This is a genomic window from Bradyrhizobium sp. USDA 3262, from assembly GCF_054060035.1.
In genome coordinates this window covers 3,310,508-3,368,178 of record NZ_JBSSCT010000001.1, presented here as the reverse complement: position 1 = coordinate 3,368,178, position 57,671 = coordinate 3,310,508, and the positions used below count along the sequence as shown (strand labels likewise).

At 58.5% G+C, this 57,671-nt stretch carries 48 protein-coding genes and 1 pseudogene (2 of these 49 running past the window's edge); 30 read left to right on the top strand and 19 right to left on the bottom strand.

Annotated elements, in window-relative coordinates:
* The 3 genes from tnpA to tnpC (ACVWYP_RS15515) all read left to right on the top strand — a co-directional run.
* Positions 1–344 carry the 3' portion of an IS66-like element accessory protein TnpA gene (gene tnpA, locus ACVWYP_RS15525; protein ID WP_157183433.1) on the top strand. The gene continues 37 nt to the left of window position 1, outside the view, so only the last 344 of its 381 coding nucleotides appear in the window; its start codon lies beyond the left edge, outside the window; the stop codon is at positions 342–344.
* A complete protein-coding gene (gene tnpB / locus ACVWYP_RS15520; protein ID WP_026192390.1) occupies positions 341–691 on the top strand; it encodes an IS66 family insertion sequence element accessory protein TnpB in 351 nt (116 codons plus the stop codon). The genes tnpA and tnpB (ACVWYP_RS15520) overlap by 4 nt, the downstream gene beginning before the upstream one ends.
* 99 nt (positions 692–790) lie before the next feature.
* Entirely contained in the window at positions 791–2,374 is a 1,584-nt protein-coding gene (tnpC, locus tag ACVWYP_RS15515; RefSeq protein WP_018270228.1) for an IS66 family transposase, read from the top strand.
* Here the strand turns inward: tnpC (ACVWYP_RS15515) and ACVWYP_RS15510 are convergent, their stop codons facing one another.
* Both ACVWYP_RS15510 and ACVWYP_RS15505 read right to left on the bottom strand, forming a co-directional pair.
* Complete coding sequence (locus tag ACVWYP_RS15510) at positions 2,375–2,812, bottom strand: hypothetical protein (RefSeq protein WP_018270227.1); 438 nt, start codon at positions 2,810–2,812, stop codon at positions 2,375–2,377.
* 145 nt (positions 2,813–2,957) lie between these two features.
* On the bottom strand, positions 2,958–3,959 hold the full coding sequence (locus tag ACVWYP_RS15505) for an effector protein NopP (RefSeq protein ID WP_276325455.1): 1,002 nt from the start codon (positions 3,957–3,959) through the stop codon (positions 2,958–2,960).
* A gap of 41 nt (positions 3,960–4,000) precedes the next feature.
* Here ACVWYP_RS15505 and ACVWYP_RS15500 point away from each other — a divergent pair.
* From ACVWYP_RS15500 to ACVWYP_RS15490, 3 genes and pseudogenes are all read left to right on the top strand, one after another.
* Positions 4,001–4,894: pseudogene (locus ACVWYP_RS15500) on the top strand (IS630 family transposase).
* Between the two features lie 431 nt (positions 4,895–5,325).
* A complete protein-coding gene (locus ACVWYP_RS15495; RefSeq protein ID WP_018270226.1) occupies positions 5,326–6,045 on the top strand; it encodes a thermonuclease family protein in 720 nt (239 codons plus the stop codon).
* A gap of 8 nt (positions 6,046–6,053) precedes the next feature.
* Positions 6,054–6,803: a carbonic anhydrase gene (locus ACVWYP_RS15490; protein WP_233475711.1), complete on the top strand. Its 750-nt coding sequence runs from the start codon at positions 6,054–6,056 to the stop codon at positions 6,801–6,803.
* An 841-nt stretch (positions 6,804–7,644) separates the two neighbouring features.
* Here ACVWYP_RS15490 and ACVWYP_RS15485 read toward each other — a convergent pair.
* The gene (locus ACVWYP_RS15485) at positions 7,645–8,787 is read right to left on the bottom strand and encodes an 8-amino-7-oxononanoate synthase (RefSeq protein ID WP_016842069.1); all 1,143 of its coding nucleotides are present in this window, start codon (positions 8,785–8,787) and stop codon (positions 7,645–7,647) included.
* A 579-nt stretch (positions 8,788–9,366) separates the two neighbouring features.
* Here ACVWYP_RS15485 and ACVWYP_RS15480 point away from each other — a divergent pair.
* A complete protein-coding gene (locus tag ACVWYP_RS15480; protein WP_016842070.1) occupies positions 9,367–9,528 on the top strand; it encodes a Dabb family protein in 162 nt (53 codons plus the stop codon).
* A 506-nt stretch (positions 9,529–10,034) separates the two neighbouring features.
* Positions 10,035–10,388 carry a hypothetical protein gene (locus ACVWYP_RS15475; RefSeq protein ID WP_016842072.1) on the top strand — a complete coding sequence of 118 codons (354 nt, stop codon included), beginning with the start codon at positions 10,035–10,037 and terminating at the stop codon, positions 10,386–10,388.
* 700 nt (positions 10,389–11,088) lie between these two features.
* Here the strand turns inward: ACVWYP_RS15475 and ACVWYP_RS15470 are convergent.
* Entirely contained in the window at positions 11,089–11,670 is a 582-nt protein-coding gene (locus ACVWYP_RS15470) for a LabA-like NYN domain-containing protein (protein WP_016842073.1), read from the bottom strand.
* 167 nt (positions 11,671–11,837) lie between these two features.
* On the bottom strand, positions 11,838–12,101 hold the full coding sequence (locus ACVWYP_RS15465; protein ID WP_016842074.1) for a Flp family type IVb pilin: 264 nt from the start codon (positions 12,099–12,101) through the stop codon (positions 11,838–11,840).
* Between the two features lie 977 nt (positions 12,102–13,078).
* Here ACVWYP_RS15465 and ACVWYP_RS15460 point away from each other — a divergent pair.
* The 8 genes from ACVWYP_RS15460 (at position 13,079) to ACVWYP_RS15425 (ending at position 26,093) form a co-directional block, all read left to right on the top strand.
* The gene (locus ACVWYP_RS15460; RefSeq protein ID WP_018270225.1) at positions 13,079–14,794 is read left to right on the top strand and encodes an MFS transporter; all 1,716 of its coding nucleotides are present in this window, start codon (positions 13,079–13,081) and stop codon (positions 14,792–14,794) included.
* Between the two features lie 1,180 nt (positions 14,795–15,974).
* On the top strand, positions 15,975–17,093 hold the full coding sequence (locus ACVWYP_RS15455; protein ID WP_026192388.1) for a branched-chain amino acid ABC transporter substrate-binding protein: 1,119 nt from the start codon (positions 15,975–15,977) through the stop codon (positions 17,091–17,093).
* A 1,147-nt stretch (positions 17,094–18,240) separates the two neighbouring features.
* Positions 18,241–18,405, top strand: a complete 165-nt coding sequence (locus tag ACVWYP_RS15450) for a hypothetical protein (protein WP_253592502.1) — start codon at positions 18,241–18,243, stop codon at positions 18,403–18,405.
* A 1,246-nt stretch (positions 18,406–19,651) separates the two neighbouring features.
* Positions 19,652–21,166 (top strand): FAD-dependent oxidoreductase, encoded by a 1,515-nt coding sequence (locus ACVWYP_RS15445; protein WP_080583617.1) that lies wholly within the window; start codon positions 19,652–19,654, stop codon positions 21,164–21,166.
* Between the two features lie 28 nt (positions 21,167–21,194).
* Positions 21,195–22,505 carry an aminotransferase class III-fold pyridoxal phosphate-dependent enzyme gene (locus tag ACVWYP_RS15440; protein ID WP_196238238.1) on the top strand — a complete coding sequence of 437 codons (1,311 nt, stop codon included), beginning with the start codon at positions 21,195–21,197 and terminating at the stop codon, positions 22,503–22,505.
* A gap of 29 nt (positions 22,506–22,534) precedes the next feature.
* Positions 22,535–23,476, top strand: coding sequence for a sulfotransferase family protein (locus tag ACVWYP_RS15435; RefSeq protein WP_253592503.1), 942 nt, complete (start codon positions 22,535–22,537; stop codon positions 23,474–23,476).
* Positions 23,473–24,714 (top strand): MFS transporter, encoded by a 1,242-nt coding sequence (locus ACVWYP_RS15430; RefSeq protein ID WP_240536984.1) that lies wholly within the window; start codon positions 23,473–23,475, stop codon positions 24,712–24,714. The genes ACVWYP_RS15435 and ACVWYP_RS15430 overlap by 4 nt, the downstream gene beginning before the upstream one ends.
* Positions 24,715–24,731: 17 nt before the next feature.
* Positions 24,732–26,093, top strand: coding sequence for a condensation domain-containing protein (locus ACVWYP_RS15425; protein WP_233475763.1), 1,362 nt, complete (start codon positions 24,732–24,734; stop codon positions 26,091–26,093).
* Between the two features lie 1,035 nt (positions 26,094–27,128).
* On the opposite strand, the gene ACVWYP_RS15420 is transcribed toward ACVWYP_RS15425, so the two are convergent.
* On the bottom strand, positions 27,129–27,776 hold the full coding sequence (locus ACVWYP_RS15420) for an FkbM family methyltransferase (RefSeq protein WP_016845960.1): 648 nt from the start codon (positions 27,774–27,776) through the stop codon (positions 27,129–27,131).
* Positions 27,777–28,347: 571 nt separating this feature from the next.
* On the opposite strand from ACVWYP_RS15420, the gene groES reads away from it, so the two are divergent.
* From groES to ACVWYP_RS15390, 6 genes are all read left to right on the top strand, one after another.
* A complete protein-coding gene (gene groES / locus ACVWYP_RS15415) occupies positions 28,348–28,662 on the top strand; it encodes a co-chaperone GroES (protein WP_016845959.1) in 315 nt (104 codons plus the stop codon).
* A gap of 88 nt (positions 28,663–28,750) precedes the next feature.
* A complete protein-coding gene (gene groL / locus ACVWYP_RS15410) occupies positions 28,751–30,391 on the top strand; it encodes a chaperonin GroEL (protein WP_168858704.1) in 1,641 nt (546 codons plus the stop codon).
* A gap of 439 nt (positions 30,392–30,830) precedes the next feature.
* Positions 30,831–31,178, top strand: a complete 348-nt coding sequence (locus ACVWYP_RS15405) for a transposase (protein ID WP_018270221.1) — start codon at positions 30,831–30,833, stop codon at positions 31,176–31,178.
* Positions 31,175–31,519 carry an IS66 family insertion sequence element accessory protein TnpB gene (gene tnpB / locus ACVWYP_RS15400; protein ID WP_016844268.1) on the top strand — a complete coding sequence of 115 codons (345 nt, stop codon included), beginning with the start codon at positions 31,175–31,177 and terminating at the stop codon, positions 31,517–31,519. Before ACVWYP_RS15405 ends, tnpB (ACVWYP_RS15400) begins: the two co-directional genes overlap by 4 nt.
* 74 nt (positions 31,520–31,593) lie before the next feature.
* Entirely contained in the window at positions 31,594–33,186 is a 1,593-nt protein-coding gene (gene tnpC / locus ACVWYP_RS15395) for an IS66 family transposase (RefSeq protein ID WP_209945864.1), read from the top strand.
* A gap of 292 nt (positions 33,187–33,478) precedes the next feature.
* Entirely contained in the window at positions 33,479–34,825 is a 1,347-nt protein-coding gene (locus ACVWYP_RS15390) for an IS5 family transposase (protein ID WP_026191834.1), read from the top strand.
* Between the two features lie 111 nt (positions 34,826–34,936).
* Here ACVWYP_RS15390 and ACVWYP_RS15385 read toward each other — a convergent pair whose 3' ends face one another.
* The 12 genes from ACVWYP_RS15385 to ACVWYP_RS15330 form a co-directional block, all read right to left on the bottom strand.
* Positions 34,937–35,137, bottom strand: a complete 201-nt coding sequence (locus tag ACVWYP_RS15385) for a hypothetical protein (protein WP_075968505.1) — start codon at positions 35,135–35,137, stop codon at positions 34,937–34,939.
* Between the two features lie 314 nt (positions 35,138–35,451).
* On the bottom strand, positions 35,452–36,135 hold the full coding sequence (locus tag ACVWYP_RS15380; RefSeq protein WP_028343553.1) for a hypothetical protein: 684 nt from the start codon (positions 36,133–36,135) through the stop codon (positions 35,452–35,454).
* A gap of 68 nt (positions 36,136–36,203) precedes the next feature.
* Complete coding sequence (gene alr / locus ACVWYP_RS15375; RefSeq protein ID WP_063607118.1) at positions 36,204–37,298, bottom strand: alanine racemase; 1,095 nt, start codon at positions 37,296–37,298, stop codon at positions 36,204–36,206.
* Between the two features lie 103 nt (positions 37,299–37,401).
* The gene (locus ACVWYP_RS15370; protein WP_016841047.1) at positions 37,402–38,466 is read right to left on the bottom strand and encodes an NAD(P)/FAD-dependent oxidoreductase; all 1,065 of its coding nucleotides are present in this window, start codon (positions 38,464–38,466) and stop codon (positions 37,402–37,404) included.
* On the bottom strand, positions 38,463–38,804 hold the full coding sequence (locus ACVWYP_RS15365; RefSeq protein ID WP_016841048.1) for a cupin domain-containing protein: 342 nt from the start codon (positions 38,802–38,804) through the stop codon (positions 38,463–38,465). The genes ACVWYP_RS15370 and ACVWYP_RS15365 overlap by 4 nt, the downstream gene beginning before the upstream one ends.
* A gap of 46 nt (positions 38,805–38,850) precedes the next feature.
* Positions 38,851–40,161 carry a lysine N(6)-hydroxylase/L-ornithine N(5)-oxygenase family protein gene (locus ACVWYP_RS15360; protein WP_016841049.1) on the bottom strand — a complete coding sequence of 437 codons (1,311 nt, stop codon included), beginning with the start codon at positions 40,159–40,161 and terminating at the stop codon, positions 38,851–38,853.
* Positions 40,162–40,185: 24 nt separating this feature from the next.
* On the bottom strand, positions 40,186–41,400 hold the full coding sequence (locus ACVWYP_RS15355; RefSeq protein ID WP_240536982.1) for an MFS transporter: 1,215 nt from the start codon (positions 41,398–41,400) through the stop codon (positions 40,186–40,188).
* Complete coding sequence (locus ACVWYP_RS15350; RefSeq protein ID WP_077231022.1) at positions 41,397–43,055, bottom strand: class I tRNA ligase family protein; 1,659 nt, start codon at positions 43,053–43,055, stop codon at positions 41,397–41,399. Before ACVWYP_RS15350 ends, ACVWYP_RS15355 begins: the two co-directional genes overlap by 4 nt.
* Positions 43,056–44,711: 1,656 nt before the next feature.
* Positions 44,712–44,903: a hypothetical protein gene (locus tag ACVWYP_RS15345; RefSeq protein WP_016841051.1), complete on the bottom strand. Its 192-nt coding sequence runs from the start codon at positions 44,901–44,903 to the stop codon at positions 44,712–44,714.
* Positions 44,904–46,355: 1,452 nt separating this feature from the next.
* Entirely contained in the window at positions 46,356–47,036 is a 681-nt protein-coding gene (locus tag ACVWYP_RS15340) for a YopT-type cysteine protease domain-containing protein (RefSeq protein WP_245467057.1), read from the bottom strand.
* A 705-nt stretch (positions 47,037–47,741) separates the two neighbouring features.
* The gene (locus ACVWYP_RS15335) at positions 47,742–48,065 is read right to left on the bottom strand and encodes a DUF7694 domain-containing protein (protein WP_420867127.1); all 324 of its coding nucleotides are present in this window, start codon (positions 48,063–48,065) and stop codon (positions 47,742–47,744) included.
* A 77-nt stretch (positions 48,066–48,142) separates the two neighbouring features.
* Complete coding sequence (locus ACVWYP_RS15330; protein ID WP_016842003.1) at positions 48,143–48,313, bottom strand: hypothetical protein; 171 nt, start codon at positions 48,311–48,313, stop codon at positions 48,143–48,145.
* Positions 48,314–48,468: 155 nt separating this feature from the next.
* On the opposite strand from ACVWYP_RS15330, the gene ACVWYP_RS15325 reads away from it, so the two are divergent.
* Positions 48,469–48,639, top strand: coding sequence for a hypothetical protein (locus tag ACVWYP_RS15325; protein WP_233475768.1), 171 nt, complete (start codon positions 48,469–48,471; stop codon positions 48,637–48,639).
* A gap of 1,646 nt (positions 48,640–50,285) precedes the next feature.
* On the opposite strand, the gene ACVWYP_RS15320 is transcribed toward ACVWYP_RS15325, so the two are convergent.
* Positions 50,286–50,504 carry a hypothetical protein gene (locus ACVWYP_RS15320; protein ID WP_016842006.1) on the bottom strand — a complete coding sequence of 73 codons (219 nt, stop codon included), beginning with the start codon at positions 50,502–50,504 and terminating at the stop codon, positions 50,286–50,288.
* 846 nt (positions 50,505–51,350) lie between these two features.
* On the opposite strand from ACVWYP_RS15320, the gene ACVWYP_RS15315 reads away from it, so the two are divergent.
* From ACVWYP_RS15315 to ACVWYP_RS15285, 7 genes are all read left to right on the top strand, one after another.
* On the top strand, positions 51,351–52,820 hold the full coding sequence (locus ACVWYP_RS15315) for an acetyl-CoA carboxylase biotin carboxylase subunit (protein WP_016842008.1): 1,470 nt from the start codon (positions 51,351–51,353) through the stop codon (positions 52,818–52,820).
* Positions 52,762–53,325 (top strand): acetyl-CoA carboxylase biotin carboxyl carrier protein subunit, encoded by a 564-nt coding sequence (locus ACVWYP_RS15310; protein WP_155258714.1) that lies wholly within the window; start codon positions 52,762–52,764, stop codon positions 53,323–53,325. Before ACVWYP_RS15315 ends, ACVWYP_RS15310 begins: the two co-directional genes overlap by 59 nt.
* A gap of 1 nt (position 53,326) precedes the next feature.
* Positions 53,327–54,934: an acyl-CoA carboxylase subunit beta gene (locus ACVWYP_RS15305; RefSeq protein ID WP_026192385.1), complete on the top strand. Its 1,608-nt coding sequence runs from the start codon at positions 53,327–53,329 to the stop codon at positions 54,932–54,934.
* A gap of 40 nt (positions 54,935–54,974) precedes the next feature.
* Positions 54,975–55,202, top strand: coding sequence for a hypothetical protein (locus tag ACVWYP_RS15300; protein ID WP_125459188.1), 228 nt, complete (start codon positions 54,975–54,977; stop codon positions 55,200–55,202).
* A gap of 312 nt (positions 55,203–55,514) precedes the next feature.
* A complete protein-coding gene (trpD, locus tag ACVWYP_RS15295) occupies positions 55,515–56,516 on the top strand; it encodes an anthranilate phosphoribosyltransferase (RefSeq protein WP_016842012.1) in 1,002 nt (333 codons plus the stop codon).
* A gap of 263 nt (positions 56,517–56,779) precedes the next feature.
* A complete protein-coding gene (locus tag ACVWYP_RS15290) occupies positions 56,780–56,962 on the top strand; it encodes a hypothetical protein (RefSeq protein WP_075968510.1) in 183 nt (60 codons plus the stop codon).
* 264 nt (positions 56,963–57,226) lie between these two features.
* A protein-coding gene (locus ACVWYP_RS15285; RefSeq protein WP_085964790.1) for a flavin reductase family protein crosses the window boundary here: on the top strand, positions 57,227–57,671 show its 5' portion. 80 nt of this gene lie beyond the right edge of the window; 445 of the gene's 525 nt are visible here — the first part of the coding sequence; its start codon is at positions 57,227–57,229; the stop codon falls past the right edge of the window.

Genomic DNA, 57,671 nt, shown 5'->3' with positions numbered 1-57,671 from the left:
GACGGCGCTGGTCGACGGATGCGAAAGCGGCGATTGTTGCGGAGAGTTTCGCGCCGGGTGCAAGCGCTTCCGGGGTGGCGCGGCGGTACGACATCAGCCCGGGCCTGTTATTTCTTTGGCGTCGTCAGGCAACGCGGGCAAAGGTCGCGGCGCGCAGGGATGGAGGCGTGGCACCAGGCTTTGTGCCGGTCACGATTACTGGCTGCGGCGGCAAATTGCCGGTATGCGAGGAGCAGGGGGCGATTGAGATCGAGGTCGGCGCGGTTCGCATCCGTGTCGTGGGAACGGTCGACCGGCGGGCACTCTGCGAGGTGCTGGCGGCAGTCGGGACGGTTGGCCGATGATCGGGCTCCGACCTGGGTTGTCGATCTGGATCGCGACGCAGCCGGTCGATTTCCGTCGCGGCATGGACTCGCTGGCGCTGCTGGTGAGCGAGGCGTTTGGAGCCGATCCGTTCGACGGCGGGCTGTGGGTGTTTCGCTCCAAGCGCCGAGATCGCGTGAAGATTCTGACCTGGGACGGAAGCGGCCTTGTCCTTTACTACAAGAGAATCGAGGGGCAGTTCACCTGGCCGCCGATCAAGGAAGGCGTCATGCCGCTATCTCATGCTCAGCTCTCGGTACTGCTTGACGGTTCGGATTGGAAGCGTGTGCCGATGCGGGTTGTGGATCAACCAACACGAGCTGGTTGATCATCGTCAAGAGTAGTTCGTCATTCATGCAGAGCTGTAGTAGAAACACGCTGCATGATTGATTTGCCTTCTGATCCAGCATTGCTCCAGCAAACCGTGATGGCGTTGTCGTCACGGCTTGCGGTGTTGTCGGCGGAATGTAGCACGCTGGCGACCGAACGTGATGCGGCGATCGCCCAGCGCGATGCTGCGATCCAGGAGAACGACAAGCTCCTGGTGATCCTGTCGCAGTACAAGCGCACGATCTTCGGTCCCCGCTCCGAGACACTGGATTCCGGACAGCAGTCTCTCTTCACCATTGCGGCGCAGGCGGCTTCTGCGGCCGGCAATGATGATGCGCCCGGGGCCAAGCTGCCCGACAGATCCGAGGCTCGTGGAAAGCAACCGGCGCGACGCAACCGGGGGAGGCTTCCGGAGCATCTGCCGCGCATTGATGTCGTGATCGACGTCGAGACTGACATCTGTCCTTGTTGTGGCGAACGGCTGCACAGGATCGGGGAGACCGTCAAGGAAGCCTTCGATGTCGTTCCGATGCAGTACCGGGTCAAGCGCATCATGCGCCCACGCTATGGCTGCCGGGGGTGCCGCCAGGGTGTGCTGCAGGCGGCCGCGCCGGCCCAGGCGGTCGAGGGCGGGATGGTGACGGAAGCCTTGCTGGCTCACATCGCGGTGATGAAATACGGTTACCAGCTGCCGTTATATCGCCAGGAACAGATGTTTGCCGCGCAGGGCATCGCGCTCGACCGTCAGACGCTGGCTTCGTGGATGGGCCGCGTCGCCTGGTGGCTGAGGCCGCTTCACGCGCTGTTGCGCGACACGGTGATCTCCTTCCCGCGGCTGTTTGCCGATGAGACACCGCTGCCGGTTCTTGATCCCGGCCGTGGCAGGACCAGGATCTGCCAGTTCTGGGCGATCGCCACCGATGACCGGCCGTGGGGCGGCCCGGCACCGCCGGCGGTGGTCTACGTGTTCGCCGAGGATCGCAAGGCGATCCGCGCCAAACAGCTGTTCGGAGACTACCGGGGCATTCTGCAGGTTGACGGCTATGCCGCCTACAAGGGTCTGATCAAGAACGGCGGCCATCTGGTGCAACTGGCATTCTGCTTTGCGCATGCGCGGCGGAAGTTCTGGGACGTTCACGTCGCGACGAAGTCGCCGATTGCCGCGGAAGCGCTGCAACGGATTGCGATGTTCTATGCCGTCGAAGACCGCATCCGTGGTCTGCCGGCGGCGCAGCGGGCTGCGGTTCGGCAAACTGACACCAGACCGCTGATCGAGGACTTCAAGCCCTGGCTCGAGGCGCGGCTGCTGGAAGTCTCGAAGAAGTCTGGCCTTGGCAAGGCCATCCGCTACACCCTAAACCATTGGGAAGGCCTGACGCGCTTCATCGATGACGGACGCATTGAAATAGACAACAATACGGTCGAGCGCACCATCAAGCCGATAGGGCTTGGAAAGAAGAACCATTTGTTCGCGGGCAGCGAAGGCGGCGCCGAGACATGGGCCATTCTCGCGTCGCTCATCAACTCGGCAAAGCTGCAAGATATCGACCCACGGCATTATCTGACCGACGTTCTCGAGCGCATCGTCTCCGGACGCACCAAGATCAATCAGCTGCACACATTGCTGCCGTGGACATGGAAGGCCGAGCGCGATGCTCTGGAGACAAAGCTCGCTGCCTGATCAATTTGACGGGAGGGCGTCGGGAACTTCCTGCGCGTCGCTGGTGTCGTCATAAATCTCTTCGCGGATCACGCGCAGCGTCACCTCGTGCAGATAGACTTGCAGCGCCCTCTCCAGCTCGGTGAACTCCGGCAGCAGAACCTTGTCAACGAAGCCCCGTGACGCGCGGATCATCACCGTGTTGCGTCGCTGGCGGCGGTAACGAAACGGCCGCAGCCCGTATCGGCGGCAAAGTGCCAGAAACAGCTGCCGCGACCATTGGTCAGGAAGTGATAATTGTTGCTCGATCGGTGGATCGTGGCGAGCGAGCTCCTCGACCCGGGCACGCACCCGCTGCAGCGCGGCTTCCGCTGCCAAGCGCTCACCAGCAGTTCCTGCACCCGCGAACAACGCCTCGATCTTCCGAAGCTTCTCGCGCAGCTGCGACTCGCTGGTCATTCTGATCCCCGTTACCCGCTCCAAACCGGGATCACCCCATCACCGCGCGCCGGCAGCGTCAATCATCCCGACCGGGCTATCCAGAGCATTCCGCGCAAGTCAAGCCCGGGCACCAGTGCTCCTCTCGTGACGCTCACGGTTAAAGTCACATAAAGTCATCCTCGTACGCGTATCCGGAGCTTGCTACATGGGTATTACGACGCTCGCCGTCGTCTACTTTAGCGAGATATCGTTCAGGTTTGTTGGCGCGCTGCCATTCACCTGCGCTATTCGTTGTCCATTTGTCAGGATGCTGAGTAGGATCAAGTACCATATTGCAATCGTCGACCTCTACGAAACCTAACTTCGCCGCGCGAGCTTTCGATTCTTCGTTAAGTGGATACCATTTAAGCAACGGTTGCTCGCCTTCTCGCGCATCTCGCCGAAGCTGATATTCGAGTAGAATATCGCCTGCGTTCTCCACCAAGGGATGGGCAAGCTGAAGATCGACGACGGAGGTGATGTGTTCTCGCCCGGGAAACAGTTCTCGCCACCTGTCGTCGTGGAATTCGTTCATGCTGTATCCGCCTTCCGTCCGCAGCAGTGCGACAGTTTTGTTTCCAAGATTATAGCTGTAGTATCGCGCTTCCTCCGAATCTCTGGTCGAGCCGTAGTCCTCCGCAGCCTCTCTGACGTTCTTGGCTCGTGTCGATACGAAACGCGAGTACTCCCGCGGATTCTCGGCGATGCGCATTATTTCATGATCATTTTGGAAGATCTTTGCTTCTCTGCGAAACGTATCCTTGTCGATCGGCTCTATCGGAGGCTTGGTCACGAGGGAATACGTTGGCGCTGCAGAAGAGGAGGTCGGCTCCGCTGCGGACAGGTGCATGTTAGCGAACCTGCCCTCGAAATCTCTGTCATCCGCGTGTTCGTCGTGGGATGCCCACGTAACTGCTTCATAATACCCACCAATTCGACCGTACATGAGGATCCGTACTCCTAAGGCAAGAGGGTTTCTTATTGATTTGAGGCGCTTTGGGCCGCGCCAAAGTAGCCAGGCGAAACTGACCGTAAGCTGACTAGGAGCTTGTTGTTTTCTGGAATCGGGATTCCCCTCGGGTGGGATTTCTGATTCGACCTCCATGCTGGAGGCGGAGGCCAGCATGGATGACGCGCCCCCATTCGGAAGACATCCGCGAATGAGCCATGGCGCGGGCTGACGCGGGCGAGACGGTTCGTTCGATTGCGGAGGCGCTACAGATCAGCCCGTCCCTGCGTGACGAATTGGAAGAATCTGAGACGGGATATCGGGGGCCTGGCCCCGGTTAGATCGGCCGTCATAAGAAGCGGGTTCTGTCGGATACCAACGCCTACTGGCTGCGCGAACGCATTCGCTCGGGGCCATTCACCTTGCGCAAGCTGGGAGCTGACTGCACGGGGATCAAAACAGGCGTGCGGGCGGTGTGGACTGTTGTTCTCGCCGAGGAGCTCAGCTTCAAAAAAACGCTTCTGCCAGCCGAGCAGGATCGCCCAGACGTCGCCCGTAAGCGGACCTGCTGGAAAGCGCACCAAGGCAGGATCAATGTCGCGCGGCTGGTTTTCATCGACAAGACGTGGATCAAGACCAATATGGCGCCGCTACGCGGCTGGAGGCCTTGTGGGCAGCGCCTCCAAGCATCTGCACGTTTCGGCCATTGGAAGACCATGACCTTCATCGCGACGCTGCGTCACGATCGGATCAGCGCGCTGGCCCCATCAATGGTGAGCTCTTCACGCTGTACGTCGAGAACGTGTTGGCCCCTACCCTCGCACCTGGCTAGATCTTTGTTCTCGACAACTATGGCAGCCACAAAGGAAAAGCGACTTGCCAAGCTATCGGCGCCAGAGGCGCCCACCGCATCTTCCTGCCGCCCTATAGCCCTGACCTCAATCCGATCGAGCAGGTCTTCACCAAACTCAAACACCTCATGCGAGCTGCGCCTCGTGATGTCGAGGCCGCCTGGCGAAAGGTTGGTGAACTCCTCAATCTCTTCCGAGGAAGAGTGCACCAACTACCTCAAAACTTCGGGCTACGCTCTGTGTAAAGACAGCATGCTCTAACGGTCGCGCCCGATGTCTGGCACATCGACGAATCTACATCGAACGATCGTGCGCCGTACGATGGCGCTCGCGAACGCGTTGCAAGCCATGTTCATTTACTTTGATTGCTTTCTCTTTCCGGGAGCACTCAGTTGCTTTTTTATGCACCGAGTTCGACGCTGTGCCCGATGATCTTAAGCACGGTGCGGTGTGCGCCAACTGAGAGAGACGATCGAGGCCGGAAGCCCATCGCAACTCACACAAGAAATCGCTTGAATCTCACGTTACGTCAGGCCGTAGGTTGGCAATCACAATCGAGCTTCCACCAACCAAACATCGAATGATGCAGCACAGGCCAAGTAACCGACATGGTGCGATCAAGCAGTCGAATGCGGCGACGCCGGATTGCACGTGTTTCTGAGCGCACGGACCAAGAGCGAAAGGCTGTCGGGATGAAACGTCGCGCGATGATAACCGCATTGCTCGCCATCATCACGTCTCCGGCTTGCGCAGCGAAACTCAGCGGCCCTCCGCGCATCGTCGATGGCAATACCATTGAGATCGAGCAAACCAAAATTCGGCTTTCGGGTATCGAGGCGCCAGAGACGGATCAGATCTGCCTCGACGCCCACGGCCAGAAATGGGCTTGCGGCATAGCTGCTCGCGATGAGCTTATCAGGCATTCGAATGGACGAACGTGGGATTGTCATACCACAGGGGTGGATAAGTACGGCCGGTCACTCGGCAGCTGCTTTATCGCGGGCGAGGACGTGAACGCATGGATGATAAGCTCGGGCTGGGCACTATCATCCGATCCTCACACCTACATTATCTATGAGGTTGTAGCGAGCAATGCCTATGCGGGCCTATGGTCGGGGGCGTTCATCGCTCCTTGGGACTGGCGTCGCCGCAACAAGGGGACGATCGTTGTCGGCGCGAGCTCGATACCGATCGACACTCAGGAACTCCTGCTCGGATCCGCTTTGCTATCCGACCCGCCCTCACCCGAATGTCTGATAAAGGGCACGCTGGGCCGCGGGGGCGAGCGCATTTATCACATGCCCGGGCAACTTGGTTACGGACAAATCGATATGACGAAGAAGCTGGGTGATCGATGGTTCTGCAGCGAAGCGGAGGCTGAAGCCAATGGATGGCGTAAAGCGGCGCGATGAGGCGACACATGCACGCAGACCGTTCCCCTAATATGTCTTGCTCGCCGATGATCAAGCCGTCGCGCCGGTCGCTATTGCTGTCGCTGTTCGCGTTTTCGGCGGTTGGCATGCGGCTCGGCGACAACATCGTTAATGCGAAGGAAGCAAAACAGCTGCCCAAGCCGGACAATCTGCTCTCGCCGGATGCTGCGCTCAGGCGGCTGATCGAAGGTAATGACCGATTTGTCCAGGGCGCATCACGAGGCGACGATTTCAAGCGCGCGCGTCAGGTTTTAGTCGATGGACAAAATCCATATGCGGCGGTTCTGAGCTGCGCCGATTCTCGCATAGCGCCTGAACTTGCTTTTGACAGCGGACTTGGTGACCTGTTTGTCTGCCGCCTCGCCGGCAATTTTGCCAACGATGTCACGATCGCGAGCATGGAATACGCGGTCGCTGTGCTAAATACACCGTTGATTTTAGTACTCGGTCACGATCATTGTGGCGCGATAGACGCCACGATCAAGTCGCTCAACGACGACAAGCCGGCGCCGGGGCATATTCCATCCCTCGTCACTGCGCTTGCGCCTGCCGTTCGGAAATCGCGCCAGCAACCCGGTGATGCGTTCGCCAATGCCACCCGGCAAAACGTAATCGATAACGTCGAGAAACTTAAATCGGCGGGCCCGGTTCTGAACGCGGCAGTTGAGCAGAACAGACTAGAGGTCGTCGGGGGTCTGTACCGGCTCGACACCGGCAGGGTCGATCTACTGAACTGACCTGCACTTTCGCAGTCGTTTGAACCGCCCAGCACGGCTTCGGTTGCGTTCCGCAAAACTCACCCGTCCATCGGTAGATGCACCGGATGTGATCCGCTGCACAATTGACATACAGCTTCGGGACAGGACACCACTTTGTATGCGCGGGCTCTTTATCCTCCTCTTACTTTACGTACTTGTGTTGGCAACGCGCGGCCAGCACCCACACAATTCATGCCGCGACCGAACAGGGTCAATGCCTTCCGTCAATGCACTGGTCAACACAGTTGGCTGAAGCCGCAGAAATACGCTGCGATGGATGTCGGGATCGAAGCGGGGCTCGGCGACACCGGACAAATTTCATATCCTCGCCCGATCATCCGTTTTGGAACCGATAGAGATCGTTCCGTTAAGCCCCCCGACTCAGATCGGGCTGAAGATCACATACAGCAGAATTAGGATCACGACGGCGGTCCAGCCTGCTGATGTGAGGAACACTGTTGCTCGCGACGGCATCTGACGGTCTCTCCTGCATCAGCCAACGAAGCGACCGCCAATCTCGGAAACGCAGCATCGCTGAAACTGTAAGACCATACTTTGGATCCGCAATAAACCGGCAATTTTCGCGCGCGCGACAGTTGCGATCACGGGCTGGAACGCAGAATATTCTTCTGCGCGTCGCCTACATCCGTCGAGCCTGGCACTCAAGGATTGATGGACGTCCTGAGAACTTGTCCAACGAGCTGTAGTAGCTCTGCGCGGGTGCGCCTTGCCAATTTGAATTCCGAAGCGGGTGCGTCGGCAAGCACCTGTGAAGACCGTTTTGCCGATCCCGACATCAGCCTGGTCATCCTGCGCGGCCTCACTGCACGTCGCCCCAGGTCTCCTCGACCAACGCATCGATCATGTCGGATACATCATCTTGCCCGACGTTAAGTGTCAGCGAGATCCGCAACCGTGCCGTTCCCACAGGCACCGTTGGCGGCCGTATCCCGCGGATATCAAAGCCGCGCGCCTGTAGCGCAGAAGCGAGCCGCATCGCACGGGCGTTGTCGCCCACAACATAAGGAACGATTTGTGAATTCGAAGAGCTCGCGCGACCGCACACAGCGAACTGCCGATGTGCAAAGTCGATCAAATCGATCAGATGCCGTTGCCGGTCGGGTTCCTCCTGCAGGATTAAGATTGCCTCTCGCACCGCGACGGCCATTAGGGGTGACGGAGCGGTAGCGAAAATGAATGGACGGCACCGATTGACCATGAAGTCGCGCAATACGCCGGAAGCCGTGACAAGGGCACCCGCCGCGCCCAGCGCCTTGCCGCAGGTGTGGATCACTAAGAGATTTTCGCGCCCTTCATAGGGCGCAGTAAGGCCCCGTCCCTGCTCGCCGTAAACACCTGTGGCATGTGCCTCATCCACGACCAGAAACGCTTCATGGCGCTCGGCGATTGCGACCAGATCTGTAAGCGGTGCGAAGTCTCCGTCCATACTGTAGAGGCTTTCTACCACGATCCAGACGCGTCCCTTTCCGCCCCTGGCGCGCCAGTCGCCAATCGTGTCTTCGATCGACTGGGGGTCATTATGGGCGCTTATCCGGAACTCGGCTCGGCTCGCTCGTGCGCCTTCATGAATGCTAGCATGCACGAGCGCGTCGAGAACAAGCAAATCGCCTTCCTGCGGCAGCGTTGTCAGAACGGCAAAATTTGCGATGTAACCGCCGCCGAAGAACAGTGCTGTCTCCGTTCGGAAGAACCGCGCCGCATCCGCTTCGAGAGCTTCGTGCTCCTCACAATTTCCGCGCAGGAGCCGTGACCCACCGGCTCCGATCGGCGTTCCGGCATCGAGCGCGGTGAACAACGCCTTCTTCATACGGGGCGCACTCGCCAGCGCCAGATAGTCGTTTGAAGCAAAATCGGTCCCTTTGCGCGGCTTCAGGCCACGGAGCCGATCGTCTTCATTCAAGGCTTTTAGGGCCGAGACATAGCCATCAAGCGGCGTATTCATTGATCGAATTTCCTACCGCCCGCGGCAGCGCGCTACCGACCGAGTCTTCGTGGCACGGATCTCAGCTTGAGTCATGTCATCGACGCACGACAATTTGCAAGCAAATCGAAGCGCCGCTGGCCGAGAAGCACGGCACCTAAAGTCCATCGGTAATGGACTGCCCTCCGGCGAACAAGCCTCCTGCTCGGCCGAATCCCGCTTTTGGCCGTCGCGACCAAACGCACCAAGATCGCTCAGCGGCGCGACTAATCGTACATCTTTGACTTGCAAGCAGGCTCCCTCACCCAACGTCCGCCGAGAGAGTGAACCAGTGGCGGTGCGGGCCATTCCGCCCTCATCTAGCTATGTGGCAGATTGTGCTTCCTCATGCGCGCGCAAACTTTGTACAAAACGGACAATCGGAGCGCGTTTGCTCAGGGAGCATGATCTGATCGTATCAGGAGCGCACGTTCCGTACCGGAGCACTCGCGACACCATTGTCAATTCCAGCGCTTCAAACCATGGACCTTCATGACGCGCTGCGGCGTGACAACCTAACGATAATTGTCTAACCGACTTGCAAACAAGCTTCGGACCATCATGCTCCTGCCGGTTTTCACAACAATCCCACATGCACGTCGGCTCGAGATCGCTCGCAATCGCAAGATCGACCAGTTCGACAACGATATCGACGTCGTGGTCTATGCCGAATTCGACAACGAGACGGAAGTCGGAGCTCGTAAAGCGCATGGCCTATGCTAGGAGGCGATCAGGCTGGTACGACCACTCCGGGAGAAACGATTTGCGGCCGACTACGATGTGCGCACAGATACGCGCTTAGCCGCGGAAGAAGGAATGAGCCAGCTTGGCCGCCGCGCATGGCCTACGTGCGGATGTTAACCCGACGGTCGACGCCAAGAGTCTGCGCCACCCAACGGAGCGGCGCAATTCGATACCTGATGTCTGGCGGTGTTTGTTTTTGCCCCGCTTCCCGGTTGCCGATCACGGCTAGAAAGCGCGCCGGTGCCGGGAGTGCATCGACCTCAAAACCGGCACGGGTTTCGTGCGAAACGGGCGTGCGCGCTATCATCGTCGACGCGCACCACAAGGGCACGTTCTGAACCATCCGCGCCATGATAATCGAACGCAACGGTCGAGCCGTGCCGCAATGGCGGGCGCAAGCAGTGACAATTGCTAGTGCTCGATGCCGTTGGACGGTACAATGGGCTCTTACCTAGGGACCGCCCCGGACACAGGGGACCGGCGACATGTACCGGTACGTCGCACGCGCCAACATCGATCGCTATCTCAGCGTGCTCTACAGCGCGGATATCACCAACTATGAGCGACAAACGGTCACGAAGTTGCTGCTCGGCGAGTTGGACAAGCTCCGTCATGATCCCACGCAGCTTGAGTTTGCCGAAAAGCGAGCCGCAAACGGCCGCGAAAGGGTCAACCACGCCAGGCGACTTTGCGCATCTTATGCGCTCGGCACAACAGAGCGCGAAGAATCGGATAGGTTGTTAGCAGACGTTGAAAGTCTTCACATCCTGCTAGATGCTTTTATGGCGGCTTGCACGAATTCTCGCGGCATCCTAGCACGGCGATTTGATCGTAGATGACGCTAAGTGCTGCACGACATCGACTTGATCTTCGTCGTCAAGACTCACTCATAGCCAAGTTTGAATGGCGGAGATCAAATTTGCTCACTGCGGCTTTATCTCGTGAACCACGATCCGGGCGATGAAAATTCATCAAGAGAGGCACTTCAAGGCCGGTTTCATGCGTGAGCTGGGCCAAAATTGCATTCAAACATCGCGCTAACTGAAGACAATGATGGCATGAAAAGCTTCTCGTTGGCGAAATGGACCAAGAGCAGGATATGGCCAGTCATTTCTACCGACTGCTTTACCGATTCCGCATGCGGGCATATGCTGAAACATTGTTTCGGCGTAGCACGCACGAGAAGCAGGAAGGGCTGTGGCTGCGGTGCAGCCTGATGCGGCTTGGGAGCGAACTACGACAATCCAACCACCGGTCCAGCGCACCGTGTCAGCCGGTGCGAGATGCGGCCGAAGCTATCGTCAGACCCACCTGAGGACGCCGGACGTCGCGCTGCCGAGAGCGCACCGCGTTACAAGCAACAAGCGCTGTTGGAGCCGACCGTTGCGAGAGAGGATGGCATCGGCGTCTAGAACACCATAACAGGCGCGAGACGCCCCTGGCAGGAGCAAGCCATCATGTGATGGTCGTGCTGTCGGATGGCGCCGGCGGGACTGCCGGGTATCATGGCCACTTGTCGTCCCCGCATCACCATATGCGCTATTCCGCGCTGGCTGACTCTCGCTTGCCAGCCCCCGTCGCGGGCCCGAGCCGTTCGGTCGGATCGCGGCCCAATTTCGGCTTCAACTGTGCTAGTTCAATAAAGTCGTCTGCCTGCCGCCGAAGCTCGTCTTCGATCATCGGCGGCTGGATCGTATTGGTGGAGATGACGGTGACACTGACGCCGCGGCGCTGCACGGCCTCGACCAAGGAACGGAGGTCGCCGTCACCAGAGAACAGGATCATCTGGTCGATATGCCCCGCGAGTTCCATGGCATCGACCGCAAGCTCGATGTTCATGTTACCCTTCACTTTACGCCGACCGCTGGCGTCAAGGAATTCCTTGGTTGCCTTCGTGACGACGGTGTAGCCATTATAGTCGAGCCAATCGATGAGCGGACGGATCGACGAATACTCCTGATCCTCGGCAGTCGCCGTGTAGTAGAATGCCCGCAGCAACCGGCCCGCCCTCCGATACTCCTCAAGCAGGCGCTTGTAGTCGATCTCGAAACCAAGCGCCTTGCAGGTAGCGTGGAGGTTGGGACCGTCGATAAAGATGGCAAGCTTTTCGAATCGGGACATCACTGCTCCGGCTTGCAGAATGGTTGCGCGGGGCCGCGCAGGCTGTGAACTAGCCACTTACGAGGAGCTGGAGGGTCGGCGGCGAAGGGGCCTCTTCCAATGGCATGGGACGAGATTTCTATCGAGCTCATAACACCGGTCGCGTTTCTTATTCCATCGACTTCACATCATCGGCCCAAGGATCCAGCGGAGGCCTTTTCGAAGTTCTGTTGCTTGCCTGTGCCGGGTTCGCGTGCGAGATCCATCTTGTCGAACTCGCCGGTCGAAACGCTGCGCGCAGGCACAGCACTGCAATCAGCGTTATAGTTTGCACGAAGACCGTTGAGCGCAAGGATAAGTGCAACGGAGACCGCCACCGCGATCAGACCGTACTCGATGGAGGTCGCCCCAGTCTTGTTCGGCCAAAACCGCTGAAAAGCGAATGATCTCATGACAATGTCATTTCTGGCGCCCTCCGGGCCTGGAATTCTGCTGTAGCAATTCCGGTCACTCCCAGCCCTTATTGCTATGTCACGTGACGTTATCTTAAATCTTCACGACATGCGCTTTGAGGCGCACAGTCTCCTGCTTGCGCATCGCTCTTCCACTGCTCATCTGTCGTCCCCGATGATCTAGAGCGGCTCTGCCATGTCCGTCTGCCATGCCGGCAATGAATACCTCGATTCCCTTCGGCTGCGCTCGAACGAACTCAGTACGCAAGGGACGAACCAGCTCGTTTCCTATCCCCCGAGCGTCTCACGTGCACCTTCACCCGAGAATTGACCATCCCGAGCAGGTTTTGACATCATGACCCAGCCTAAGATCCCGCGCCTGGTCTAAATGCCGCCGTGGCACACTAGCGCAGCAATGCGGTCATCAGCCCCTCGCGAAAAGCGGATGCAGCTGCAGCAATGAACTCGGCATTTCGCGTCTAAATCATCCGGGCGGACCTCTCTTAGAGGCTGACTGATGCGCCGCCCCAAAAGAATCCCGCGAGATGGAGATGCGGTTCCTGGGAGCTAGTTCAGCTTCTCGCAATGCAGACCGTGTCCCGCTTAGAGGTCTCGCGCATTGTCCGCCTCGTACAAAACTGGGCATCTGCCAGCGAGCACAACCTCTCAACAAGAGCATACAACCAGCGTGCTGGAGCGAATAGGTATGAGGCAGGCTTTAAGTCATCCGATCACGATTAGAAAGCGATCCTACTGCGATAGGAGATTGCAGCACCGGCGATGGTGACTGTTCCTGTTTTCTGCGCCGCTGCCTTTGCTATCAGGCGCAAGGCGACAGAAGCAGTAGATCACTGTCAACCAAACGCGATCGAAGCATCTCATTTCACGACCATGCCAGGATCTGACGCGATATCGCGCCAGGAACACCCTTGTGATCCCTAGCAAGATCAAATCATGGTAGATTATCACGAGCTGATATGACCGATTCACCTCAAGCCCAGACACGTAGCGCCGACGGCATCACGGCGCCGCTGCGGCACGCGACCTTCAGGCGCATCTGGCTCGCGAGCCTCCTGTCCAATGTCGGTATCCTGATTCAAGGTGTTGGCGCAGCCTGGGCCATGACGCAGATGACGTCGTCGGCCGACAAAGTCGCGTTGGTGCAGACCGCGCTGTTACTGCCAGTGATGCTGATTTCGATGCCAGCCGGGGCGATCGCGGATATGTATGACCGCCGCATCGTGGCGCTGGTCTCCATTGGATTGGCGCTCGCCGGAGCGACCGGGTTGACGGTGATTGCCTGGCTTGGCTTGGCCACCCCAAACCTCTTGCTCATGCTATGCCTCGTTGTCGGCAGTGGCATGGCGTTGATGGGACCGGCCTGGCAATCGTCGGTTAGCGAACAAGTTCCCCTGGAAGCACAGCTGCCTGCGGCGATCGCTCTGAACGGCATCAGCTACAATATCGCGCGGAGCATAGGTCCGGCAATCGGCGGAGTCGTGGTGGCAACCGCGGGTGCAGTGGCCGCTTTCGCGCTCAACACGTTGCTGTATGTGCCGCTGATTATCGCTTTGTTGCTTTGGAAACGCATCAGCGCACCCTCACGCCTGCCGCCTGAAAGATTGAGCCGCGCGATGGTTTCTGGCGTACGCTATATCAGCAATTCGCCGTCGATCAAGATTGTGCTGATCCGTAGCCTGGTAACCGGCATCATTGGCGGTGCGATCACCGCTCTGATGCCGCTGGTGGCGCGCGATCTCTTGCATGGCGACGCGCAGACCTACGGCATCATGCTTGGCGCTTTTGGCCTGGGTGCGGTGGTCGGTGCACTGAATATCACCGAGCTGCGCAAGCGATTGAGCGGCGAGGCCGCGATCCGCGCCTGTGCGCTGTCCATGGGCGCGGCGATGGCCGCGGTTGCGCTCAGTCACGAGCCCGTATTGACCGCGGCGGCGCTCGTCCTGGCGGGAGCCGTATGGATGATGGTGTGGGCGGTATTCAACATTGGGGTGCAGCTGTCGGCGCCGCGCTGGGTGGCCGGACGCTCGCTTGCAGCCTATCAGGCGGCGAGCTCAGGCGGGATTGCCGTCGGCAGCTGGGGTTGGGGCCGTCTGACCGACGCGGCCGGCGTCGAAACGGCGCTGCTGGTATCGGCCGCCCTAATGCTTGCCTCACCACTCATCGGCCGCTGGCTGCCCATGCCCCGCATCGGAGCGCGGGGTGAGGAGCCTGAGCCGCTCGCCGACCCCGAGGTACGGCTCGCCTTGACCGGACGCAGCGGCCCGCTCGTCGTGGAGATCGAATACCGCGTTGCACAGGAGAATGCCAGAGCGTTTCATAGTGTTATGCAAGATGTGCAATTGTCTCGCCAGCGCAACGGCGCCTACGGCTGGTCGATCGCGCGCGACATTGCCGATCCGGAAATGTGGACCGAGCGCTATCATTGCCCGACCTGGCTCGACTACTTGCGTTGGCGGAACCGCTCGACGCGGTCGGAACGTATACTAGAGCAGCGGGCAATTCATTTCCACGTCGGCCCCGCGCCGATACGGGTCCGTCGTATGCTGGAAAGGCCGTTCGGCTCGGTACACTCGAACGACGATGCGACCGAGTACGCAGCTGGCGAAATGCGAGGGGAGATCGCAACCCCGACGAAGGCATTACGTAGCCGGCCACTCCGCCCAATCAAGTGACCCAGCCTGCTGGCAGGGGCCGGAACGCAGCAATCAACACTTCATCACACGAAAGGCGCCTAGCTGGACGCTCCTTGCCTTGCCCTCGCGAAAATCGACGAAGGCGTCAGGCCGACTAAGCGATAATCGCGCGACGATTTCCGTCAAGCGCAATGAAACGCTCGGGCTTTGTAAGCTCTTGTTCGACGCGCCTACTCGCGTACGGTGGCTTTGCTGTTGGCCAGCCGTACATCTCCCGATGGTCGCGTCACCAAGCTAGTCTAGCAATACGTTGTGCTCGCCTGCCGTCGGCGGCGCTTCCTTGGATGGTGGGCCCTCAGCTTCGCCCCGGGCGCCAAATCACCATTCGACGCTCGCCGCATAAGAGCTGTCTATTTCTGACGTTTCGAGCCTCCATCCGCCCCACTTCTTACGCCGAACTTCAACAGAATACCGCTGAATGATGCCGCAAAAATGCAGCATTCACCCGGACGACGCGGAAATAGCGCAACCAGAATCGCATAATTTGCTGTCGAAGCTCAAAGAGACGAGCTGCTGCTGCGCGTCTCTCCTTAGCTGCAATCGAGGGTGCGCTTCATGGGCAATCATGATCTTGTCTCCGGTAGCCTCCTTGTGCTGACCGCGACCAGCTTCGCACTACTCTGCTCGAGCCTGCTCGTCTTTGCCTTCATTTGAAACCGCGCTGGTTGCCTTGCGCGTGTTATCAAGGCGATCACGCCGTCGAGCATCAAGTGTTTCTGCGTCTCGAAAGACGATGATCGCGCACGAGCTGAACGACCGTCTCTCGTTTCGGCTCGATCGACCGCGTGGCTCAAGCGACGACGCTTCTGACGCGACGAGCCTGTACGTTACGGACCGATCTATCTCTTTCATAAACACCCGATTCAGCTAGTCTCCAACTAAGATAGCCCTGTTCGTTGAGCTAGCGGGCGGTATGAGATTGGACGCGCAGCGATGGGCTGTCTGCCGATAGCTCCCGAACCGTTGTATATTCCTGCAGTACGAACCGTTGTCTCATCAAGTCAAGGTAGACTCCTGCTCTCACATAGCGGCGCAATCGAACGGTTCGATGCGCGACCGTCACTTTATCTCGGGCTGCTTCCTGCCACTGACCGCCGCGCGGTCGCCTTGCTCTGCTCAAGCTTGCTCGCCGCCGCGTTCACCCCTGTGAGGACTCCCCATGAAATCACTTAAGCTAATCGGCTTTGCACTTGGAGCATCGATTGTGCTATTCACCGCGGCATTGGCTGAGGAAATCACCATCGCCGTCGCTGGACCGATAACCGGGGGCGAGTCCGCCTTCGGTCGGCAAATGAAGAACGGCGCCGAGATGGCGGTGGAGCAGATCAACGCTTCCGGCGGCGTACTCGGCAAGAAGCTAGCCCTCGACATCGAGGACGATGCCTGCGATCCCAAGCAGGCGCGATCGGTAGCGGAAAAGGTCGCTGCCGCCAGGATCCCGTTCGTTGCTGGGCACTTTTGCTCTTCGTCATCGATCCCGGCCTCGGAAGCCTATGCGGATGGCGGTGTGCTGCAGATCACGCCGGCTTCGACCAACCCGCTATTCACCGAACGCAAGCTATGGAACGTGGCGCGCGTCTGCGGCCGTGACGACCAGCAGGGCCAGGTTGCCGCCCAGTATATCGCGAAGCAATTCAACGGCAAGAACATCGCGATTCTGAATGACAAGACAACGTATGGAAAGGGACTTGCCGACGAGACGAAGAAGGCACTCAATAAGGCCGGTGTCATTGAAAAGATGTACGAGTCCTACAATAAGGGCGACAAGGATTTCAATGCGATTGTCTCGCGACTGAAGCGTGACAATATCGACCTCGTCTATGTCGGCGGCTATCACCAAGAAGCGGGCCTTATCTTGCGCCAGATGCGCGATCAGGGCCTCAAGACCGTCCTGATGTCGGGTGACGCGTTGGCTGATAAGGAATATGCTTCGATTACCGGCGCAGCTGGAGCAGGTACGCTCTTCACTTTCGGGCCCGACCCACGCAAGAAGACGACGGCGGCTGCGATCGTCGATAAGTTCAGAGCCAAGAATATCGACCCCGAGGGCTACACGCTATATACCTACGCTGCGGTGCAGGTCTGGACGCAAGCCGCAACGAAAGTTGGCACCGTAGATCCGAAACAGGTGATGGACACGATTAAAGCGGGCTCTTGGGACACTGTGATCGGCACACTGCAATACGACGCCAAGGGCGACATCAAGCAGCTCGACTACGTCGTTTATAGGTGGGACGACAAAGGTGGCTATAGCGAGACTAACCCGACCGCGTTCTGACGTATCTTAGTGCAAGATATCAAAGTTAGCGTCCCCATGGAGGTAGGACGGGGATCAATCTCGATCGATCGATTGCTCCAAGGCAGCAAGCTGCCGCCGGAACAAATTGAATGTCTGCGGTCAGCGTATGCTCGGACAATGCGCTCGCTCCGCTTGGTTGATCGAGACGACCCTATCGCCGAAATCGTCGCAAAGAAGGTCATCGAGATTGGCACAAGCGGGGTTGGCGATCCAGCAGACATATCAAAGCGCGTCATCGAGCAGCTCGGTGTCCGCAAACCGCCATCGGTCTAAAGCGAGCGCCGCGCATATGCGCAGTTTGGATCTAGTTTCCGATCGATGCACAACCTGCACCGGTTCGACGCCTCACGGGCCGGACTCAATTGAAGCTGATGACTTGGCCCAACGCAGACGTTTAGCGGCGGCACGAATAAGGCGTCCCTTCGCCGGACTGTAGTCACCGGTTTCGGCTTATGGAGAGTTTCGGCTATCAGGCCACGCGACGCGCATTAGCTCGGGCGCTTCGTTCCACGAAAAAGTTCGACCGGAAATTGAGCGGCCCCGCCTCGGGGAAACAAGGCGGGGCCGCTCCCCCTCCCCCTGGGGCCGCCGCGCTGCGGATCACAGCGGAAATCGTCTAGTTGCCGTCCTCTGTCACATATGATCACACGCCCAAGCGATTCACCTGGATTGCGGCTTCCGGTCCTCGCTACTTTCCGCGACGTGCCGCAAGACGAGCTGAGAAAGCTGCACTACCAGATTCTTGAGACGCGCTATTTCCTGCCTGCACCGCGCCAACTCTCGTTCTTTTTCTGTCACTATCGACACTTCGGAGCGGTCCCCGGCCGCATGGCTCATGCTGGACCTCATTTCGAGTAGGTGATCACGAGCGACGGCTCAAGCACATCCTTCGCTTGGATTGTACTGGAGTCCCGTATTTTTACGCCGTTAAACACGGTACGCTGCGGTCGGACGATCTCGCTACCTCGGCTCAGTGTGCCATTGCGGTCACAGATCCGAGCATTCCGTACAGAATCTTGGCGGGCATGACGGCCAACACGATCGAGCAGAAGCGCCGCCTCCCTTTCTTATCTGCGCGGCTTGAGCTCGTGGGCTGCTGGACAATGGTCGTCTTCATGTCCCCGTCATGCAGCAAGACGTCGCCGATGCATGCGGCCTCTCGACTGCGCAAGCGAATCGGACGATCCCGGAGCTTAGGCGTAGGGAGCTCATTGAATGGAACGGTCATGCTGTTGATTTTCTGCGAGATCGAATTACTGGGGGAATTCCGCGCTCATGCTTCCTGCGCTGAATTTCTTTGGCCGCCGCTTCGTATTCTTCGTACAAGCAAATCAACAAGCGCACGCCAGTTCCGATCCGTACCGACGCTATTCGACCTGCAGCCGCGTTCGCTCGGCTGTGCTTTCTGGAACCACTTGAGCGTGATTACAGCGTGCGCGACCTAACCTGCGGTCGCAAAGCTTCGTCGCTGCAGTGATCTGTGCGGAGACTCCACAAACCGCGCTGGTAAAATCTCCAAGCGCTCACGTGGTACAAGCACAGGCACATAAGCAGAATATGGCATGCACTGTTGCGGCAGCTCGCGGATTGATTAGCTGCCTGTTAGAAATCGGAGTTCAGATTTTAATGGCGCGCGCCGCAGCTCAAACAACTTGATTCGTACCTAGCGTCACGTTGTAGCATCTCAAAGCAGGACGCGAGGGGCCTCGGACAAGCCAGCGGGGCTCCTCCGCCAGAGGCGCGACAACGACACCTAAGCGGTCGACTTTGCTTTACGAGGATCGTCAAGAACATATCGATAAGATGAGTGGCGTCGAGGATAGATGATCCCGGGCTGTCGGCGCATTGGTGAGTATCGCCTTGGTAAAAAAGGAAACAACGCCAGACCGACATCAATCCTTTTGTGATTAGAAATTTGCGGTGAATGCATCACCGCAAATAACCGTCGGCAGCCCTCCCTCTGTCGACGCGAGCTGGCGCGACGCTTAGCAGCCTCGTTCGCCCAGACTGACTTCCGCCCGGCCCTCGAATGAGGCCGGGCTTTTTTCCGATAAATGCGCAGCTTTGCTGTTCCAGCTAACCCCCGTCTGATGATTGCTAGAAGTTTAGGAGACAACAGTCCTGGTGGCCTTCGAAATGCTGCCCGCATGGCCTTTGTGACGCTTAACCCAAGTAGCTCGCGAGCGCCCGCAAATCGTGCAGACACGTTTGCTCACCCACGTCAGCTACACAGGTTAGGTGGATCGGACAACCGCCCGACCTAACCATCTGTAATATTTACGCGGTAGTGGCTTGGACGGCCTTGAATCGTACGTAGCGTCACATTGTACGATCTCTCGGTCGTTCGCGATGATACTTGGCAGATGATACCCGGCAGATGATCATTGGCAACCGAGCCAAGCCGCACTGTATAGTCTGGGGCAATCGTGCAATGCCGTGCGTTCATCGTTGGCTATGGCAGTTATCTGGGACAGCCGGTCACTGATCAATAGGGCTCTGATTGCGCATCGTCGATATTTGTTGCCAGAGGTGGGATAGTGACGGCCGATATCGTTGATGTATGCGTTGTCGGGAGTGGTGCCAGCGGCTCGACCGTGGCCTACGAGATCGCCCAACACGGTTTGCGAGTGCTCCTTCTCGAGGAAGGTCGGGCGCTTCCCCCCGGCGCCTCGCTGGCGAGCGTCCAAGATGGTATGGATACCGCCCTAGTAAGGTCTGCGGCAGGTACGTTGACGTCGTTTGGACGTCCCTGGACTGTGCGCGCGCTCGGCGGCGGAATGACTTTGTATGCCGGAATAGCCTTCCGCTATCGGACCATCGATTTCGATGCGCGAGCGCATGTAGCCGGAGACGCGCTTGACCCTACCTGGCCGATCAACTACGCCGAACTACGCCCGTTTTACGAGGAGCTAGAACGGCGCATGGGAGTGGCCCGCCTAGCCGGAGCGGACCCATTCGAACCACCGAGCGATCCTCCCGTTCTGCCCCCGCATGATTACAGCGCGAAGGGGCGGTTGATCGCCGATGCCGGCGGACGCTTAGGCCAGCTGCCTTTTCCCACCCCGTTGGCAATCAACTCCGTACCCTATCGCGGCCGGCCAGCCTGTGATTGCGACGGACCTTGCAACGAACACTCGTGTCCTACCGGCGCGAGGGCCGACGCACGTTCGCCGTTCACAGATGTCGCCCTGCCGCCCGGCGCGCTGACGGTTGCAGTCGGCAGCAAGGCTGTACGCATCGATCTGGCCAACGTCAGCCGCGCGGATTCGGTGGAATGGCTGGACACCCTCAGCCGACAACGTGCGCGGGTCCGCACCCGCTGCGTGGTACTCGCCGGAAATGCAGTGCAGTCTGCCGCGCTACTGCTAAGATCGGCTCAGCGGGCAGCGCCCAACGGCATCGGCAACGCCTCCGGCATGGTCGGCAGTGGCATCTCGTTCAAAATCAGCGGCTACGTGTCCGGTAGCATCGCAATAGATCCGATGTCCGCGCGCCCGCCCGGTGGCCCATTCTCCACCGTTGCGATCTCTGATCACTACCTGGACGAGGAGGCTCCTTCGGGGCTCGGCGGAATGATCTACGAAGCAAGTCGGGTTGAGCGCACGGACCACGACGGAAAGATAACACTACGGTTGCATTTCCTGGCGGCCGACCAACCCATGCACAGCAATGCGGTCCGACTGGCTACCAGCCTGGATCGGCTGGGTTTGCCGAAGATCATTCTCGATTACTGTACCCATCCGCTGGACAAACGCCGATTAGGCTATTTGTGCCGACGCGCGTCGAACTTGCTGGCGGAGGCCGGCGTGAAACAAGTCGATTTTCAGGATTCCAACTATCAGTTCGGCAGCGGACATCTGCATGGCGGCTGCCGTGCCGGCGTCGACCCGACACAATCCGTGGTCGACCGCTGGGGCCGGGTGCATGACATCGACAATCTCTATGTCGCGGATGGCGGCTTCTTTCCCTATTCCGGAGGCGTCAATCCGACATTCACCATTCAGGCGAACGCCCTGCGGATCGCTCGAAGAATAATCACGCAGCTCACCTAAGGGCATGATTATCAAACGGAGACGGCTGATGTCGATCGCCACCCCGACTGCAACCGTGGCCGCGACCGACGCGCACAGATCAGCACTGCGCCGCGCATTGCGCGTCACCGCGTCGGAAAAATGGGATCTCAACAGGCGCTTTCCGGTCGTCATGACGCGCGCTTCGGGTGCGCATGCATGGGACATCAATGGACGGCAATATGTCGATTTCACTTCCTGTAGTGGTGCCGCGCCGCTCGGAGCCGGATACGAGCCGGTCTTGGCGCACGCCGTCGCCGAGATGCGCCGCACCGGCGGCGTATTGCCCGGGCCGCTATCCGTGCACCGGGTTGAACTGGCCGAACGGTTGGCGGAGATCTTCCCGGTGGCGGAACGCTCAATTTTCTTCCGCACGGGATCGTGTGCGACTACCGCCGCCGTCCGCCTTGCCCGCGCATTCACAGGGCTGAACCATGTGCTTACCAGCGGATATCATGGCTGGCACGATTGGCAGTTGCAGGACCGACCAGAGATGGGGCTACCCAATCGGGACCGAGACAGCGTGGATTTCCGCTACAACCTGGACTTGCTCGACGAGTTGGCAAGCGTCCAGCGCGTCGCCGCGGTGATCGTCACCCCCGAGGTCAACTTCTTCCCGCCCGAATACCATCAGGAACTACAGAGGCTGGTGCATCGGCACGGCGCCTTGCTCATCCTTGATGAGGTGATGACCGGATTCCGCTATGGCATTGGCGGCTACCACGTAGCGGTCGGCCTCACGCCCGATCTGATCACGCTGAGCAAAGGACTGGCCAATGGAATGGCGTTATCCGCAGTCGCGGGTCGCGCGGACGTACTAGCCGCCGCCGAGAAGACATACCTGGGCAATACCTACCAGCGCGAGGTTACCCCGTTTGCGGCCGCACTGAGCACCCTACACGCGCTGCGCGACGGGATCTTGCTGGCTCGGATGCGCGAGGTTGGCAAGCAACTGATCAAGGGGCTCAACGAGGTCTTCGTCAGACAGCAGGTCGCGGCATGGGCATTCGCCTGGCCGACTATGTTCGATGTCGTATTTGCCAACCCCGAACTTGGCCACGCCTTTTTCCAGGAGATGTGGGCCCGGGGTTTCCTCATGCAGTACGGTGGCCGCTTCATGCCATCGGCGGCGGTATCCGACGCCGATGTGCAGGCGGCTGTCGAGGCCGCTGGAGAGGCCCTGCCGGCGGCTCTGTCCCGTATGGAGAGCACCGGCGGCGACGGGGATCCAGTCGCCGCCGCTGTACGGTTCGCCAGGGATCATTTCGTGGCCACCCCGGGAGCGGTCAGGCGCTGGTTCACCGGACCCGTCTGCGGATGAGCAGGCATTTTCCAACCGAGAACACACCCATGCCGCTGCCCAATCCATTTTCCACATCGCCGGTGCTGCTCGGCGGCGAGAACCGCTCTGGCACCACATTGCTGAGCATCGTGCTCGATTCGCATCTGGATCTGGTAGCCGGTCCGGAGATCGACTTCCTCGAACCGCCCAATCTCGGTCCGCACATCTTGAGCGCGATCGACCTGCTGGCGGCCGGCGATTCCCGTGTCGTGGGCATGACCAAAAACACGGTCGATCCGTTTTGGTATGACGGGGTGCATTTTGTGGTCCAGTGCCGCCGGTTCGGCCTCGACTTCGATGATATGCGTGGGTTGGTCAGCAAGGTGATGGTCGAGATGGGGGACGACATTGTTTCGTTCGCCGCCCGATGCCGCCTTATCAACGAGATGGGCGAGTTGCGCCGAGCTCGTAGTGGGGCCCGGCGCTGGGGCTTGAAACTGCAGCGCAAGATTGCCCACACCGACGCCTTCGCCCGGCAGTGGCCGCGCGCACATTTCGTGCATATCGTGCGGGACGGCCGCGACGTTGCCGCCTCTCATCTGAAAACCGTCCCTGATTGGGGATACCGAACTGTTGCCGACGCCGCGCGCGGTTGGCTGGAAGTGGTATCCCAGCCACATAAAATCGCGCCGCCTGGCCGCTATCTCGAGGTGCGTTACGAGGATCTTGTAGGCAGTCCCCGTCCCACCCTGGCCCGAATCCTGGATCACCTCGGCTTGCCTTGGGATGAGGCCGTGCTGCGTCACGCTGAATACGAGCACGTATTGTTCGAACAACCGCACGGCCATCCGGCCGCCGAGGCTGCGGGGAAGCCGCTGCACCGAGGCAGGATCGGTCGTTACGTCCAAGATCTGACGCGAGCCCAGATCGAGGAATTCGAGCAGATCGCCGAAAGTGAGCTGAGCCGACTTGGGTATCTGTCGGCTCCCCGCCTGTCTGGCGACGCGTGAGCCGCCCGCGCTGTTCCGCCGCGCCTCGTGGACTGCCACGAAGCTATCTTGCGCTGCTCGTCGGCCAGACCATTTCGCTGCTGGGCTCTAATGTAACCTTGCTGGCGCTGCCGCTAACCGCAATCACGTTGCTGGACGCGGGACCGGCGCAAACGGGGCTGCTGTTGGCCTGCGGTCGAGCGCCGTACCTGGTGGTGAGTCTGTTCGCCGGGGTCGTCGTGGACCGCCTCCCGCATCGGCGGATCCTTTTGACCGCCAATCTGGTGATGGCGGCGACGCTGGCCACAATTCCCTTGTTCGCCAACCTTGGACATCTTGGACTGGTTCAGTTGTACACGACGAGCATGCTGGTTGGGGTTGCCGCAGTGATCGCTGACGTGGCTTATCTGGCGTGCATACCCACCCTGCTAGATCGCTCACAGCTGGTTCGGGCACAGAGTTCATTGGAGCTCAGCCAAGCGGGCGCGATGGCAGCAGGTCCGTTCCTGGCCGGTTGGCTCGTCAACGAATTCTCTGCCCCGACCGCAATACTGGCGGACTCGATTTCATTTTTGCTTGCCGCCGCGTTGCTGTCTCTGGTGCCCCTGCGTAACGCTGGGTGCTCGGAGGCCGCGCCGAGAGCAGTGCTCGGCCAAGTCGCCGAGGGTTTGGTAAGCCTGTTCGGCAATCCGGTTTTGCGGGCAGTCACGTTGGCGAGCGGCACATTCATCTTTTGGCACAACGCGTATTCTGCGGCGTTTCTGCTGCATTTGACCAAGGATCTCGGGTTTGACAGCCGGCTCGTCGGCATGGCGCTCGGCATCGGTGCGCTTGGCGGTGTGGTCGGTGCGGCTAGCTCACCGCGGGTGGGCCGGGCGATCGGCCTCGGCCCAACTTTAATGATCGGTTTGGCGGTGAGCGCCGGCGGAATGAGCTTGGCGGCCCTGCTCACCCAGCCCTGGTGGGCCGCAGTGGCATGCGTGACCCTCTCTCAATTCATGCTGTGGATCGGCCAAGGGATCTACAACGTGCAGCAGGTTCCCATTCGATATGCGTTGGCCCCGCCGCACTTACAGGGCCGGATCAATGCGAGTATCCGCAGCGTGGTGTGGGGACTGGCCTCATTGGGGGCGCTCGCCGGCGGCGCGGTCGCTGCTGCGACGAGCCTGCGCACCACGTTGCTCGCGAGCAGCGTGCTTGGCATGGCCTCCATAGTGTGGATTTGGCCGCTGCGCCAGGCGCGCAGCTTGCGTCTATGACCGCGACGGACTGGCTCATGGACATCAAAGAATTTGGCGATCTTGATCGGCAGCCTGGGCGGCTAATGGTTTGGCGGATCAACGTCACCGAGCCGATCAGCTGGCGGGCTGACCCGCGCCGCCCGTCCTATGTGCAAGAGGAACATCTTCGCTCTGCGGACGATGGCCGACCGGGCTGGCTCGGCGCAGCATTCGAGTTGCCAGGCGAGCTCAATGCCGCTGCGCTGACCAAAGCGATCCTTGGCTGGGTCGATCGGCACGAGGTATTACGCAGCCGATTGGCCAAGGATGGATCGGCAATGCGTCGCGCCACGATTGATCCAGGCGCTGCAGCGCTTGAGCAAACCGTGGTGAGTGACTGCGCCGATAGCGGCGAAACTGCTCAGCTGCTCGAAAAACTGTTTGACGCGGAGACCAACCCGCTGCGCTGGCCGGCGTACGTCTTCGTGACGATCAGCCGGCCGACATCCACGAGCCTCCTGCTCGCCTCCGACCACTCTGTTAGCGATGCCTACTCGATGGCCTTGGTACCGTATGAGATCCACGAACTGTACACAGCCGCGATCCGTCGAGTGGAACCCCAGCTGGCGGCGGTGCACAGCTATCTGGATCACGCCGAGGCCGAACGAGAGCGATTGACCGATCTAACCGATGACCATCCTGCTATCTGCCATTGGCGCGAGCTGATCGCGGCGAACGGCGGTCAATTGCCGGACTTTCCGCTATCATTCGATACGCCGGAGAAATCCTTGCAGCGGAGCGGAAAAATGTGGCTGCTCGATGCGGCTGGCGCATGCGAATTCGATCGCGGCTGCAGGTCCCAGGGCGGAAACGCGGCGACGGGAATTTTCGCCTGTCTGGCGCTGGCAGGAAAGACACTGGCGAACCAACGACAATTCCACGCCGTTGCACCCTTTCACACCAGGTACGATCTGCGATCGATGCGTTCGGTTGGATGGTATGTCGGGATGAGCCCGGTGAGCTTCCGGGTGGCCGATACGTTGCCGGAAATCCTGAACGCCGCCCGGTTCGAACTCAAACGCGCCAAGAAAACGGCTCAGGTGCCATTTTCAAAGGCCATGGAGCTGCTCGGCACCACACTGCGCGACCGTTTCATGGTATCCTATATGGACAATCGGACGGTGCCCGGATCGGACCGCTGGCCCCATTGGCGGACGCGATTTCTGATTAGCCGTAGCTCCGATGCGTGCGAGACATACCTATGGATCAGTCGCTGGCAGGACGGAATTTCCGTGAACTTCCGCCACCCTGGTACAGCCACCGCGCGAAGTGCGATGGACAACTATCTTGCTGAGGTGGCCGCGCAGGCCCATCTGATCAGCGGCGCCCGTCCGCTACCGCGGCTCTCAATCGACTGACAGGATGGCCGAGAGGTTAGCGTTCTTGACCAAGAACCGCTCGCGTTACGATCACGATCATTCGGGTGACCGGAAGGGAGCTAAATTAAGGAGCCGAGAGCGCCATCTGCTCCGAGGCGGGCGCAAGCATAGGCCCTATCTGCTCTATCTTTTGGTTCGGGCGACTTTCTCGCGCGTGGCTTTGCGAGCGATCAAGATGATCCTCGCCAGAGGCCAAGTCGACACAATTCTTGCTCCGGACAGCAACGTGCGTAGTGCCGACCAGGATTTCGGGTCTACCACCAGCCAGATATTGCGATCAATTGCGAGTTAGCATCCTCACATCCATGCCTTTCTTGCATTGAGCTAGCGATGGCACGGTCATTGCAAGTCTTCGTTCAATGAATGGATTCGCCCCCACACGGCAGGCGTTGATTTTACGGGATCATGCGCTGATGCAGGCATATTCGTGCATGAAGGCGCAGAGGCTCATCGACGATGCTTTGTGCCAGCGACGTATCACGGAATACAAGCTGCAGCCGATGAGCGGCGACGAACTCGCTATCCAACGCCCCACTGGCGATTGACTTGGGCTGGAGACGAATGTTTCGGCATGACGGAACAATAGCGGTGGAAAGCGCGTAATTGAAGTGGCGCATCTTAAGGATCTACGAGAACTGATGCAGCTGCTTTGGCATTTGTTCGAAGCAGTGAACCGCCTTCCGAGGGGGCCAGAGCATACAGCAGCAGTTCGGACGATTAAGCGCTTTGAGCGTCGGCTGGCAGTATTGGTTCAGGCATCTGAGAAAGCTCGAGCTGCTCGCCCCGGAGTCGCGAGCCGTGCCGCCCCGCCAAACAAATGATCGTCAAACGATAATAGTATTTATCGAAGGTACCTAAGTGCGCTATCGCCAAGGCCTGCATAGCGACCGAGACGGGAACGTGAGGCTTGCAGCATCCATTCGCGCGGTGATCGGCCGTCCTGCGGCGCTGCGCCGCAGAGAATCCGAGGCAGGTCTTCCGGGGAATGACGACCAGGGCCGGATGTGATAGGCGCTAGAAGCGTGTATTCTTAAGCAATACATCACCTTCCACAGCGCGGGGATAATGAGCCGCCACTTCGAATGACGGCAATAGATCAAGAATAGCCTGCAGCGACAGCTGACCTTCGTAGAGCTCTCGGTCGCTATACTCCGTGTACACGAAGCGCGTATTGCTCAAGGTCTGCATGCCGCCTGCAATGACGTCGGCCTCCGCGCCTTGGACATCCATCCAAATGAAGTCAACCGTGTTCAGCTTAGCCTCGCTGCACCAATCGTCCAGCCGCCGGGTTTCAACCGAGAACGGGCGATCGAACCGAACCCAATCATACTCGGTAAGATGGTTTTTCGGTCGGCGTATCGAGCCGGAGAGATCCCATTCTTTTGCTTCTCCATCTGCATTGCTTGGATGGAAATCGATCGTCCCGTTTCTATCACTGATCGCGATTTCAAGCAGCTGCACCTTATCGAGGGAAAGGCCCAACTTCTTCTTGAAGCGCGCGATCGCCCGAGGGTCCGGCTCGAAGCAGTAAAGCTGAGCTTGTGGGCACAGGGTAAGAAACTGTTGCGTATCGGTTCCGTCATTGCAGCCGATATCCAAGATGACCGGATCGGGCTTCTGAAGAAGTGAAACGATATGCTGATGTACTTCTACAGACGACACAGGTTGTTTTCCTATTGGCGCGGAGATCGGTTGGATTCGCCATCAACTTCGCAATCACACGCCAGACGCTTCGGCACAACGTATATCAACGTATATAATCCATATGCCGGTCCCAATCGCCTTGATCCATCAGCGCTATGCAGCGCCGTCGACGCAAAACAGCCCGGCCGTATAGTTTTCCTTTAGCCAGTTCGTACGAGCAGCTTTGCTCGCAGGGCCGACAAGGAAGAGCCGTGAAAAAGATAGGGAAGGAGACTGTCGGCGCTTGATTGCTATCCCATTCGTGGGCCGTGATCGGCCTGATCTTGTTGCGCCGAGCGTGCACGACCTTGATCCATGCGCGTGACGGTAAACTCATATTTTGACGAGAAGCAATGTCAGGTTGGCAACAGCTTGGCGAGCTGTGTACACAAAAACGTTTGCTTCCCGACGAATGCACGAGCGGGCCAAGCGAGAGATTCAGCACGATTGCAGGCAGATCGCTCGGCTCATCTTTGGCCTGGCTCTTGCAACAATGAGGCTGCTCAAAAGGCGCCCATTGTCAACTCGTTCAAATGCTCAGGAGGCCTACATGAATTTCCGTCCGCTTCACGACCGCGTCGTGGTCAAGCGCATCGACGCTGAAGAGAAGACAGCTGGCGGCATCATCATTCCCGACACAGCCAAGGAAAAGCCCTCGCAGGGCGAAGTCGTCGCGGTTGGCCCAGGCGGCCGTGACGAGACCGGCAAGTTGATTCCGATCGACGTAGAGGTCGGCGATCGCGTGCTGTTCGGAAAGTGGTCAGGGACCGAGGTGAAGGTCGACGGTCAGGAGCTGTTGATCATGAAGGAGAGCGACATTATGGGCGTTCTCACCGATGTGTTTTCCAAGAAAAAAGCCGCCTAGTCCCAGCCCTCCACATCCACTCCGCCCTTGACAAACGCCTTGCCCGGGCGCGTCGAAGGATGAGAAACTGAACTGAGGAAATTCGATTATGTCAGCCAAGGAAGTCAAGTTCGGCGTAGAAGCGCGAGACCGCATGTTGCGCGGTGTCGACATTCTCGCCAACGCCGTGCAGGTCACCCTCGGTCCGAAGGGCCGCAACGTGGTGCTCGAGAAGTCGTTTGGCGCTCCCCGCATCACCAAGGACGGCGTCGCCGTCGCCAAGGAGGTGGAGCTCGAGGAGAAGTTCGAGAACATGGGTGCCCAGATGGTGCGCGAGGTCGCGGCCAAGGCAGCGGACGCCGCCGGTGACGGCACCACCACCGCGACCGTGCTTGCGGCTGCCATCGTGCGCGAGGGCGCCAAGTCGGTCGCCGCCGGCATGAACCCGATGGATCTGAAGCGCGGTATCGACCTCGCGGTCGAAGCCGTCGTTGCGGACCTCCAGAAGAACTCGAAGAAGGTCACCTCGAACGAGGAGATCGCCCAGGTCGGCACCATCTCCGCCAACGGCGACGCCGAGATCGGCAAGTTCCTCGCCGACGCCATGAAGAAGGTCGGCAACGAGGGCGTCATCACGGTCGAGGAAGCCAAGTCGCTCGAGACCGAGCTCGACGTCGTCGAGGGCATGCAGTTCGACCGCGGCTACATCTCGCCCTACTTCGTCACCAACGCCGACAAGATGCGCGTTGAGATGGAGGACGCCTACATCCTGATCAACGAGAAGAAGCTCTCCTCGCTGAACGAGCTGCTGCCGCTGCTCGAGGCCGTGGTGCAGACCGGCAAGCCGCTGGTCATCGTCGCCGAGGACGTCGAAGGCGAGGCCTTGGCCACGCTCGTCGTGAACCGCCTGCGTGGCGGCCTGAAGGTCGCGGCCGTCAAGGCTCCGGGCTTCGGCGATCGCCGCAAGGCCATGCTGCAGGACATCGCGATCCTGACCGGCGGCCAGGCCATCTCGGAAGACCTCGGCATCAAGCTCGAGAACGTCACGCTGCAGATGCTCGGTCGCGCCAAGAAGGTGATGATCGACAAGGAGAACACCACGATCGTCAACGGAAGTGGCAAGAAGGCCGACATCGACGCCCGCATAGCCCAGATCAAGGCGCAGATCGAGGAGACCACCTCGGACTACGACCGTGAGAAGCTGCAGGAGCGCCTCGCCAAGCTCGCAGGCGGCGTCGCGGTGATCCGCGTCGGCGGCGCGACCGAGGTCGAGGTGAAGGAGCGCAAGGATCGCGTTGATGACGCGATGCACGCGACCCGCGCGGCTGTCGAGGAAGGCATTCTCCCGGGCGGCGGCGTCGCCCTGCTCCGGGCCTCCGAGCAGCTCAAGGGCCTGCGCACCACGAACGACGACCAGAAGACCGGCGTCGAGATCGTGCGCAAGGCGCTGTCCTGGCCGGCCCGGCAGATCGCGATCAACGCCGGTGAAGATGGCTCGGTCGTGGTCGGTAAAGTCCTGGAGAAGGATCAATACCCTTACGGCTTCGACGCGCAGACTGGCGAGTACAGCAACCTTGTCTCCAAGGGCATCATTGACCCGACCAAGGTCGTGCGCATCGCGGTCCAGAACGCCTCCTCGGTGGCGGCGTTGCTGATCACGACGGAAGCGATGGTTGCCGAGCTGCCGAAGAAGATCGCGCCCGGTCCCGCGATGCCTCCGGGCGGAGGCATGGGCGGCATGGACTTCTGATCCCTCCTCTCAAAAGGATCGACAGGCAGAACCCTGGCAGCAATGCCAGGGTTTTCAACTTCGGGCAAACTTGCAACCACACCGCCATTGTCAGGCTGAGTTGGATCGGCAGTTGGCCCCGAGAAGCACAACGGCCGAAGCCATCCAGCCGTTTATATCAGCGACGCTCCGACCCAGCCCAAGATGGCTAGTCTGACTTTTCTCCCGGCGCCGCTCGGCTTGAAAATGAATCGGGCTCCCACATGGATTTCCGGGGCTGCTGAACCGGAATCCGCAACCGCTGTTCCCAAATTGGCTCCCTTCGCGGCATGGTTCCAAAGTAAGCGGCAAAGAGACCCCGTCTGGCGGAGTGGGTAAGCGATCGGCTATCGGCTGCTGAGTTTGTGAGCCGATGTGAGCTTCTATGTCTGCGCCTAGTTCTGGAACTAGAACCTTCCATATGATCGAAGCGGTTGCCGAGCGTCTTGAGGGAGCGCCGCGGCAGCTTCGCCGACGCTGGTCGGACGAGTTTAAGGCGCAAGTTGTGACAGAGGCGCTGGAGCCTGGCGCGAGTGTCTCGGCGATCGCCCGCCGGATTGGCATTCACCCGTCGCAGCTGTTCGCCTGGCGCCGTGATGCTCGGGCAGAGCGACATTGTCCCGCGCGGCACTCGAGTTGCGAGGGTGTGGTGGTGTCTGCGGCAGGCGCAGTGATCGAAATTGCCATTGGCGAGGTGATCGTGCGCGCCGGCGTGGACGTCGACGAGGCGCAGTTGCAGCGGGTGATCCGGGCGGTGCGTTCGGCATGATCCCCTCCGGCGTGAAGGTGTTCCTGGCTAGCCATCCAGTCGACTTCCGCAAGGGTATCGATGGCCTTGTTGCGCTGGTACGCGATGCCGGCTCAGATCCGTTCGATGGTTCGCTTTATGTGTTCCGCGCCAAAAGAGCCGACCGAATAAAGATCGTATGGTGGGATGGCTCTGGCGTGTGCCTTTATTTAAAACGGCTTGAGAAGGCGAGGTTCTGCTGGCCGCGGATCGGACATCATCGGGTGCAGCTGAATGCTGCGCAGTTGATGGCCCTGGTCGATGGGATGGACTGGAAGCGGGTCCGGACCGCGGCGGTCAAGCCGCCGGAGATTGTTGGGTAAAAGCACTGCGGCGAAGTGAATCAGTGAGCTGAAAGGGCAAGAGAACAGGGGCAAAATGTGCTCTGGTAGGCCCAATGATGCCGCCCGATCTCAACCTCCCAAATGACGTGGAGATGCTAAAGGCCATGGTGCTTGCCATGGCCGAGAAAGCGGCCCGCGCCGATGCTCTGGAGAGTGAGGTCGCCGATCTCAAGGCCTGCAACGCCGATGCCGATGCGCGCATCGAGCGACTGACACAGATCCTGAAGGCCTTCGACCGCGCCCGGTTCGGCCGACGATCGGAAAAGCTCGGCTCTGCGAATGGCGACGTCGAACAGCAAGCCTTTGTCTTCGAGGAGATCGAGACCGGCATCGCTGCGATCAAGGCCCAGGTCAGCAAGGGCCGTGCGCAAGCGGATAGCAAGCGTGCACCGCGTCGGCGCAAGGGCTTTGCGCCCCATCTGGAACGGATCGAAACTGTCATTGAGCCGGAAGAGCTGGCTGAGCATGCCGGCAAGCAGAAAGTGCTGATCGGCGAGGACGTGTCGGAGCGTCTGGATGTGGTGCCGGTAAAGTTCCGTGTGATCGTCACGCGCCGTCCCAAGTATGCGTTCAAGAACGCGGACGGCGTGATCCAGGCGCCGGCCCCGGCCCATATCATCGAAGGAGGCATTCCGACGGAAGCGCTTTTGGCCCAGATCGCCGTCGCCAAATATGCCGACGGCCTGCCGCTCTACCGGCAGGAGGCGATCTACGCCCGCGACAAGGTCGAGCTAGACCGCCAGTTGATGGCGCAATGGATGGGCAAGCTCGGCTTCGAGCTGGAGATCCTGGCCGACTACATCTTCAGCGAGGTCAAGAAGGCCGAACGGGTCTTTGCCGACGAAACCACTTTGCCGACGCTCGCTCCGGGCTCCGGATCGACGAAAACGGCCTATTTGTGGGCCTATGCCAGGGATGACCGAACGTTTGGCCGCGACGGTCCCCCGATGGTGGCTTATCGCTTCGAAGACAGCCGCTCCGGCGAATGCGCGGTCCGGCACCTCAATGGTTATCGCGGCATCCTGCAGGTGGATGGCTATGCCGCCTATAACAAGCTCGCGCGATCCGATCGCGGCAATGATGGCATCACATTGGCTGGCTGCTGGTCACACTGCCGGCGCAAGTTCTACGAGTTACATGTTGCAGGGAGCTCAGAAGTGGCAACGGCGACGGTCGAGCGGATGGCGAAGCTTTGGCAGGTCGAGAAGACCGTGCGCGGTCAAAGCCCCGACGCACGCGTCGCCGCGCGCCAGCAAGCCTCCGCGGCGATCGTCGCAGATCTCTTCGACCTCTGGCAGCAGACCTTGCGGCGGATCTCCGGCAAATCAAAACTGGCTGAGGCGATCCGCTATGCCGTCTCGCGCCGCGCCATCTTCGAGCGCTTCCTGGCCGACGGCCGCATCGAGCTCGACTCCAACATCGTCGAACGCGCCATCAGGCCACAAACAATTACGAGAAAGAATAGTCTCTTCGCTGGCAGCGACGGCGGCGGACAAACCTGGGCGACTATCGCAACACTGCTGCAGACGGCGAAGATGAACAACATCGATCCGTTCGCCTGGCTCGCCGTAACGCTTCAGCGTATCGCCAACGGTTGGCCGAGCAGCGAACTCGACGCGCTTATGCCATGGAACCACGCCGCCTGACGGCCTCAGCTTGCCGCTTACGTTCCAAACACGGAGATACCGTGCGAACCACTGGGCGCAGAAGCCGCTCGGAATGAAGTCAAGTCCCGCGTGTGGTAGGCGGTCGCGTTCCGGCCCATAAAGAGTCGTCCGTGAAGATCGGCTAAGCGATTGAGGCAGAATCGCATTTGCTGGTGTGGACTGTTTTTGGATTGCAAGGTTTTGATGTTTCGAGCCTCGGAACCTTGCAATTTCATTTTCAGGATTCAGTCGAATCGCCAGTCATGATTCCGTGGTCGCGTCGGAGGTGACGATGCGACCGAAGAAGCAAAGGACGACGGGATCTGGCGATCTGTTCCGGGCCAGGCTGGACCAGATCATCAACATGAAGCACGAGCTGGTTCAGCTCGCCGGCAAGGTCGATTGGGACTGGATCGACGGCGAGATCGCGCCGCTCTACAGCGAGAACGGTCGGCCGGGGATCGCGACCCGCTTCGTGATCGGGCTGCTGCTGCTCAAGCAGATTTACGGCCTGTCCGATGAGGGGGTGTGCGAGCGCTGGGTCCACGACCCGTATTTCCAGTACTTCACCGGCGAAGAGTTCTTTCAGCACGCGTTTCCGCACGAGCGCTCGGACCTGAGCCACTGGCGCAAGCGGCTCGGCGACAAGCTGGAGCTGTTGCTGGCCGAGAGCCTGCGGGTGGCGCACGAGGCCGGCGCGTTACGCAGCCAGGACCTCAAGCGGGTCACGGTCGATACCACCGTGCAGCCGAAGGCCATCGCCTTCCCGACCGATGCCAAGCTGCTGCACGCGGCGATCAGGGGGCTCAACCGCCTGGCGAGGAAGCACGGGGTCAGGCTGCGGCAGTCCTATCTTCGCATTGCCAAGACCGCGGCCATGATGGCGGGACGCTACGCCCATGCCAAGCAATTCAAGCGGCATCAGCGGCAGTTGCGTATCCTGCGCAGCCGGCTGGGCCGGATCATCCGCGATATCCGCCGCAAGATCGAAGGTCAGGCCGTGCTCGAGAACGCGTTCGCCCTCCCGCTCGGCCGGGCCTCGCAGATCCGCTCGCAGCAGCAGCGCCAGCGCGGCTGGAAGCTCTATTCCTTCCACGCCCCGGAGGTGGAGTGCATCGGCAAGGGCAAAGCAGCCGCGCCTTACGAGTTCGGTGTCAAAGCCTCCATCGTCACCAACAACCGCCGTGCTCCCGGTGGCCTGTTCGTGCTGCACGCCAGGGCGCTGCCCGATAACCCCTACGACGGTCATACCTTGCGCGACGTCATCGACCGCACCGAGACACTCACCGGCTGCGCGATCGAGCGGGCCTATGCCGACAAGGGATATCGCGGCCACGACGCACAGAACCCGCGCCGTGTCTTCATCTCCGGCCAGAAGCGCGGGGTCTTCGGTATCATCAGGCGCGAGCTGCGCCGCCGCTCCGCCATCGAACCCATCATCGGACACCTGAAGACCGATGGTCACCTCGGCCGCTGCTACCTCAAAGGCCGCGCCGGAGACGCCGCCAACGTCATCCTCTCAGCCGTCGGCCACAACTTCCGCCGCATCCTCGCCTGGCTGAGGGGTCTTTGGCGCCTCTTCCTGGCCACCCTCATCGCAGCCATCAGCGACCGTTCACCGCTGCAATCGGCTTCTTAACGGACGACTAAAGAGGTTCAGTGCTCTCGGCGCGCCAATCGGTCCGAAAATCAAACGCCTAGAATTTACGACCGTTCGCATTTTACTTGCCGATCGCTCGTTGTTTGTAGATCAAGCTAACTTGTTCATCGAACGACTTAACGGCAACTTTCGCCGATGGTAGCCGTAGATCCGAACATCTTCGCGGATCTGCTCGCTGACCGAGCGCACGATACGTTTCTTCCGCCAGTTCCTGTTGAGATCGATCGGAATGGAATTGCCTCGAGGAACGACAAGAAGATCGTTCCGTTCGTTCAAGTAGACATCGTACATTGAAGTCCTCGCTCCAGGTCAACATAAGCCGAAGCCCCAGACCTTTGGTGACTTGGACGACACAGTCTCAAGAAAGCCGAACAGGGTGCTTTGCTCTCGGAACGCCTAGGCTGGCAGGGACGAATTCTGCTTCATCTAGGCAACAGGGACGAAGCTGAAAAACACTTCAGACTAGGCACCGTCTCGATCGGCGGGAGTCGGAGGCCTCGGCTTGGGTTGTTTTAAGCTCGTCGTTCCTAATGGTGCCGACCTATGCAACTAGCCGTGGCTTTCCGTGCTGCTTGCTTTCTAGTGATCCGGCTGGCGTCTATAACCTAATATCTGTTTCTGGGCTCAGTTGGCATTATCCTGCCCCTCATTTCGGGAGACCCCTTTTTGAAATGAAGGAAGTTACAGACATCATAACATTCTACGTCATTCAAGCGGAAGCCATACGACGATATGTGGTTCACCAGAAAGACCGGATCGAAAGCGAACGCCTTGAACCCGTTGGAACAATCTAATCGAACATAGTCATCCGTGCGCGCCACCCCCTTAACGGTGATGCCACAAAGGTCATAGTATTCATGGCGAGCCACCGTTGCCGTCTCGCTCGTCGAAAAGAGCGAGAAAGCTAGATCAAAAGGCGCTTTACAGACCAGCGACAGAAATTCCATCGGCGCATCCATCGTGCCAATGAAATTAAATGGCAGTATGCAGAGCACCTTTCCATCATATCGGCGCATTATCTCGTCGATTAACCGCGTTCTTTCGAAGAATTTTCTGGCTTCGCAGCGGATAACCGCTCCTCTCCGATTTTTTAACCGACGCATACGAGGTGGATTTATTTCAATGCCAAGATAATCATTGTCATCGTTCTTAATGCCGATAAGGCGGTAGCCACTACAACCTACTTCTATGATCAGCTTGTAGTGGGTCTTGCACAGGAGATCGAGGTAAAATAGTCTCTCACGACGATGAAATTGCCGCACCTCGGCAGTGAAGTAGCTCGGACGCATGAGACGTACGCCTTCATCGCCTAGGTAGATCGCTCGATTGACTTGCTGGGATCGGAGCGCGGAGGAGTTCACCGGTGCCTCATATCATCTCTTGCGGATGAGACGTAAAGCCTACGGCATCGTCGTCCCATCGCCGTAGTCAATTCGTCGCTCAGCATTTTCGCGGCTGATGCCATATCCCCGACCGTCTGCTCGGGGCAGATGAGGTCCACCACTGTACCGGGCGGCGTCCAACTCTCGGGCAGGTCGGTTACGTCAATGGTAATAAGGTCCATCGAAACGAAGCCGACGATAGGCGCACGACGACGATATATGAAGACATGCCCTCGATTACCCAGAGTACGCGGAAATCCATCTGCATAACCAATCGCGGCGGTCGCGACCCGCATCCGCTTCTTTACTGTGTAGGACCTGAAGTATCCGATCGCTTCCCCATGCTCGACTTTACGGCATTGAATAATTTGCGTTCGCAGATGAACAACTTGCATTGGCTTGAAATCGGGATCCTCGGACGTCGAGAAGCCGAAAATTCCTCCACCCGATCTTACGAGGTCAAAATGAAACTCACGTCCGGCGAACAATCCGGCCGAATTCGATAGGGAAAGATGCGCATTCGGGAATAAGTGGGAAAGTCTGCGAAACCGATTCAGTTGTTGGAGACAAATCTCGTCTCGCCACTCTGCACAGGCGAGCTGACTCATGAACAGCACGACAGGCAATTCAGATAATCCGCTTCTATTTTCGGCGATTGCGCGCAACTCATCAATGGAAAACCCCAATCGAGACAGGCCAGTGTCGACATGAATTCCTGCGGGCAGCGCGCGATTGCGAAGTCGGCAATGCCGAAGCCAGGCCTCCAATTGTTCCCTGCTGTTGAGGATCGGCAGCAAATTGTGCTGCTCGGCCGCCAGCTCCATGCCCGGCAAAGCGCCGTAGAGCATATAGATCCTTGCCGATGATGGCAGCACATCGCGCAGGGCGACGCCCTCCTCCACATCAGCGACGAAAAAATGCGCGCAGCCGAGGGAAGCCAGGAAGGGCGCTATACGTGTCGCGCCAAGACCGTAGGCATCAGCCTTGAGGACGGCGCCGCAAGCGCTGCGAGGCGCAAGCCCCTGGCACTTCCGATAGTTGGCTTCAATGGCGCTGAGATCAACAATCATGGTCGATCTCGACGTCTCGCGAACGGACTCTACAGGTTTATGATAGGGATAGGCTTCGAGACCAATCGGCATATGTCATCTCATCACGCCACGCCGACGACAATCAATGGTGAGAATACAGTGATCGAATTGCCTCTTCCGCGCACGCGGGCCCAAAACGAAACCCGTTACCTCCACCGCCGCCAACGACATACAGGCCGGCGACATCTTGAGCTGGGCGAGAGAACGGGACACCATCGTCAGAATAGCAGTCGCAAAACACACGCGCTGATGCGATCGCGGGAATGTCAGGAGAAAACCATTTTGTCAGGATTGCGTTGGCGCGTGCGAGATCATCCGAACTGACGTGCAGCCCGCCGGTGTCAGGTCTCACATCCCATTCGTGCGAGGTGAAACTGAACAACCAATACCCCTCTTCGATCATAGGGATCAGGAACGCATAGTCATCGAACAAGCCGACCATTGGACAGTTCGTTGTAGGGCGCGCCGCCAAGTGAAGCGCGACGACCTTTTTAACTCGCAATCGCGGCCCCTCCGCTAAATGCGCGCGCAACGGTGACTCTGGCAGCCATGGACCGATTGCCAGAACGGCCCGCCTCGCCGAGAGTTCGCTATCATCAGATGTCTGAAGACTAATATGGCTCGGTCTTTGCCGTATCCGTGCAATCGATGTGCGCTCCCGTATCGAAGTTCCGACAGCCTTGAGCCGTTGGGCCAGATCCCGAACAATGGAATTGACTGGGCAGTAAGACCCCCGATCCAGCGCCACGACCATATCGCCGGGAATCAAAAATTGCGGCAGCGATAAAAGCCTCTCCCTCAGCGCAAAAGAAGTCGATGGGGCGGTGCCGACCACACAGCTCATTCGCGTGAGTTCTTCCGGATCGCGCGTCAACCACAATACGTCGCAGTCTCGACCGCTGGGCCACCCATGGGGATAGATCTCTCGCCAAATCTTTGAACCACGATTGAGGAGGCTTCTTTCCTTTTCATTACGACCGATGTTGATTTGGATTCCCGGGGCAAACCCACTGGCACCAGACCCAACGGTCTCTCGATCGAAGATCACGATTCTATCCCGGGGCCGGCTATTCGCTGCAATGAAGGCGGCACTCAGGCCCATGACGCCCGCGCCCATGACCGCCAGGTCGTAAATGCTGTCGGTCATCGAGCTCCCTCCCAGGCGATAGACAAAGCGCCCAGAATTTCGCTGCCGCGATTCTCCAAATAATGGGTTCGATGGGGCTGCAGAAACACCAGATCGCCGGCCTTGATGGCCAATTCTCCATCGTCAGTTATCACACGACCTTGGCCGCTCGTGATGCGCCAGATCTCGCAGGAAGAATGGGAATGAGGCGTCGACACAGCGAACGGATCTAGCCGAAATTCGATGAGCTCGACGGGACAAGGGGTCCGGGATTCGCCGATTTCTTCAACGTGCTGCAAGACGACACCGGGGCTATAGATCGTCATGTCGCCCAGGGCCATCAACCGTGCATTCTTCATGGCAAACTCCGAAAGATCCAGTTGTCGTGGCAGACTTGTTCGCCGGTCAGCAGGCCCTCTCGAAGCCAACGCTACTCCACTCGATGACGCCGGTTCCCGGCGCGCAATCGTAGGCGACGCGGCCGATGATTGAATTGAGGATTTGCGAAGCGCGCCAAGGAACCAGGCTTAGATTTGTATCGGCAATGCCACGTTGAAGGCGTGCGCCATTCTGGACGTACAAACGGCACTTTTCGGGACCGTCAAAACGAGCCGAGAACTCCTTGTCGACTACGATTTCTTGAGAGCCACCCGGAGCATTCAAGACCTTGAGCCGACCTGCGATCGGCTCAAGAAACGATGGGATTTCGGTGCGGTAGCCTGTGGCTAAGACGACAATGTCTGCGACATGTTGTGAAGAAGTGCCTGTCTTCCGCTGACGCAAATCCAAGCGAAAGGGAGACATGCCCCGCAAGTCTTCGGCCGTGGTGTCCACGTATACCTTTACGTGCGCGGGGTAGGACTGTCTATGAACCTCGCGGTCGTACAGCGTATTGTAGATAGCGCGCAGCGTCGAGCAGTTCACGCCATCGCTCGCCAACGATTGTCGCTCAAGAGTTTGCTTCCGGGCGGCTTCACTCTGGTCAAAGAACCAGTCACCATGTTGCGGAAAGAACCATTCATTGACGAAAGGACTGTCTTCGAGCGCAAATATGCTTGCGCGGCGCGTCACCCAGGTCAGGGTTCCCAATGGACCGCATGCACCACTGAGGAGATGAAGGAATATCTCAGCCCCGCTTTGGCCGCCGCCTACGACCACGACACGCTTGCCGGAAAGCTCACGTCGCCGCAGGAGAAGGGTACTCCCGTGAAACACCTCGTTTGGCGGCGCATTCCTGCCCCACTCAGGAACAGACGGTACCCTGCCCACGCCAAGCACAATCGTACCGGTTTGGTACTTGCGGCAATTCGTTATGATATTAAAGGCCTCGCCGCGCAGTTCGACTGCGCTCACGTGCTCGCCGAATTGGATGTTCGCCAGCTTCGCCGCTGCCCAGCGCAAATAGTCCTCAAATTCACTACGAGTAACAGACGCCAGCCCCCGAACAATAGCTTGATAAAGTCGCTTCTTATCATGCAAGTAGGCGAGGAAACTGTATGCACTCGTCGGATCAGCCGGTGTGACCAAGTCCTTTAGCGGGCTGGTTTGCATGACGGCACCTGCCAAAAGCAGACCGGGATGCCACTTTACCTTCTCTGAGCTCTCAAGGACGTTCAACGAAATGTCCAGAATCGGAGCCGCAAGCGCTGCCAGACTCAGATTAGCCGGCCCCGCACCGATCGCGATGACGTTATAGCTGTCGGCGTGCTTCAGCATCCCATGATCCCTACAAGGAGCCAGTCAATGTTCTCGGCTGCCCGAGAAAACTTGAGTTGCAAGAAGGACTGCATTCGCGACGATAAGCACCATCATGGTTATAAGCAGATTATCGAAGCCGCCGGCCTTCACGATTTGCCCTGCGATGCATGGAAATCCGAATAGGCCAATGAAGTAGGAGAGCGTGAAGACTTGAGAGGCAATAGCCAACGACGTGCCTTCCGTGTCAGCAATGTACACGACCATACTGTTCAGGGTCGAATAGCTGAGACCGTATCCCAGCGCGAACATCATTGTTCCGATGATGTAGTTCGCCGTACTGCCTACATTCACGAAGAGGATGAATAGCCCTCCGATAGTGCATATGCTGAGAACCGCGGCTACGCGCTCAAGGCGAAACTTTCCAATTATCGGCGCCACAGCGAACCGCATGAAGACGGCTGTCAGCGTGAAAACAAGAAAGAATGTGTCGGCAGACTGCGATCGCGATGCAGCATAGAGCGTTTGGAATGTGAAAAGACCGGCGAAGACGCATGCCCCAAGGCCGATCATGATGATCGGATATCGCGTGTTCGATTTGAGGGCTTTTAGCACGCCTTCCACGTTGAGACGTACAGTTGGCAGTTTGGTCTGAGGAGCGTGCGCCAGCCCCCTACCGGCGAACTCCAAGAACGTCGCGCCAACGAGACATGCAGCCGCAAATAGGGCGTACACCGCAATGTAGGATCCCGCAGTCACCGCGACGGTGCGCGCGAGAGGAGAAGCAAGCCCGATACCCAGCATTTGAGACCCGGAAAGCAAGGTCAAATACTTGATACGGGCTTCAGCCCGCACGTGACCCAGGACTTGAAGCGGCGCCAGCATATAGAAGCCAGACCACCCAATGCCGAGAAGAAGTCCTCCGACGTACGCGAAGAGCGTTAAAGTTGACGCTAATGCGAAAGATATCATCGCGGCCGCCATCATCACTGCGGCCACGGTGATAGTTCGCATTAAGCCAAGTGAATCTGCGATCCGGCCGACCATTAGCGAACACAGTATCGTTGCGATCGTACCGGTCGAGATAACGGCTCCGGCGGTCGTGGCGCTTTGCTGAATGGACCGCAGGGCGTCCACGAGAAAGAAGCTCGAGCCATAGGATGCGGCCAAGCTAATACTACCAAGCATGAAAGGAATGGAGACTTCTAACGGCATTGCACTGGGCAGCTTCTCGGCAGGAACGATGTTCGCGACTGTCACGCTGCAATCCTTCCGGGAAGGCATCGTTCAATATCTGAAACCGCCAACCTGCGCCCATCGATCTTCGGTGCCGCTCCATTTCGGTGAGGTGAAGGCGTCGAAGCGCGTGCGGCAACGGGATGGCCGCTATGACCGAGCCAACGCCATAAAGCTTCTGTTATCTTGGGCATCAGCGGCCAAGCCAGTATGCAGAGCCCCATAAGCCAGGCGTAGGCGGTCTTATGGTTCGGCGAGCCATCAAGATGATCAACCCATTCGATAAGCGGCCGCGACGATTGCGATACCCGTAGACGGTCGAGCGAAAGCGCGGCGCACTGCTTTTCGTAGAGTCGATCCAACGTAACCATCATCGCACCATCAACGTGACATCCAGCGAGAGAAGGCATCGAGTTTAGGGACTCCGTGCAGCGATCGATTGCCGCAGATATCTTGTCGAGAACCGCGTTATAGCGATCGACCAAGCGCTCTGGTACCAAGTCGGTCTCGGTTTCTTCCGGGCAGATTTCCGACAGGTACACTCTGAGGACGTCGACCGATATATTTGGAATTCGAGCGATTTCGCCTGCCCAGATCACGTGGCCGCGACTCGTAGAGAACTTCGAACCGCTCAGCCGAATGAAGTGATTGAAAAAAATTCGATCAAATGGGCGGAACGAGTTCTGACCCAAAGCGCATCCCGTAACTCCGACAAGCATCGGGATTGTGTTATCGATACCGGTACCGCCAATGAGGAACGCATTGGACTCGCGCGCAAAAGGATTGGGCTTGTGGGTGCCCTCCGTGTCCTTGTAACCGCAATAGAGAGAATGAGCGTAGAGTAAGGAGGAGTAGCTAAACAATATCTGCTGGCTGTTGAAATGTCGTGAATTCCAAGCCAGCCCGTGTAGTCCCGGTACGGTCAGCCTCATTTGCTGCCCTTTACGTGCGACGTACCGTTTCCCTATCTCCAGAAAGCTGGATTCGATGGCCGTATCGTCCCACTCCCGTAGAAGTCGGTCCTTTCCCGAAATTGAAAGGAATGCTGAAACGTTTTCCAACCATTCGACAATCCGCCCGCGCCTGGATACTGGATTCAGCGCTTCCTCGGGCTCAAAATGATGTCCACACTGTTCGCAGAAGAAGCTCCCCGCAGATGCCAGGCAAACCGGACAGGTTGCACCAAACCAGCCTCCAATGCAGAAACGCTCTTCTGGCGTGGCAGTAGAACCTGCATCGTCCACTGGTAAGCGACCTGCGAGGAAACGAAGCGAGCCCGCTGCAGATAAGGCGCCCATCAGCGCGTTGCCGACCTTCGAAAAGCGCTGCAGATTGCCGCCATACGCTGGGTCATCGAAATGATCGAAAACGACACCGACGGAGGCGAGATCTTCAACAATTCTGATATGGAAGCCATGTGCCAAGGCTGACGGGTCAATGTTCTCAAGAGCCGCTCGGACCAGGACATGGTTCTCGAAACCGTCAGTCGTCAGTCCAGAACGGACATGATGCCCCGCCCTCTTCAGGTGCTTCTGTACAACATCCATTCTGAGATATGGCCCAGCGGCATGCCCCAGATGTGCTCTGCCATTGGCGGTCAAGTTGACGGGAGATATATACACATCAACGGGATGCGTATTCGCTACATTTATCCGCGAGATCGTTGGACTTTTTTTCATAGCTGCACAGTGACTTCTATGAACACATTTCTGGAAACATCCAAACAGGTGCCAGACATCGCCGCTAGGGCGCGAAAACGCATGCGGCTTAGGGGTTATGGACGCAGTCCGGCTGCGTATTTCAAACTGGGCTCCATACGTCGAAGACCTGCAGCGTACTGTTTGAGATTTTAGAGCAGACGACGCTGTTTCGCGGGATACTCGACGTATCGCTCTACCTCAGCTCGCAACATAGGTAACCTCCTGACCAACCGCTGCTTGGATGCGATCAGTTCTGACGCCGTGAACGAAGCAAACGGCGCGCCAACTGAAAATGCGTGCTTCTTGGGCTTGTCAGAGCCTCCCGTTCGTCAACTTTCCGACATTGGTCACGAATCTCACAAGTGGGCCGGTAAAGCCGGATGAGAGCGGTCGTAGGCAGATAAGTTTCATTTTTTGCGACCATTGCAGCCAGCTGGTGATGCCGACGACTTGGGGTGGCGACCAGTCCGGACATAGCTTGTTTCCGCGGATCAACGCGTCACAGCTAATCGCTCACCATTAAATTAACCTGGGGTACGCCTGCACAACGGGCCGAGGTGCCATCCTAAACATTCCGCGCAATCCCTGGTTTAGGCGGGGGCCTTGATCCGGGATCGATAGCGCTGAGGCGCATACATTCTGTTGCATATGCCGTGGTTGGTAGCGACCGAGAGGTCAGCGAGATCATTGGAACGGATGTGGATGTCACCGAACAATACGCGGCCAGGCAGCGGTTGGAAAACACTCTTGCAGCACTGCAGGAAAGCGAGCAGCGAGTTCGCTACTACGCCGAAACGGCCTCGGACTGGCTCGGGATACCGGGCCGGATCACCTGTGCACCCGTCTTTCGGAACACGCGAGCGCTGCAGGCCTCTGGGCGGCCGAGCTCATTGGCCTGGCTCGTTGGGACGTTGCGTGCGATGTCGAGGCAGAACCCCAGAAATGGCAGCAGCATCGAGCAACGTTAGCTGCACATCTTCCGTTTCGCGATCTGATCTATCCCGTCATTCGCTCATTCAGCCACAGTACAGAATACGTGCAGCTTAGTGTGGCTGATTGTGGCGTCGGAATCGCTGAGGATGATACGGACCGTGTCTTGGATCCCTTCTTCACCACTAAATCAAGCGGTCTGGAATGGGACTTTGGATCTGCCGTTCAATCATGGAGGCTCACGGAGGGCGTCTGTCATTTGCCCGCAAGTCGGAGCCGGCTGCGACGCTTCAATTCACTCTGCCGCTGCACAGGAAAGCCATGTCGTGATTGGACGTTCTGAGTCGCCGCACGACGACAGGAAGGCTGGGGCCCGTCAAACGGTCGTCTCGTCGTCGTGAACGATGGCTCAAGGCCGATCGCTCAAGAACCTCTTCAATCCGTGCGCCCGGGCGTCGCCAATTTCGGACGGCTCGCGAGATACGGCGGAGCAAGCTTCTGTTGTCAACAGTCTGGTTCCACCCGGCTGGCGGATTGAGCGGTTCTCGATTTCCAGACCGAGCTGCCGTCATTGACCAATCGGCCCGAGATTGAAGCGTTGGCGAAGAGGTTCCGATCCTTCCGGTCCACAGGCGTTCCCACGAATTGGTGGAACGAACAGCTTTGTCTCATAGCCGCCGAACCACCGATGCCGGGACAAGCAATCTATTCGCACGCGGCGAGTTCAACGATCGTCGCCGTGTCGAGGACCCTGCCGGCAAGGTCCTTGATCAAGATCTCGTTTCCAGATTCGGCGAGTTCATTTGCCTTGGCGAGAGCTTGCTTTGCGGAGGAAACGACGACCCGGATAGCACCGTTGCCGCTTTTCGAATAAACCTGATATCCAACGCCACCCATCGCGCCTCGCTGACGAAGATCTCTAACGTTCCTACAGATCCGCGCCTAGTGCAAACGAGCCACAGCCCACACCTTCCGAACGGAACGAGTGCCAGGCGCTGGTCTGTAAAGGATCACTGGATACACCGCTTAGCCGGCCGTTGTACGATTGAGAAGGCCCGTCGAAAGATGTTGATGCGTGCCTGGGTTGCCATCATCGCGAAACGCCCAGGGCGCAGCAAGCCGGTTCTGAGCGGCATCTCGCGAGGCCTCCCTTTCCGAACAAGCGCAGCGCCGCTAGCCGCTACTGACCCTGAGATGTTGTCCACCCCGTCGCCGAGAATGCTCGGAACGGAGCTTTGGCGACGATATATCTGGACCAATCAGCCGAGCTTGAAGCAGATCGATTTTCCCTCGACGGTACACTTGGCTTCTGACGAGGCTGGGACGCCGATCTGACGCTCAGTCTGTCTATTGGACTGCGGGGCAAAGCGACCGCCGCTCGATTTGCCGCTATCCTCCGCGACATCGTTCTGGCAAATCGACTCTTCTGAATGTTCCGCGCGTCAGCCTTTTCGGCCGGCCGCTGCAGGTCGCGCGCCTTCTCCCGGCAGCACTTAGCCGTTTAGGGAAGCCTCCTGCCGGTCGACCGCCGAGCGCTAAACCGAGTGATGGACGATAGAGTCCGACCTCGATGCGCCCCGCCAAGGGGCTGGGACAGCCACTGGTTGCTGCGCCTGCGAACAGAGGCAGATTGGTCACGCTTGGCAAATGGCCGCTATGGATAAGCAAGCAAGACAGTGCCAGCTGCATCCGGCACGGGTTAGAGAAGTCTCTGACTTTCGTCGATCGGCACCTGACACACGAGGCGGAGTGCCAGGCCATCTATGGTTTCTCAAAACGGAATGCGCCTTCACACCAGAGGCCACGGCGACCTGACGGTTGCTGCCGAAGACGTCCGCGGCTCCAGGTCGTAAAACTATCCGAATGCTTCACGGCGTGCCGGAGCACGAATTCTCGATGATGACGCTCGCCAGCCCCTTCACATGGACGTAATGAAACTGCAGATGATCTAGGGCGGGGTTCGTTCGCAATCTGGTGCTCAACACGCTCAGACAAATGCTGGCATGCAGCGCTGATGGACAATCCAGATCGCGGGTCAACCGCACCCGCGCCAGCATATGACGCTGTCGCAAAGCTCCTCACATTCCGCCCGCATTGCCGCTATCAACGCCCGCACGCAAAGAATGCACAAGTTCTCGCTCGACGAGATCGGCCCCTCATCAAGCGAACCTCTAACATCTCCACACCGTCAGCGTGGCTTCATCTCAGCACGTTGCCGTATGCTGAAGCGGCAGACTCGGAGCCCACATCCGGTTACCCCTAATCGCGACGTCCTGATTCTCAGGTCTCCATCGTTTCCGCGCCGGGAAAGACGGAGATCTCGGCAGAGTTGGTGAAAGCCCCGAACGCTCAGGCGACCCTTTGCGTGACAACGGTCGATATATCACGTTGGTTCGGGTTCCTGTAGCGCTCGGCAAGACTTTTGAACACCTCACCCATCTGATCTGAGCGAACAGTAAACTCCCCATAATTAGGATCAAAGAGGGTCGTCATTCCATTCGATGTCGACGTCGCGATTGAGTGTCTGCCACCTGCTGCGAAACGCAAGCTGAGCACGTACACCGATGGATCGGCCGTGATTTCGTTCACTATCTTGTTAATGCGCGAAGATGAGCCAAACCTATATCGTGTCTGTTCGTTGGATGGATGCAAACCCGCATCACTCAACATTTTGCCTCTTGCCTGAAAGTCATGAGAACCTCCTGCCCCAGCGTTTCGTAACTCAGTCTTGGCATCTTCATACTGCTTCTGCCGCACGGCCGCCGAGGCATGGTTTTGAGCACCCGGCTGCAGCGCACTCATTCGGGATGAGGGGCTACTATTGAGATCGAGCAGCCACTCCGCGGCCAACCCAAGGCAGATACCGTTAACATTGGCCTCAGGCAATTCAGCAGTCCTGTAATCGAACAGGGCACGGATCGGCCTTGCTGGAGAGGATGGATTGGAATCGGAGGACAGAGAGGATGTGCTGGAGTCGGAGGGCTCTGGACTGTAACCGTTTGCGTCTGGCCTGCTGCAGCAGCCCCCCATTTGGTCGAACGACTCACCATCTGACAGGCTCTCCTGTTGCGCGCATTCCGTAAGTGCTTGCGCAAAGCTGCCACTGTCCATCGACTGCCCCGATTGATCAGCCCGATTGGAAGCTATGGATTGTCCGCTCACTCGATTATACATGATGGCTCACCTGCCTCTTAAGCGCACGTTTCCTCAGAGCGAGTGCGGGATGCTCATGCTCTGCCTCTGAAGGATATTGCCGCAAGCTGACGGCGAGCTGTCGAGCCGACAAGCTTGGAATCGTTATCGTTCATGTCCCCTATTGGAGGCACACCGTTTTGATCGCCAGCTCTGTTCCGGGCGGGTGGCTGGGACTGCAGAGCACGTGGTTCCGCTTGAAGTGGTGCCCGCCCTCGATACGACTTCCGCTGTTGCTCGTACCCCTAGGTTCAACGCGCCTTTCCACAAGCACTGGCTTGAACACCCCCAAAAACTAATTCGAATCCCAACACGCCCACGATGAAAGTAGCTGCGGTGATGCATATGAGGCAAATCTTGCCGATTCAGTACACTTTAATGACCACCTGTGCGGCAGCAGGATTTCCGGCTGCCCCCCGGCACGTTGCAACTGGCAGAAAAGCCCGACATGTTCGGCAATCGCGCTGCCTTCCGGCGGCGCAGAACGACGTTTCTGCGCTAACCAAGCGCCCGCTTCTGCGCGGACATTGTTGATGCAACTCGTCATGCTGTCGCACTCATCCGTGCAAACAACATTGCCGCGTCGGACGGTCTTAGCCCAACAATGCCCACGAAGCTCGGCGGTGGCGTCGGGATGTCTCGATCAGTGGGTCTCCATAGATGCAGGCAATACCGGCTGTTATTCACATATTGCGAAAGAGGCGGATGCAATTGCATCACGCATTCCTCTTCATCCCAAAACAGGTCTTTTACGAAGCACATCTCTTCCCAGTTTGGACAACGCCGCGCCGTCGAGACAGCGACGTGCTCCCAGCTAGGACGAACTAATCCACTGATCTTGAGTTCACACCCGCAGGGACCCTGCACAAGAAACAGGCCGCAAGGGCCTGATCCAGGAACGCTGGCGAACTGGCCGTATTTTACCCGGCCAGCCTCAAGCTTCTCTATGATCTGCGCTCGCACGTCCCCTCCTTTGCCTCGCGGATCGCTTTGAAGTCGACGTAGATGACGTTGTCGGGCAACTGATCAATCGGCGCCAGCTCGGTCCTCACCCCGGCATTCCAAAACCACTCTTCAGCGAACCATCTGCTGAGAAATACGCTGATGTCCATCATCACTTGCTCTCCTAATTCTTGGTTTTCGAACGCTCACATCGTGTTTGAGGACACGACGGACACGCTCATCGCCCCCTTGATCGCAAGGCGCGCACGATCCGCTCGATACGAATCGGCCAGTTACACACCCATGGTTGACCCGACGGGCGGACCCGGTGGACGACTTCGTCACCACGTCGATCCTCGCGTGGGCCATCTTGCTCATCTATGCTGGCAGGCTTGGACTCTCATCGCCGAACAGCGCCGACCTGCAGGCAGATCAGCTCTTGAGCCTTAGCACGTCCAAACAAGTATTCATTGCCCTGCCCGTGCAGATCAGCTGGTGATGTGCTTGACCATATGAAATGGGTCGAGCCCGATCATGGCCCATCAACTCATCGACGATGGACCGATCGTCATCCCGGCGGCTCCATTTGATCGCATGTGATACCTGCTTGTAGATTCCATTATGGCGCGAAAACCGCGAGCGCTGCCGCCACTATGATTCGAAAGGGACGGCGCCTCGGTCCGCGCCGTCATGTGGGTCTTCGATAGCTCGCAGCACTCGCTTCTCGTGGTTTGAAACAGTGCCAATGCGTCATCTATGTGACCATGATCAGGCTGTAAGAGCGTAAACTCGAACTAGCTCGCATCGGAGCCGCAGCTGAGCCAACATGTCATTGAGTGAGCTGCCAACATCTCATCATTCTTCTTCCATCTCAGCAGCTCTTCGTCAGCTAGCGGTCAGGGAAGGAGGCTAGCTTGGCTTACTGCCTCAGACTCAATCGCGATCAACGGCGATCTTTCGGACCGCTTGTCGCCTGTGTCGCTGACGACGCACCTACTGGCGTTGGCTTTCAGACATCGGTGTCGCGAATTCGACTAAGGGCAGCTAGACCACGGCGCTGAACTCGACAAATCGCATTTTTCCTTTGTCAAAGCGGCGCCGGTACATCTCCGTTCGTGGCATGCTGATTGCAGCGGTCAAGAAAACGAAGCGAACAGGACGCGCCATAATCCACGATGGCCGTTTCGGCTGCCCGGAACGCTGCAGCGCTAAGCAGGCCGGCAATTCGCAGGGCTTTCGGCTGAGCGACGATACGAACGGAATTCTGACACTCAAGCCTTGAAGGAAGACCGCGAAACTCATGAGTGATACGAGACACCCAAACGCGCGCCCGCTTCCGTGGGCCAGCGCATCGTGGGATGAATGATGCACTGGCGCACACCAAAGCACCCCATGATCAAGCATTACGGCGCTGATTGCGGATCTTGGCCGACGCAAACGAAATGGAACCTGTGGCCACTGCTTGGGTTGTTCCTAAACGCGCTGCTCTGGGCCGGCATTTGCTGGATCGTCGCATCGCTCCTATGAGCGATACAGAATCGACGGCGATGTCTTGACAAATAGTGCGGCACACGAGCGCTTCTCGACCACTCGTATGCCGCGACTGTTCCGATCGAATCGTGCTGAGGATGAAGCAGGCGCACCACCGCCAGTCTGGCAGTGGCGATCTCTTTCTTTGACTTGGTTCAAGTCAACAACTGGCGGACTACCTAGACACGACATGCGGCTCTCTCGCGACGCAAACGAAACAGGCGGGGATAACAGGACAACGCCGCGAATCGGCGGACTGACATGACCCGCCAACATGCCGACTGACATCGACTACTACCCGCGCCCAGATGCGCAACTAAGGCCGGAAACGTGCTTTGTGACGCTTGCGCAAGGATGGCGACAGGGATCGCGTCGCCAGCCTCGCCAGCGCCCCGACCCCATCGCAACAGGAGCAGGCCGTCATACCACCATATTGCGCGCGGCCACCTCGTCCCTCTCCCCCGAGATCCATCGCCCCGCCGAACGGCGCGGCTCACCCCGTATACAGACTTGCAATAGACTTGGCCGCGCCGAGCGCACTGAGCGACCTTTGCTCCACAAAAGAAACTGCGAGCCGGAATGTGCGCGCGCGCTTTGCCGAAGCGCGGCCAGCCCTCACAACTCATAGTCGGACAACGCATCGTTCTCGTTTTGGCTCGCCTGCCAATCTTGGGCACGCAGAGCCAGCTTGTCGTATTCGATGGCAATCTTAAGAAGCCTATCTCTTAATTTGCCGTAAGCGAGTGCTTCCGCCTTCTTTCGCGTTGCTTCCGCACGGCCTCGCCAGTGATTGGGCTCGTAGAGTTTACTTTTTGGATTCATGGCGGTGAGCATGCAATTCTCAGATCAAAGAAATGCGACAACCGCGCTACGTACAATTACGTAACAGCGAGGCTCATCTCGTTAGCTACGCCACGGTACCATTCGCAGCCGCCGCACAGCAATACTGTGTGCACTGGTCCATCCGAACTCCCTCGCGCAGGCGTCGCTAAGACGGAATATGCACATTCCAAACATCTACAGGCGATTGGGCCCACAAAGGGGCTTGAATCGCTCGTTGCGTCAGATTGTACGATCCTAGACAAGTGAGGGCCACCTTCGACAATCTCGACGCTTCCTGACAGATAATGCGAACTGCGCGCCCGGGCCCATTTTCCGGTCGTCAGGTCATCTTGCGTTTGGCGCCAAATAACAACCACTGCACCACCGGCTTGAAAGGATATCATGAGTCAAAACCAACGACTCCGTTTGGCTTCGCTTCTCAATGCCAACTACCGCGCTATCGCTCTTGCTGTCGCAATGACAGCCGCAATCCCCGGACAGGTGAATGCGCGCGACCAAGCGCCGACCGCGGAGGAGAAGGAGGCTTGCATGGAGGACGTGTTCCGCCTGTGCAGCAGCCACATACCTGATCGTGCCGCCATTATGTCTTGTCTCCGATCAAAGCAAGCGAGCCTCAGCCAGCAGTGTCGCTACGTGATCTCCGTTCGAGATACTGGCAAGAAGAACAGTGACTCAAAGTGAGGGATCGCCGGCCGTGAGCGTGCCAGTTCACATTCAAAAATGGATCAAGCCTGTTCTTCCACCAAGGCAAGCGATCAAGCGCGGGCCGTCGAGAGTGGTACCAATCGGTCACAACTGACAGAAGCTCTGGCCCACAGTGCTTGTCCGGATAGGCGAATGCACAAATTACACTTCGATACGGTTCTAATCGCCAATAGGGGCGAGATAGCTGCACGAATCATCAAAACGCTGCGGAAGCTTGGACTCCGTTCTGCAATTGCCTACCACGAGGTAGACGCCCTGACCCCGGCCGTCTCCATGGCCGACTTGGCAATTCCGATCAGTGGCCGCACGCCGGTGGCGAGCTATTTGGACATTGCGCAGATCATAGCTGCCGCTCGCAAGGCGAACGCCGGGGCGCTGCATCCAGGATATGGATTGCTTTCCGAGAGTGCGGAGTTCGCCAGGGAGGTGATCAAGGCAGGCATTACCTTCATCGGGCCTGCTCCGGAAGCCATCGAACTCATGGGGGACAAGATCCGGGCCCGCAACTTCGTTCAGCGCAACGGCTTTCCAGTCCTTCCCTGCGCCATCGAAGAAGATGATCCGACGACATTCGTTTCGAGAGCGCAAGCTGTTGGATTTCCTTTGCTGGTTAAGCCGACGGGGGGCGGTGGGGGCAAGGGCATGCGAATTGTCCGCGACCCAAATGCATTGGAAGCAGCCATCGAGCAGGCGCGCAGTGAAGCGCGTTGCTACTTTGGAAATGGCCGACTTTATGTCGAACGATATCTCGAAATCCCGCGGCACATCGAAGTACAGGTGTTGGGTGACGCCTTCGGTAACCTAGTCCATCTCTTCGAGCGCGAGTGTTCAGTGCAGCGCCGCTTCCAGAAGATCATAGAAGAGACGCCCTCGCCCGCGTTATCACCACAATTGCGGACACGGATTTGCGAAGCCGCGGTCGGCATCGCCCGTGCGGCGCAATATCAAAATGCTGGAACGGTCGAGTTCATCCTCAGCGAAGGCGACTTCTACTTTCTCGAAATGAATACCCGCCTTCAAGTCGAGCATCCAGTGACCGAGATGGTCACTGGTGTCGACCTGATCGCCGAACAGGTTTATGCCGCAGCCGGCCGCGAACTTGCGCTTGCGCAATCCGATATTGCTTCGAACGGGCATGCGATCGAGCTCAGGCTGTACGCGGAGGCCCCCGAACGCGGATACGTTCCAACCACTGGCAAAGTACTTCTTCTCGAGTATCCGGACGGCGTACGGATCGACAGCGGCATCATGCGAGGTCAGCACATCACGGCGGCGTTCGATCCGATGCTTGCAAAGATTATCGTGCATGCCCCAAGCCGCATAGAGGCTGCTATGAAAGCCCATCGTGCGGTTCGAGAACTTGTTCTACTTGGGTGTGAGACCAATGCCAGCTTGCTCGCCCGGATCCTAGCTGACGAGGCATTTCTCGGCGGTCAGTTCCATACGGGATACCTTGAAGAAAACCCGCATCTTGCAACCGACAATTTTGCTACCGGATTGTCTGCGTTCCTGGCATCCGCCGCTCTCCTGACGAGACCGGTGCGTGCTTCCGCTGACGCCGTGCCCGAGCTTCACGCAGCATTTGGCAGCTGGAGAAATTGACGTGTATCACTCATTCGAGGTCGACCGCGTAGACCATAGGCTATGGCTTTCAACCAGCCAGCAGGGTTACCGGCTTCATTTGCGCGACCAAGTGATTGCCCCCGTCGCGTTCACGCATCACGGTGAGAGTAGTGGCATCCTGACCATTGCCGGGGAAAGCGAACCGGTCAGGTTTGCTATCGATGGCGACCTGATTCATCTGCATATACGCGGCAGAAGCCGCATTGTGCGCTACAATGACCCATTGCGAGCGCTCACTTCCGCGAATGACGAAACACGCCTGCTAATCGCCCGTGCGCCGATGCCTGGCGTAGTTGTTGCGACTACCGTTTCGCCTGGCCAATCAGTCTCGGCGGGAATGGCACTGATGATGATTGAGAGCATGAAGCTGCAGACGATCATACGCTCACCGCAGGACGGCATCGTCGATCGAATTCACGTCAAGGAAGGCGAAAGCTTCGAGCATGACGCTGAGCTGGTCACGCTCTCCGAAGAAGGGCGCTGAAATGCAGCGGATCGGTTCCGTAGCGGACGTTAACTCGCAAGCGTTTCGCCGCAACGATTGCCACAACAGACAGCTTGCGGCCGAATTGAAGGAACGGCAACGCGCTGCCCGCTTCCATCGGCCAGAACGGGATTTCGAGCGACTGCGTCGACAGAACAAACTGTTTGTTCGCGAACGGCTCGCAGCCTTGCTCGACCCGGAAACTCCGTTCCTAGAGCTTTCCACGCTGGCCGCCAACAAGGCGTATGATGGCGAGGTGCCCAGCGCCGCGCAGGTCGTCGGCATCGGCATTGTAGCGGGTCGGGAGGTGATTGTTCATGCCGACGATGCCAGCGTGAAAAGCGGTGCATGGTATCCGCTCTCAGTCAAGAAGATTGTGCGGGCCCTGGATATCGCCATCGAAAACCGTCTGCCGGTGGTTCATCTGTGCGACTGCGCGGGCGGGTTCCTGCCTTTGCAGGCAGAATTCTTTGCGGATCGCTACCACGCTGGTCGAATACTCCGGAATCAATCCATTCTCTCGAAGATGGGAGTGCCGCAGGTCGCCATCGTCATGGGCCACTGCACCGCGGCAGGGGCCTACGTCCCCGCGCTTAGTGAATACAACATTATGGTCGAAGGTACGGGGGCGATTTTTCTCGGCGGCCCCCCGGTCGTAAAGGCTGCCACCGGGGAACACGTGTCGGCCGAAGATTTGGGCGGCGCCCTCATGCATACCAACGTGTCGGGCACCAGTGATTACGTCGCAAGCTCTGAGATGCATGCAATTGCGATTGCCCGCGACGTCGTCGCTCGGTTCCGCCAACCGGCGAAAACTTGGATCGATCGAGTGGCTCCTGAGCCGCCCGCTTACAGTGCTTGCGAACTCTACGGTATCATTCCAAAGGATGCCCGAGCGCAGTTCGACATGCGAGAGATCATCGCTCGTCTGGTCGATGGCAGCCGATTTCATGAGTATCAGCCGCGTTATGGCACGTCACTTGTGTGTGGCTTTGCGCGGCTTCATGGATATCAAGTCGGGATCCTTGCCAACAATGGCGTGCTGTTCAGCGATAGCTCGCTGAAGGGTGCTCATTTCATCCAATTATGCGACAAGAATCGGACGCCCCTGCTCTTCCTGCAGAATGTCACGGGCTTCATGGTTGGCCGCGAATATGAGCGGCGTGGGATCACCAAGGACGGCGCTAAGCTGATCATGGCTGTGTCCGGAGCGTCCGTTCCAAAGTTTACGATTGTTTGCAATAGCTCGCACGGCGCGGGCACTTACGCTATGTCGGGACGCGCGTTTGATCCTCGATTTGTGTTCAGCTGGCCTAATTCTCAGATATCCGCGATGGGCGCTGAGCAGGCCGCAGGCGTTCTCACCCACGTCAAGGCACGACAGTTGGCTCGCGCGGGCGGACGCCTCTCCGAGCAGGAACTGGCAGCCATTCGAGAGCCAATTCTTGAAGAATATCACGAACGATCGAGCGCCTATTATGCGACCTCCGAAATCTGGGACGACGGCATCCTGGATCCTGTCGACACCAGAACCGCCCTCGCAATTGCATTGAGCGCTTCGCTCAATGCGCCGATCGATGCGCCGCAGTATGGCGTGTTCCGGCTGTAACGCAGGACCGAACACGAGATGCAGCTTGAGATAAACCACCTTGCGCAACCGTCAGCAGGTAGAGTTCGATGACAGCCAATCCGTGAAAGCAGTAGAGCATGGTGTACGTGACGTTCTGTGCACCTTCACCTGCAATCTGGCCGGCTACCTTCTGGTAGCCATAAGATCGGGCTTCGACCCCAAACAGGTAATGGAAGCCGGCTTCAACGCTCGACGACGCGGCGCGCGCAGGCCGAACGCTTCCGTGGACCGGATCGGAACACCGTGATCAAGAGACAGCCGCGGCAACCACCGGCGCGAGACATTTACGTTGGCGCTGGCGTCCACGCGCCTGCACTATTCTGATCGGCCGATGAGCTGTCCTGACAGCACCATAAGATGGAGAGCTTGACCCTCACGTAGCGTCAGGTTGTAGCCTCACCCAGGGGCCCGCGCCCAACCAACCGATACGCACGGGCCAATGAAGTATCAGCCGCCCAGGAGGCAGGCAGCTGCTTCGATGCACCAATGTCACGTCTCTTCAACGCCCCCCCGTTGAACGGACGAGCCTCAGCTTTGGACAGGGATCGTGGAAAGTTCGATGGAAGCGCTCAAATCGATCATTGGCAAAGTTGCCAGCGGCGCCACTCTGACGCGTGAGGAAACCGCGTTAGCCTTCGACAGCATGATGTCGGGACACGCGACCCCATCGCAGATCGGCGGCTTGTTGATGGGAATGCGGGTTCGCGGCGAAACGGTCGAAGAAGTTACCGGTGCAGCCTCGGCGATTCGGGATAGAATGCCGCGGGTCGAGGCGGCATGCGATCCCATCGATATCACTGGCACGAGCGAAGGCCCCATGTGGTCGGTTAACGTGTCGACATGCGCCTCCTTTATTGTTGCCGGGGCCGGCGTTCCTGTTGTCAAGACCGCCAACCGCGATGTGTCCTCAGGTTCGTGTGCCGCAGACGTGTTGGCGCGCCTCGGCGTGAAGATCGACCTTGAGCCTGAGGCGGTTGCGCGTTGCGTGCACGAAGCTGGCATCGGCTTCATGTTTGCGGCGCCCCATTATCCGGCGATGCAGCGCGTTGGCCAGATTCGGACCGCACTTGGGACCCACACGATTTTCAATCTAATCGGACCTCTGTCCAATCCGGCCAGAGTCAAGCGGCAGATGATCGGAGTATTCTCTCGCGAATGGGTCCAGCCTTTGGCGTATGTATTGAAGAATCTTGGTGCGGAATCGGTATGGGTGGTTCATGGCTCGGACGGACTCGACGAAATTACCCTTACCGGCCAAACCTTTGTTGCAGCCCTAGAGGCGGGTACAATCCGCACCTTCGAAGTGACGCCGGAAGAAGCCGGTCTCCGCCGCTGCCGCAAAGAGGCGCTGGACGGCGGCGATGCCGACGCGCTCCAGGGCATGCTCGATGGTGCACCAAGTCGATTTCGCGACGCCGCGCTTTTGAATGCGGCGGCGGCTTTTATTGTAGCCGGCCGGGCCTCGACGCTGCAGGAAGGCGTTGCACTTGGGAGAGATTCGCTTCATCGCGGCGCCGCGGCCGCCCGACTGAAGCGACTGATCACGGTTTCCAATGCGTGACAGCCGAGTTGGTCGATGTTCCAACATTCTGATCAAGACCAATGCTCACAAGTGCGAAGGGACAGCAGGCGCAAACGCGCGCTGCTTCTGCGAGCTTTCGAAGACGTTGTTGCCATCTATCCGCGTACTGATCAAACAATTCGCCTTAACCACACGGCGCGAGAGTCCCCTTCTTTATCGGCAAGAGCCTGTTGCGGCACACAGTTGAAGTCGGGGACCGCGACGAAGCGCTCGTGCGCTGCGCAAAAGGAGATCATCGGGAAATGTCCTCACAGGATATGGAAACACTCGGATCTATTGCAACGATAGAACACATCATTCGAAAGTTTCGGGAATTGATCGACACAGACGGCTCGATTCCGCCGGAGCTACGAGGTGCGCTGCACGCGACGCTCGATGGGCATCTTCTCGATGCGAAAAAGCGTGCTCTGTTGAGAGTAAATTAGCGTGCCTATGCTGCTACATGCGAAAAAAACTCCGGCCGGACTGTTCCCCGTCGCGATCGACGCAGCGGGCAGGATCGCCGCTGACACGTCCATCAACAGGGCACTCCCAAGCAGGAAACTTCCTCGCGCTGAGATGCTCGGTGAGAGGGGCAGCCATTGGTTGCGCAATGCGACACCGTGCGCCCGATAGCAGGCGCAAAGGAATCAAGGTCATCCGCGCGTAACGGAGACACCAGAATTGGAGTAAAACTCCAGAGGCAGGTCATGAGCTACCCGTCCCCTCCTAGGATTCGTGATATTCCATCTGTCCAAGCGACCGAGTTCCGTCAGGCCATGCGAAATCTGGCGAGCGGTGTCGCCATCGTGGCGACCGGAAAGGCCGCCGAACGACGTGGACTGACGGTTAGTTCGGTGACCTCCATTTGCATGGAGCCCCCGTGCCTACTCGTTGGCATAAAAGTCGGCTCCGAGACGCATGACGGGATACTCGCCAGTCGCAGATTTGGAGTCAGTCTTCTGCGCAGCAACCAGGAGGACCTTGCGCTACGTTTTGGCGGTCAGGAGGGTGCGAAAGGTGTTCATCGCTTCGATACCGCGCCCTGGAAACAGGGCATCTTCGATGTACCGCTATTGCCAAACGCGTTTTGTGCGCTCGAATGCGTCCTGTACGACCACAAGGTGATTGGCACACATACCATCTTTATCGGAC

Coding starts and splice junctions, on each gene's coding strand:
- ACVWYP_RS15315 (WP_016842008.1), top strand. CDS start 51,351: ATGCACAAATTACACTTCGATACGGTTCTAATCGCCAATAGGGGCGAG.
- ACVWYP_RS15470 (WP_016842073.1), bottom strand. CDS start 11,670: ATGTCCCGATTCGAAAAGCTTGCCATCTTTATCGACGGTCCCAACCTC.
- ACVWYP_RS15465 (WP_016842074.1), bottom strand. CDS start 12,101: ATGAGATCATTCGCTTTTCAGCGGTTTTGGCCGAACAAGACTGGGGCG.
- ACVWYP_RS15390 (WP_026191834.1), top strand. CDS start 33,479: ATGCGACCGAAGAAGCAAAGGACGACGGGATCTGGCGATCTGTTCCGG.
- ACVWYP_RS15370 (WP_016841047.1), bottom strand. CDS start 38,466: ATGACCGACAGCATTTACGACCTGGCGGTCATGGGCGCGGGCGTCATG.
- ACVWYP_RS15350 (WP_077231022.1), bottom strand. CDS start 43,055: ATGAAAAAAAGTCCAACGATCTCGCGGATAAATGTAGCGAATACGCAT.
- ACVWYP_RS15480 (WP_016842070.1), top strand. CDS start 9,367: ATGCTCCTGCCGGTTTTCACAACAATCCCACATGCACGTCGGCTCGAG.
- trpD (WP_016842012.1), top strand. CDS start 55,515: ATGGAAGCGCTCAAATCGATCATTGGCAAAGTTGCCAGCGGCGCCACT.
- ACVWYP_RS15450 (WP_253592502.1), top strand. CDS start 18,241: ATGCAGCAAGACGTCGCCGATGCATGCGGCCTCTCGACTGCGCAAGCG.
- ACVWYP_RS15385 (WP_075968505.1), bottom strand. CDS start 35,137: ATGTACGATGTCTACTTGAACGAACGGAACGATCTTCTTGTCGTTCCT.
- tnpB (WP_026192390.1), top strand. CDS start 341: ATGATCGGGCTCCGACCTGGGTTGTCGATCTGGATCGCGACGCAGCCG.
- ACVWYP_RS15475 (WP_016842072.1), top strand. CDS start 10,035: ATGTACCGGTACGTCGCACGCGCCAACATCGATCGCTATCTCAGCGTG.
- ACVWYP_RS15405 (WP_018270221.1), top strand. CDS start 30,831: ATGATCGAAGCGGTTGCCGAGCGTCTTGAGGGAGCGCCGCGGCAGCTT.
- ACVWYP_RS15360 (WP_016841049.1), bottom strand. CDS start 40,161: ATGCTGAAGCACGCCGACAGCTATAACGTCATCGCGATCGGTGCGGGG.
- ACVWYP_RS15485 (WP_016842069.1), bottom strand. CDS start 8,787: ATGAATACGCCGCTTGATGGCTATGTCTCGGCCCTAAAAGCCTTGAAT.
- ACVWYP_RS15440 (WP_196238238.1), top strand. CDS start 21,195: ATGTCGATCGCCACCCCGACTGCAACCGTGGCCGCGACCGACGCGCAC.
- ACVWYP_RS15345 (WP_016841051.1), bottom strand. CDS start 44,903: ATGGGTGGCGTTGGATATCAGGTTTATTCGAAAAGCGGCAACGGTGCT.
- tnpC (WP_018270228.1), top strand. CDS start 791: ATGGCGTTGTCGTCACGGCTTGCGGTGTTGTCGGCGGAATGTAGCACG.
- ACVWYP_RS15425 (WP_233475763.1), top strand. CDS start 24,732: ATGGACATCAAAGAATTTGGCGATCTTGATCGGCAGCCTGGGCGGCTA.
- tnpC (WP_209945864.1), top strand. CDS start 31,594: ATGATGCCGCCCGATCTCAACCTCCCAAATGACGTGGAGATGCTAAAG.
- ACVWYP_RS15510 (WP_018270227.1), bottom strand. CDS start 2,812: ATGACCAGCGAGTCGCAGCTGCGCGAGAAGCTTCGGAAGATCGAGGCG.
- ACVWYP_RS15455 (WP_026192388.1), top strand. CDS start 15,975: ATGAAATCACTTAAGCTAATCGGCTTTGCACTTGGAGCATCGATTGTG.
- ACVWYP_RS15330 (WP_016842003.1), bottom strand. CDS start 48,313: ATGATGGACATCAGCGTATTTCTCAGCAGATGGTTCGCTGAAGAGTGG.
- ACVWYP_RS15290 (WP_075968510.1), top strand. CDS start 56,780: ATGTCCTCACAGGATATGGAAACACTCGGATCTATTGCAACGATAGAA.
- groL (WP_168858704.1), top strand. CDS start 28,751: ATGTCAGCCAAGGAAGTCAAGTTCGGCGTAGAAGCGCGAGACCGCATG.
- tnpB (WP_016844268.1), top strand. CDS start 31,175: ATGATCCCCTCCGGCGTGAAGGTGTTCCTGGCTAGCCATCCAGTCGAC.
- ACVWYP_RS15460 (WP_018270225.1), top strand. CDS start 13,079: ATGACCGATTCACCTCAAGCCCAGACACGTAGCGCCGACGGCATCACG.
- ACVWYP_RS15490 (WP_233475711.1), top strand. CDS start 6,054: ATGCACGCAGACCGTTCCCCTAATATGTCTTGCTCGCCGATGATCAAG.
- ACVWYP_RS15505 (WP_276325455.1), bottom strand. CDS start 3,959: ATGCTGGCCTCCGCCTCCAGCATGGAGGTCGAATCAGAAATCCCACCC.
- groES (WP_016845959.1), top strand. CDS start 28,348: ATGAATTTCCGTCCGCTTCACGACCGCGTCGTGGTCAAGCGCATCGAC.
- ACVWYP_RS15320 (WP_016842006.1), bottom strand. CDS start 50,504: ATGCTCACCGCCATGAATCCAAAAAGTAAACTCTACGAGCCCAATCAC.
- ACVWYP_RS15495 (WP_018270226.1), top strand. CDS start 5,326: ATGAAACGTCGCGCGATGATAACCGCATTGCTCGCCATCATCACGTCT.
- ACVWYP_RS15365 (WP_016841048.1), bottom strand. CDS start 38,804: ATGAAGAATGCACGGTTGATGGCCCTGGGCGACATGACGATCTATAGC.
- ACVWYP_RS15305 (WP_026192385.1), top strand. CDS start 53,327: ATGCAGCGGATCGGTTCCGTAGCGGACGTTAACTCGCAAGCGTTTCGC.
- ACVWYP_RS15340 (WP_245467057.1), bottom strand. CDS start 47,036: ATGGGGGGCTGCTGCAGCAGGCCAGACGCAAACGGTTACAGTCCAGAG.
- alr (WP_063607118.1), bottom strand. CDS start 37,298: ATGATTGTTGATCTCAGCGCCATTGAAGCCAACTATCGGAAGTGCCAG.
- ACVWYP_RS15380 (WP_028343553.1), bottom strand. CDS start 36,135: ATGCGTCCGAGCTACTTCACTGCCGAGGTGCGGCAATTTCATCGTCGT.
- ACVWYP_RS15435 (WP_253592503.1), top strand. CDS start 22,535: ATGCCGCTGCCCAATCCATTTTCCACATCGCCGGTGCTGCTCGGCGGC.